This is a genomic window from Flavimaribacter sediminis, from assembly GCF_019492055.1.
GTDB lineage: Bacteria > Pseudomonadota > Alphaproteobacteria > Rhizobiales > Rhizobiaceae > Flavimaribacter > Flavimaribacter sediminis.
The window spans coordinates 57,672-115,342 of the sequence record NZ_JAICBX010000007.1 but is presented as its reverse complement, the minus strand read 5'-3'; the positions used below and the strand labels follow the sequence as shown (position 1 = coordinate 115,342).

The following is a 57,671-nucleotide window of genomic DNA, read 5'->3' as shown; positions in this document are numbered from 1 at the left end:
ACTGGGTCAGCATATGGCCGTCGATCTCAAGGGCCGGCACCAGTCCCTGCGGATTGCGGGCGATATGGTCCTCGCCGCGGTGCTGACCCGTCAGCAAATTGACGGGCACGGCGTCATAGGCAAGACCCATGAGATTGAGCGCTATCCGTACGCGATAACTGGCGGATGACCGCCAGTAATCATAAAGAACCGGTCTCGACATTGTTTCTCCGTCGTCTGTGTTTTCGCCGGCGCCCGTCATTTGATCAGGTGTCGGCGAGTTCCTTGGCGTGCATCCAGTCGGCGTGGCGCGGCGCCTTTTTCGTTCGCGACCATTCCTCCAGCATATCCCATTTGACGTCGTCCAGACGCTTCAGCATGCCTTTTTCTTCCGGATCCGGACACGCGAGCTCGACGCGGTGTCCGCTCGGATCGAAAAAATAGATCGAGTGGAAGATCGAATGATCCGTGACGCCGAGCACGTCGACGCCGTTCTTTTCCAGATGATCCTTGTACTCCAGCAGGGCGTCACGGTCCTTCACCTTGAAGGCGATGTGCTGCACCCAGGCCGGCGTATTCTCGTCACGGCCCATCTCCGGCTTGGTCGGCAGTTCGAAGAACGCGAGCACATTGCCGTTTCCGGCGTCCAGAAAGATGTGCATGTAGGGATCGGGTTCGTGCGTGGACGGGACATGGTCCTCGGCGATCGCCAGAACGAAATCCATGTTGAGCATTTTCGTATACCAGTCGACGGTTTCCTTCGCATCCTTGCAACGATAGGCGACATGGTGAATCCGTTCGATTTTCATTCGGAATATCCTCCGCTTGTGTCCGGCCTCGCCGGAACGCGTTTCAGGTCACTCCGCCCGGCGGCGACCGGAATCAGCAGCGGCCTTGAGCGCCTCACGGAGCACGTCAAGGTCGCCGACATGATTGGCCAGAAGCAGGATCAGGCGGGCGTTGAAAGCATCGCTTTCTGACTTGGACAATCCCTCATGCGCGGCCAGGAGTTCCTCCAGGAAGTCGTCCTGCCTTGTTATATTTTTATTGGTATTCAACATGGTTTCTCCTCTCAGCCCTTTCCGACGGCGGTCCTGAGCGCCTGCCGGACAGCCGCTTCGTCAAAGGCGAGCCATCGGGCTGCGACGTGCTGGTCCGGCCGGAACAGATAAACCGCCTGGCTCTCGTCGCCGAGGTATCGATCCCGGATGAAACAGTCCCCGGACGACGCGTCGACAGTCAGACCTTCAACCGGAATCCCGTCAATCTCCATCGATCCCGGAACCTCGACATTGAATCCGACGAGCTGGAAGCGGTTTCCGAGCAGATCGATCAGCCAGCCGCCGCCGACGGGCGCGTCGCTTGCCGGCGCTCCGGGCCTGGCGCGGTCCGGAAGCGTCGGTTCGTCATGGCCGTTGAGCGGTGACCCATCATAGACGCTCGGCACCGACAGGCGCCCCGAATTGACGAGACTGCGGGCGAATTCGTGCTTCTCCGCCAGGTCCAGCACGGCGTTGCGGAAGATGCGGCTGATCTCCGATTTCGGTGTGATGAATTCCGTCGCGCGCGTCGAATTGAGGATGTTCTCGTCGGCGGCGAGCATGCGCTCGTAATCGTAGCTGCGCAACAGGCTTTCCGGAGCCTTGCCGTCAATGACAAGCTTCAGCTTCCAGATGAGATTGTCGGTGTCCTGAATGCCGGAATTGGCGCCCCTGGCGCCGAAGGGCGAGACCTGGTGCGCGGCGTCGCCGGCAAAGATCACCCGGTCATGGTGGAAGGCTTCCATGCGCCGGCACTGGAACGTATAGATCGACACCCATTCCAGTTCGAATTTCGCGTCGTCCCCGAGCATGGCCTTGAGCCGCGGAATTACCTTTTCCGGCTTCTTTTCCTCCTCACGATCGATATTCCAGCCAAGCTGAAGATCGATACGCCAGACATTGTCGGGCTGCTTGTGCAGAAGCGCAGACTGGCCGCGATTGAAAGGCGGATCGAACCAGAAACGACGTTCGACAGGGAAGTCGGCGTCCATGATGACGTCTGCAATGAGGAAATTGTCCTCGAAAACGCGGCCGACAAAGTCAAGACCGAGCGCTCTTCTCGCCGGCGAAGTGGCGCCGTCGCAAACAATCAGCCAGTCGGCTTCGAGACGGTAGGAGCCCTCGGACGTCTCGACATCGAGGCGCGCGCCCGTCTCGTCCTGTTCGATGTGGGTCACGCGGTTTCCGCCGCGCAGATCCAGCGGTTTGCCCTGCGCCTGCAACTGGCGCACGCGGTGGATCAGGTATTCCTCGAAATGATATTGCTGCAGATTGACGAAGGCGGGCCGCTTGTGACCCTTCTCCGGCAGCAGGTCGAATTCATAGACCTTGTGATCGTCGAAATAGACCTTGCCGAGATTCCACTGCACGCCCTTGTCGACGAATTCGTCTCCGCAGCCGAGCCGGTCAAGAATTTCCAGTGGCCGTTTGGCGTAGCAGATCGCCCGTGACCCCCAGCTCACCCGGTCGTTCTCGTCCAGCACCACCACCGGCACATCGGATTGCGCCAGATCGATGGCGGCGGCCAGGCCGATGGGGCCTGCCCCGATAACGACGACCGGATGCCTGACCGGCGTCCCCGCGTCCTGGTCCGCGCTGCGCTCATAGGCATAGAGCGGCGTCTCGAAAATCTTGCTCATGGAACTCCTCCCGACTTCCCGTCCCGGACCGTGTCAGCCCTGGAGAGACTCCCACATCTGCTTGTCACGCTCCGCCGTCCATATGCGAGGCGTATCCATGCCCTGCGCTTCGTCATAGGCGCGCGCGACATTGAACGGGAGGCAATGTTCGTAGATTGCATAGTCGGCGAACTTCGGGTCGCATTCGGCCCTGACCGCATCCCAGGCGTCCTTCAGCGAACCCCCGCGGGCAGCGACGGCTGCAGCCGGTCGATAGGTGCTTTCGACGAAATCCTGGGTGTTCTCGATCGCAGCATTCACCATCTCGTCGCCGACGAGCGCGTCGCCGCGACCGGGCGCGATCGCCGCCGGCCGGTAAGCCTTGATCGCATCGAGCGTCGCGCCCCAATCGCTGAAATGCCCGTCGCCACAGTAACAGGCGGAATGGTATTCGACGATGTCGCCGGTGAACATGACCCCTTCGTCGGGCACCCAGGCGACGATGTCGCCGGCTGTGTGCGCGCGTCCAAGATGCATCAGGTCAACGCGCCTGTTGCCGAGATAGACAGTCATTTTGGTCGCAAAAGTCATGGTCGGCCAGGTCAGCCCCGGAATGCTCTCATGCCCCTGGAAGAGCCGCGGAAAGCGCTCGAATTCGGAATCCCAGTCTTCCTGTCCGCGCTCCGCGACCATCGCGCGGCAGGTGTCGGACGCAATAATCTCGTCGGCGCCGTAGGCTGAAGCGCCAAGCACGCGCACGGCGTGGTAATGCGACAGGACGACATAGCGGATCGGCTTGTCCGTCACGCCGCGGATCTTTTCGACCACCTTGTTGGCGAGACGCGGAGTTGCCTGCGCGTCGACGATCATGACGCAGTCGTCACCGATGATCACGCCGGTGTTGGGATCGCCTTCGGCGGTGAAGGCCCAAAGATCGCGACCGATTTCCGAAAAGGTGACGGCCTTTTCGGTCATGTCGCCGCGCGACGCAAATTCCTTGGCCATGGTTCAGGATTTCCTCTCGTATTTTTCTACAGTTTGCTCGATAGCGCCGAAGATGGAGTGGCCCGAGCCGTCCTTCATCTCGATCCGCACCTTGTCTCCAAACGACATGAAGGGGGTGGCGGGCTTACCCGACATGATCGTCTCGATCATCCTGATCTCGGCGATGCAGGAAAAACCTGCGCCGCCCTCTGCGATCGAGCGGCCCGGCCCTCCGTCGAGCTTGTTGGACACCGTTCCCGAGCCGATGATTGCGCCCGCCGACAGCGGCCTCGATTTCGCTGCATGGGCGATCAATGTCGGGAAATCGAAGGTCATGTCGACGCCCGCGTCGGCCTGGCCGAACGGTTTGTCGTTATACTCGACAAGCAATGGTCGATGCAGCTTTCCGCCGTCCCACGCATCGCCAAGTTCATCCGGCGTGACGGCGACCGGCGAAAACGCGGAAGACGGCTTGCTCTGGAAGAAGCCGAACCCCTTGCCAAGCTCTGCCGGAATGAGATTTCTCAAGGACACGTCATTGACCAGCATGACCAGCCGGATCCTGTCCCGCGCCTCATCAACGCTTGCGCCCATGGGCGTATCGTCGACGATGACGGCGACCTCGCCCTCCATATCGATGCCCCAGGCGTCGTCTTCCATGAGGATGGCGTCGCGCGGCGCAAGGAACGCGTCGGAGCCACCCTGATACATCAACGGATCCGTCCAGAAGCTGGCCGGCATCTCGGCGTTGCGCGCCTTTCGCACCAGCTCGACGTGGTTCACATAGGCCGATCCGTCAGCCCACTGATAGGCGCGCGGCAGCGGCGAAAGCGCCTCGCTTTCGTGAAAGCGCTGCGTCGGCTGCGAACCGGATTCCAGCGCTTCCGCGGCTCTGGCCAGTCGCGGCGCAAGCGCCGACCAGTCGTCAAGCGCGTCCTGAAGCGTTGCTGCGATGTGATTGACGACAGTGCATTGCGTCAGATCCCGCGAGACGACAACCAGTTGTCCGTCACGCGAGCCGTCGCGCAAGGTGGCGAGTTTCATGCTATTTCCCCCAATTGCCTTCGATCGTTCCGTCGAAGTGTTTTTCCAGATCTTTCCAGCAATCTATATAGTCGTCCTGTAACGTATCCAGATCCATGCCGTATTGTGTCACATGCTGAGGAAAACGCGTCTCGAACATGAACGCCATTGTGTCCTCGAGCCTAGCTGGACCCAGATTCGAATTCGACGCCTTGTCGAAACCCATCGCGTCGGGTCCATGCGGCAGCATCATGTTGTGCAGGCTCATGCCGCCCGGCACGAAGCCCTCTTCCTTGGCGTCGTACTGACCCTGGATGAGACCCATGAATTCCGACATGATGTTGCGGTGATACCAGGGCGGACGGAAGGTGTGTTCAGCCACCATCCAGCGCGGCGGGAAGATGACGAAATCGATATTGGCGGTTCCTTCTTCCCCGCTCGGCGCAGTCAGCACCGTGAAGATGGACGGGTCCGGATGGTCAAAGAGAATGGCTCCCACGGGTGAATAGGTTCTCAGGTCATATTTATAGGGCGCGTAGTTTCCGTGCCAGGCGATGACGTCGAGCGGCGAATGACCGATCTCCGTGACGTAGAAGCGACCGCACCATTTCACTTGAACCCGGCAATCGGTTTCCTTGTCCTCCCAGGCGGCGACCGGGGTCTTGAAGTCACGCGGATTGGCAAGGCAATTTGCGCCGATCGGACCACGATCCGGAAGAGTGAACTTGGCGCCGTAATTTTCGCAGATGTAGCCGCGCGCCTGTTCTCCAACGGGACTTGCCTGAAAGATCATGCCGCGCGGTATGATGCAGATTTCGAGCGGCTCGAGGTCGATCTTGCCCATTTCGGTGAAGACCCGGAGGCGGCCGATCTGCGGAACGATCAGGAGTTCGGCGTCTGCGTTGAAGAAATAATCATCGACCATCGGCGTGTTGCAGACATAGATATGGGTCGCCATGCCTACCTGCGTATGCACGTCGCCCGCCGTCGTCATGGTGCGCACGCCTTCTATGAAGGTCGTCTTTTCATTCGGCATGGGAACCGGGTCCCACCGAAGCTGTCCGATGGTCAGATGGCCGTGCGTCATGTGTGGCGCGGTTTTCCAGTGGGGAAGTTCGACCGATGAAAACCGGCTCGTATGCCGCACGCTCGGCCTGATTCGGTAGAGCCATGATCGCTCGTTCGTGCCGCGCGGCGCGGTAAAGGGCGAACCGGAAAGCTGTTCGGCGTAGAGCCCGTAATTGCATTTCTGCGGGCTGTTCTGGCCTTGCGGCAGGGCGTTGGGCAGGGATTCGGTCTCAAAATCATTGCCGAATCCGGGCATGTAGGCGGCGTGCATGATTTCCCTCACTACGGTTATTGGTATATTTGTTGCAAACGTAACAATCCATTTTGTAACTATCAACGGAGTTTGCCGTGGCAGGCGCGTCCGATCCGCTTCTCTCCCTCGAACACTTCATGCCCTACCGGCTGAATCGCGCCGCTGAAACAGTGAGCCGGCGCTTTGCCGCCATATATCGGCGGCACAGCGGATTGACGCGTCCGGAGTGGCGGGCGCTTGCAACGCTCGGACAATATGGCTGCCTGACTGCAACCGATATCGGGCGGCATTCGGCCATGCACAAAACGAAAGTCAGCCGCGCCGTGCAGGCTCTTGAAGACAGACGTTGGCTGAAACGGCAAACCGACAGCGAAGACAGAAGGGTCGAACACCTTACGCTGACCGCGCTCGGGCAGAAAAACTACCGCGCCCTGGCGCAGCTCGCCCTCGATTTCGAGAGGCGGCTGAGAGAAACGCTCGGACCGGAGCTGTTCGATCAACTCAACGCCGGACTTGAGGCTTTCGAGGAGGCCTAGGACGCGAATTGCGCGATACAAACAAAACCGGCGACCTTTCGGTCGCCGGCTTCAGGATTCAATAGCGGTAAGGCGTCTTACCCGGTCGATCAGTAGCCCCGCGGGCACGCGTCGACATAGCGACGGCCATATCTGTCGCGATAGTAGCACCGGTTGGAGCCCTCGGACACGCGCCCGATCACTGCGCCCGCCACGCCGCCTATGGCTGCGCCAGCAAGCGTTCCACCGACGGTGCCCGTCGCGATTGCGCCAACGGCCGCGCCTGTACCTGCTCCGATAGCCGCGCCCTGTTCGGTCGGCGTACACCCGGCGACGAATGCAGCCACCAGCGCCAGAGCCAACAATTTCTTCATGTCAAAGCCTCCGTTTAACTTCCCATCGAGGAAGAGCCGACCGTACAATACATAATTTTCGAGTGTTTGCACTACCTTGGGGACAATTTTTGCCGGCTCTGATCGTCGATCCGGACCGTCCCGCGCAATTCCTGTCCAAGACCTCGCCATGCATAATTCGCTGAACCTGAACAGGCGATGAACGGCTCCCCTTCACGGGCGTAAGCTGGAACCGTCCGGTCAGGAAATCGGGCCCATTTCTCCAATGTACCCGCGGGCTGCTTCCCGCGCCGCCTGGTCGGCCTCGTAGACGTCCTCGATATCGCGCAAGGGATCGGAAGACGATAGCCGCTCCATGACGCTGTCCACGATTTCCGCCATATCGAGAAATCCGATCTTGCCGGTGATGAACCCTTCCAGGGCGACTTCCTTTGCTCCGTTGAGGATCGCGCCGGACGCGCCGCCATCCTCCATCGCCCTGCGCGCCAGACCCAGCGCTGGAAAGCGGATTTCGTCCGGCGGCTCGAAATCGAGCCGCGAAAGCCTGCTGAAATCCAGTCGCTCGACCGGCAGATCGGAACGCGTCGGATAGGTGAGCGCATAACCGATTGCTGTGCGCATGTCGGGCATGCCGAGTTGCGCAAGCACCGACCCGTCCCGGTATCCGACCATCGAATGGATGATCGACTGGGGGTGGATAACGACCTCGATCTGCTCCGGCTTGAGCGAAAACAGATGCATCGCCTCGATCATCTCCAGCGCTTTGTTGAACATGGAAGCGCTGTCGATGGATATCTTCATGCCCATCGACCAGTTGGGGTGTGAGCTGGCCTGCTCGGGCGTCACGCCGGCCATGTCGTGCAGGCTCCTGTTGCGGAACGGTCCGCCGGACGCGGTCAGTATGACCCGTTCAATGGTTTCCGGGTTGGCGTGATCGAATACCTGGAAGATCGCGTTATGCTCGCTGTCGACAGGAAGCAGCCGTCCGCCGCCTTGCCGGATATGCGCCTTGAACAGGTCGCCCGCCGCGACCAGACATTCCTTGTTTGCGAGCGCTATGTCCGCGCCCCGCGCCGCCGCGGCCAGCGTCGGCGCAAGCCCCGCCATGCCCACTATGCCCGCCATGACGCAATCGACCTCGCGTTCCGCCGCCTCGAGCAGTCCCGATGCGCCCGCAGCCACTTCCACTCCGGACCCTGAGAGAGCGTTTTTCAGGTCCTGATAGCGGTTTTCATCGGCCGTGACCGCCAGTTCTGCGCCATAGGCGCGCGCCTGTTTCGCAATCAGGGGGATGTTATCCATGCCGGTAAGCGCAACAACCGGGAGGTCTTCGCGTCCACCCAGATGCGAAATGACATCGAGCGTGCTGCATCCGATCGAGCCTGTCGATCCGAAGATGGAAACCCGGCGTTGGGCGGCGGTGTTTATTCGCGTCATTGTTTCAGATACGGCGTTCAATCGCAGAACACTTCTGAAATCAGATGTGCGGCGCGAGGTCAACGAAAAGGGTGGTTTCGATTGCACAAGGCTGCAAATTTATTTTATACTTGAAATATTCAAACGGCGACCGGAGGCGAGCTCTAATGCAGATCAATCGCGACAATGCTGAGGAGCGTGACAGCTGTGATCCGCTTGGCGAATTTCGTGATGAGTTCGTTCTGAGGCCGGGTCTGATTTATCTCGACGGCAACTCGCTCGGCCCCATGCACGTTTCGGTGCGCGAGCGGATGCAGGCCTGCATCGAAGATGAGTGGGCCAATGACCTCATCGCCTCCTGGAACACCGCCGGCTGGTACGACATGCCTTTGCGTCTCGGCGCCAGGATCGCGCCGTTGATCGGCGCCGACGCCAATGACGTTGTGGTGACGGATTCCACCTCGATCAACCTGTTCAAGGTGCTGGCGGCGGCGATCCGCCTGAATCCCGGTCGCAAGGTCATCGTCTCCGAGCGCAGCAATTTTCCGACCGATCTCTACATGGTCGAGGGGCTCAGCGCATTCGCCGGCAAGGGACACGAACTGCGGCTCATCGACAGGCCGGAAGACGTTGCGCAAGCCATCGACGACAGCGTGGCCGTCGTCATGCTCACCCACGTCAATTACCGCACCGGGCGCGTGCACGACATGGCGGACATCACAAGAATGGCGCATGAGGCAGGCGCGCTCGTCGTCTGGGATCTGGCCCATTCGACCGGCGCTCTCCCTGTCGATCTTGCCGGAGCAGATGCAGACTTCGCCGTTGGCTGCACCTACAAATATCTCAATGGCGGCCCCGGAGCCCCGGCATTCGTGTATGTCGCGCCACGGCTGCAAACCGTCGCCGAACAACCCTTGTCCGGATGGTTCGGCCATAGCCGACCTTTCGCCTTCGACCCGTCCTTTGAGCCGGCCAAAACCATTCATCGCTTTCTCACCGGAACGCCGCCGGTGCTTTCCATGACGGCGCTCGAACCCGCGCTCGCAATCTGGGATCGCGTCGATATCGCCGCCATACGGGCAAAATCGGTTGAACTTTGTGAATATTTCATCGCGCTGGTCGAGCAGGAATGCGCCGGATTCGGACTTGAACTGGCGAGCCCCCGCGATTCGGCCCGACGCGGCAGCCAGGTTTCTTTCCGGCACGAAAACGCCTACGCCGTCATGCAGGCGCTGATTTCACGCGACGTCGTCGGCGATTTCCGCGCGCCGGACATTATGCGCTTCGGCTTTGCCCCGCTCTATATCGGGTTTGTGGATGTTTTCGACGCCGTGGCGACGCTCTCCGACATACTTCAAAGCAATGCCTGGCGGGACGACCGCTTCCAGGTCCGGTCGGCGGTAACGTAACGCCCGCGAGCGATAGCGGATCTGCCATGAGTGGACGGAAGATTTATCAATTTACCTTCCTGTTTTGATCTGCTTTCATGCAGGAGAGGCATGACGCGGTCCGGGACCCTGGGCGGTCGCCGCGCATTTTGGGAAGGGGATCCATGCAATTTGCCCGAATAAATGGCGTCACGATACACTTCCAGCTGATAGGAGCGCCGGAAGGCCGTCCCGTCATTGTGTTTTCCAACAGTCTCGGAACGGATTTTCGCATCTGGCGCGACGTGATCATGCGCATGGCGGGCGAATTTGCGATTGTCGCCTATGACAAGCGTGGGCACGGACTGTCCGATGTCGTCCAGTCGCCTTATTCCATCGACGATCATGTCGGCGACCTTAAGGGACTGCTTGATCTGCTCGGCGTCACCAACGCCTTCATTTGCGGCCTCTCCGTCGGCGGCGTGATCGCGCAGGGTTTGTACGCCAGGCGTCCCGATCTCGTGCGGGCTCTCATCCTTTGCGACACGGCGCCGAAAATCGGCAATGCCGACCTGTGGAACGGCCGCATTGAAGCGATCGAAAAAGCCGGCATAGCGTCGATCTCCGACGCCATTCTCGAACGCTGGTTCACCCGGAAGTTTCGCGAGGAACAGACCGATGAGTTCGCCGGCTATCGAAATATGCTCGTCCGGACGCCGCAAGAGGGTTACGTCGGAACCTGCGCAGCCCTGCGCGACGCTGACCTGACGGCCGAAGCGGAAAAAATCAGTGTGCCGACGATATGCATCGTGGGGGAAGAGGACGGCTCCACGCCGCCGGATCTCGTAGGCGCGATGGCGAAGCTTATTCCCGACGCCATGTACCAGCCGATCCCCAATGCCGGCCATCTGCCTTGCATAGAGCAGCCCATCGTGCTCGCGGAAGCCATCAAGGCTTTCGTGGACGAGGTCAAGCGCAGGGAAGAGAGCGCCGGATGATTTCCAGGCTCCGCCATGTCCGCCACAGTCTTTGACAATCCTATCCTCGGCAAGCTGTTCGATCCGGGCCAGGTCGCCCGCTGTTTCGAGCTGCAGGCTGAAATCAACGCCATGCTGCGTTTCGAGACGGCGCTTGCAAGGGTGCAGCAGAACGCCGGCGTCATACCGCAAGGCGCCGCGCGGGCGATAGAAGCGGCCGCCGACGCATTCTCGCCCGATCTGGACGCGCTCAGCGAAGCCACACGGCGCGACGGCGTATGCGTCCCCGAACTGGTGCGGCAGTTGCGCAAGGCCGTCGGCGAGCCTAATGCGCAACACGTCCATTTCGGCGCGACAAGCCAGGATGTCATCGATACGTCCCTCATCCTGCGCCTGAAGCCGGCGCTCGAACAGATCGAGCATGAAATCGCGCAAGTGACGGCTGGCCTGACCCGCCTTGCAGGCGCCTCGGGTTCGCAGAAGTTAAACGGCCACACACGCATGCAGACCGCTCTTCCGATCACGGTCGGCGACAAGATTCGCAACTGGACGCGGCCATTGCAGGACGCAGCCGTGGCGCTCGAAGCATTGCGCCCGCGACTGCTGCGCCTCCAGTTTGGAGGCGCTGTCGGCACACTCGACAAGCTGGGCGAAAACGGAAAGGACATCAGCGAAGCGCTCGCCGTCGAGCTCGACCTGGCGCCATCCGTCAATTGGCACACGCAGCGCGGAGCGCTGGCGGCGCTTGCCGGCTGGCTCAGCGAAGTGACCGGCGCGCTGGGCAAAATCGGTCAGGACATTTCGCTCATGGCGCAGAACGAGGTTTCAGAGATAGCAATCAGCGGCGGAGGCGGATCATCCGCCATGCCGCACAAACAGAACCCGGTCTCCGCCGAACTGCTTGTGACGCTCGCCCGCTACAATGCTGCGCAGACCGGCGGAATGCACCAGGCTTTGATTCATGAGAATGAACGATCCGGGGCGGCATGGTCTCTTGAGTGGATGATCCTTCCGCAAATGGTGCTGTCCTGCGGCGCTTCGCTGAGAACTGCGGGCAACCTGATCGGACGCATCGAAAGAATCGGCGCCGAATAGCGGCGGAATGTTTCGTTACGCTTCCTCTTCGGAAGGACCGAACCATTTGTCTTCGACCCATCCGAGGACCAACATCAGCCAGATGGTGATGAGGAATGGCGCGGCCAGTGACTGCAGGCCGAGATCCCCGACCGCCGGGATCAGCATGGTTGCAAGAATGGCGCCCAGCACGGCGAGCCTCAACTTCTCCCCGCAAGTCACATAGGCTGCAACGGCGGCAAGCACCCCGTTGAAGCCGTAAAGACCCAGATTGACGCTCCCGGGATCCACGTCCCCGTAGTAATAGGACACCATGGTGCCAACGATGGCGCCTGATGCGGCGACCACGGCGTGCCGCCAGTTGCTCACCAGCATGCCGACTATGAACAGAACCCCCGACAGGATCGTTGGAGAATACACAGCCTGCCCAAGGCCCATCAGCACAGCGAGCATCGGATTGAAATCGGCGACCTGCAGAACTGGAAAGGCCAGCGGCTGCAGCACGTCTACGTGCGGAGCAAGAGCGGCCAGAACCCAGAAAATGATAAGAAAGGGCAGGATGAAAAAAGGAAACGGCAGGAAATAGAGGAACAGTTTGACCAGGGCGACAGCAGCCACGATGCACGCCAGCAAAACGCCCCACATGCCGAAATTCGTCCATCCCGTCTCGTAGAACGAAGGCAGCGAAACCGCGATCAGCGAGGGATTGAGCCCGGGCAGACCGGTGTCTTCGGCATGGTCCCGGTCGCCGATTACCCAGCGACCCGCCGGCGCGATGATTGCCGCCACAAGCAGATAGACCGCGGAAATGGGAGATGAGACCAGAACTGCGGCAAGGAAGAACAGCCCGGTCAGTTCATTTGTCTGGAAGCATAGCTGCGAACAGCTCCGCAACGGTAACCGCCAGTACGGAACCGTCCCCGCCGCAATCGGCGGGAAAATCATGTCAACCGGCCGTTTCAAGGTCCGCCGCCCGGCAGGAATCATCGAGAACCGGAATGTTCATGTGTCATGCTTCGGCTTCGCCAAGCGCGATCGCCGCGCTGATGAAAGCCTCCATAGGCGGATGCAGATACCCGACTCCGGCGGCCGGTCGGTTCATCTGCCTGTTCGCCAGACCGGAATTCACCGCGGGACGAATCTTTTTCTCGATGACCTTCAGGACGTCGAAGCCCATCGGCGAACCACGGTTTTCCAGCGCGGGTATGCGGAAAAAGTCGCTTTCCGATTCCGTTACGCCGTAGAGCTGCGTCGTCGTGCCGGTCGCGTCCTTGAATCCGCCGGCGATCGATCTCGCCGTTCCGCCCAGACCCATGGTTTCGGTTATGGCGCTGTCGCCCATATCCCTTCCGACATCGGCCGGCGACAATCCCGGCATGAGGAAACCCCGTCCGATCTCGGCGAGTCCGGTAAACCACCGATCTCCCAACCCCGACACCTTGATTCCGAATTCGGTTCCGTTGCGGGCCATGACGGTGACAATGCTGCTGTGGGCGACATTGCTGCCAGCAATGCTGATCGCCTTGCAGGTAGCCATGATCGGATTCAGTGTGAACAGTTCGTCGCAGTAGATCAATTCGGTAATCTTGAGCAGCGTGTCCTGATCCTTGCAGGTTCTGATCAGGCCCGGCATCAGAACCCGCAGAAACATCGGCGTTGTTGCAGTCATGGCGACGTGACAGTCGTCACCGAGCAACAGTCCCTTGCCGATGATCGGCAGCAGATCGATCGGACCCACATGTTGGATGACATCGTTGAGGATCGGACCGAACGTATCCGCCACCCAATGGAGATGATCGATAGCCGGCTTTTCATACACGCCGAAACGCACCGAAGCGCCCATGAAGTCGCCGAGATCATCGCTGATATTGGAATAGGTTCTCTGACCGGAGACCTGGTCTTCGATGATATAGACCGGCATGGACCAGGTGGTGACGCCGGCCATCGGCCCGACCGCGTCGTGGTCGTGACACGGCTCCAGATTCACTTCGCCTTTTTCCATCAGGGCGACAGCTTCGTCTTTGCTCTTGGCGAGGCCTTCGAACAGCATGCCGCCGATGATGGCGCCCTTCATGGCGCCGGAGGCCTTGTCCCAACTATTGGGCGGTCCAGCATGGAGTATGAGGTTCTCCCGCATTCCGGGAATGTGATCCTTGGCTTTTCCGACGCCGACCACCACCGGGCTGGAGCGCTTCATCCGCGAAATCGTCTCGGCGTTGGCCTGCTGGTTGACGACCCTCAGCGCCGGATCCTTGAACTTCTGCACAAGCTCACTCACGGTCGGCTTGATATCTATGTCGATCGTCATTAATTCCCCTCACAGATCATTTATATGTCAATTGCGGGAACAGGAGCACAGACCGGATCTGATAAATACAATATCCGCTCCCCCGATTTCCTGCATAAAAACGTCACTTTTCCAACCAAGACTTGGCACAGTTTATCGGCATTGCAGTATAATGGAACCGCTGTTTTTGGCGGTTGCTTAACAATTTTCCATCAACCGCAAATCATTTGACGAGTATAGCCCGGAAATCGTTTACGTTGGTGCCGGTTGGGCCCGGAACGAAGAGCGTGCCGGCCATGTCGAACGCCGCCCAGCAGTCATTATGCCGAAGCAGCCAGGCCGGGTCGCCGCCAGCCTTGCGAATGGTTGCAACCGTATCGCCGTCGGCATAGGCGCCTGCATTGTCTTCGCTCCCGTCGATTCCGTCGGTGTCGGCCGCCAGCGCATAGATCGACGCCTCGCCATCGATATCGAGCGCAAAAGACAATAAAAACTCTCCATTGCGTCCTCCGCGGCCCTTGTTTTTCAGGGACACGCTGGTCTCGCCTCCCGACAGGATGACGACGGGCTTGGAGAAGGGCTGGTTTCGAATGAGCACCTGCTTGGCGATCGCCGAATGTACGTGGGCGACCTCGCGCGATTCGCCCTCCATTGCGTCAGACAGGATGAAGGCGTCGAAGCCCCTTTCGCGCGCCGCCCTGGCGGCCGCTTCCAGCGAGATTTGCGCCGAGGCTATGATATGGGTCTCGTTTCCCTCGAAACGCGGATCGTCCGCATCCGGCGCGCGCGCGGCGTCGCCTGACAGATGGCGTTGAACAGCCTTCGGCAGATCGATTTCGTAGGCCTCGATATATGCCCGCGCCTCTTCGAGCGTTCCTTCGCCCGGAATTGTCGGACCCGACGCCACGTAGGACGCAACGTCGCCTGGGATGTCGGAAACGATAAGAGACACGACCCTGGCGGGCGACGCGGCAAGCGCCAGCCGGCCGCCCTTGATGCCGGAAACATGCTTGCGGATGCAGTTCATCACGGAAATCGGCGCGCCGGACTTCAGAAGCTCCTGGTTCAGCGCAATCTCGTCGGCGAGCGCCAGGTCGCCGGGCGGGGACGGAAGCAACGCCGAACCGCCGCCGCAAATCAGCGCGACCACCAGATCGTCTTCCGTCAAACCCTCGACGCATTCGAAAAGCCGCGCCGCGCCCTTCAGACCCGCTTCGTCGGGAACCGGATGCGCCGCCTCGATCACGTCGATCGATTTGCACGGCGCGGCATAGCCATAACGCGTGACGACAGCGCCCGAAATCGGTCCGTCCCATCGTTCCTCAAAGGCTGCAGCCAACTGAGCCGCCCCTTTGCCCGCCCCGATCACGATCGTCCGCCCCTTCGGCTTTTCCGGCAGGAAAGCGTCTATGCAGCGATCAGGAAGCGCCGCCTCGACAGCAACGTGGAACAGCGACTCGAGGAAACTTCTTTCGGACATCATGCGACGAACCTTGCCGGAAGAGATTGTGAAACATCTGATATCTTGCAGAAATTTCCGCCTTCGACAATGTCGTCGCCATCAAATGCCGAGATAGCGCAGCGTAGCGCGGCCCGGCATGAAAAAATATCCGCCCCCTTTCATGGTGACATAGGTCTGCATGTCGTTGAGCTGGACCGGGCCGTTCGATGTGGGAATGGTAAAACTGCCCTTTCCGGCCGGATCCATCAGGGGATCGGGTTCCCGGCGCAGACCATGAAACGTCGGCGCATTGACCCAGCTCTGCTGCACAAACTCGAACTGGCGCTCGATATTTGCGTTGAAGCAGCAAAACAGCAGACCTTTTTCCTCGTCCTCGCCGCCCTCGTCACGACTATAAGGCCGGCCGCGACGCAGGATCCGGTGCCGGTTGGCAATGTCGAGCGCGGCCTGTGAGTCGGGATTGAAGGATTCGCGGGGATTGGAGCGACGGATGTGGGCTCCATGCGGACAGCGCAGTCCTTGTGCGTCATCCCGGCCGTAAAGGAAATCATTCTCGTCCGATACGGCGTCCGTGCTCTTCGGCTCCCGAACCAGCGGCGCGCCGCTTTTCCAGCGGCCGATGATCTTGGCGGCGACCCAGTCAGCATTGGCTTCGCCCGCCAGATCAGGTCTTTCCTCCGCGACCTTTTCAGCCTTGACCCTGGCGTTCTCCCAAAAACCCTCCACATCCTGCTGCAGTTGGCGTATGACGAGGAAGCTCCCGTTGCGCCCGAGATCGCGTTTGTCGCTGCGTCGATCGGAGAAATCGGCGAAGCGTTCCGGCAGCTTGTCGGCGGGCAAAGGCAGCTCCTGGGCCGGATCGTTGTATTCAAGCAAATACGGCGACGGCGCGAACAGCTCCTTGTTGTCCTGGTATCCAAGAATGAACTCGCCCGGATTGACGGTGTTCGCATCGCTGGCGCCCAGGGTATGACGTTGCGTGCCACGCATCACCGGCTGCGAAATACCGTCGCGAAAACCGAAATGCTCGATTGACTTGTCTGGCTTGCCGGTCTTGGAATTCTTGGCGAAAGCGCAATCGACCCGATGTACGACGTCGATCGCCTCGCCCAACAACCTCTCCACTTCACGCAAGAGCGCCTCGTGCTGTTTGCGCGTGCGCCCCATGACGAAGAGCACAGCATCGGTTGTGAGCCGGTCGCCGGCGCCTTCATCCCAACTGTCGGCCCAGAGCCAGTTGCCGTTCCCGTTGCGGCCGCTGTCTCCGAGAATCCGGCCGCGACGACCCATCCCTGACAGATAGGCCTGCGGGAAACTCGCAAGACCCTGCTGGCCTTCAAAGCCCGGCATGCCGAGTTTTGCGAGACCGCTTCGCGACAACGCGAAGGAACAGGCGCGATCCGGATGTTTGACGTCGCCAAAGGCGATCAGGGGCTCCCGGTAGTCGTCGACGCCGTCCTGCGGTCGCCCGATCAGTTTCGACACAAAAGCCTTGAGGGCCGTGCGATGGTCGGGATCGTCGCTGAAATGGAGCGCGAGACAGCTCGACCAGTCGAGCTCCTTGAAACCGTGAAACAGGAAGGACTGAACCTCGTCCGTCTCGATCGCCGTCACCGGGTGCGGCATGGAACCGAAATAGCTCAGCCAGGCGCGCGCGCCGGAATTTGTTCGCGATCTGGCCAGACCGTCGCGAACCAGCGCGTTGATGCGGATATTGTCGTTTGTGAGTTCCCCGAAACGGCAATACCAGAACTGCGTTTCGACCTGTTTGCCGCGCACCCAGATCTTGAACCGGTCGCCGTCATAGGCGCCTTTCTGCATAAGCCCGCGCGTGCGCGGATACCCGGCGCAATTGCTCCACACGGCGTTCTGCCCCTGATAGGCCTTGTTGGAGAAGTCTTCCAGATAGCTTTCCCAGCTTCCGTCATAATTCGCCTGAAAGACCAGGTTTTCGGTGCCTGCAAGACGGAACCATTTGGCGTGGCGGATAGTGCCGATGTCGACCACATAGCCGGGCCTGAACCAGTGGCGCACTTCCAGCGCAATGGCGTAAAATCCACCGGCGAGCGCCAGCTTGCGCAGCCATCCCTTTTTCAGTTCGTTGACGGCCGTTATGTGGTTCTGCCGGTATCGTGGATCGTTTTCGCGGCTTTCGATTGCGCGCAAGGCGTCGTGGTCGGGATTGGATTCATCAACGGCGTCGCGAGCTTCCTTGCGCAGGAAGAACTGGACCGCGCCGAGGATGACAGCCGAAACGCCGACAAGCAGCACCAGAAGCCATCCAAAACCGATCATTCGCCACAGCAGCACCAGAACAATCGCCATTACAAAGTAGGATATCAGGGCGCGCCGCGACAGCAGCCAGGCTTTCAGCGCGTCCAGCGCCGTGCGATCGTGCTTTCCGGCCAGCAGCACTTTGCGTCCTGCGGGACGAAACAGCAGATGGCCAAGGTCCTCTCCGCGTTCGAGCCACTCGCGCATGCGCGCCGCCGCATCTGCGTCGCCGTCTTTTTCCAATCGGTCGGCCTCGTCTACAAGCCGGTGATCCTGACGCAGATAGGCCCGCACGAGACCAAGCGTCTGCTGAGCATAGTTCCCGTTTTCCCGGGGATCCGGTTCGGTATGTTCGATAATGTCCTGCGCAAGGGCGTAAAGCTTGCCTTCTTCCTCGATCTGCCGGACCGAGAATTCCCCGACGCCATTGAAGTTTAGCCCCATCATGCCCCAGGGCCGGGTCTTGAGATCGACAACATGAGGAGCGAGCCAGGTCGAGAGGCTGGCCCCGGCCGGCATGCCCGCCAGCCGGAGAACCGGCGCAAGAGCGTCTCCCGCCCATTTCTCCACGGACTTCAGGATCGTCTCCTGATTTCCGTCGGCGTTCAGTTCGATCAACAGGGTCGATTTGCGTTCTTCACCGGACAAAAGCTCTACGACAGTCATGCTGGCTGTATGGACGACGCCGGTCTTGTCGAGCGCCAGGCGAATCTCTCCCTTCGCCGGATTGCCAAGATCCTCGCGCAGTCTGGCCGCCACTTCCGGCGCCTGTTCAGCCTCGAGAGGCACGGCGATCGTCATCATCGATTGCCCGTCAGGAGCCGACTTCGGATCGAAGAGCATTGGATAGCTGTAGGGAAACGGACCCATCGCCCGCATCATCCGCCAACGCGATTTCGGCCTTATGTTGTCCTGCCGGAAAAGCTGCAGAAAGGCTTCCGTCATGATCTCGGTCGCGAGGTGACGGCCAAGGCAGGCGTGGTGTCCGTGTCCGAACATGAAGGCGGGATCGACGATCCGGCCCGGTCTGAATGCGTACGGGTGGTCGGTGAACGCCGGATCCGACAGGGCCGACATGGTGCACACCATCACGGTGTCGCCCTTCTTGAAACTGTGTCCGGTCGTCCCTTCGCCAGTCAGCGTGAAATCGCGATTGACGTAGCGAAAATGCCCGGGAAATCCTGCGGGCTTGAGCCGCGCTGCTTCCAGCACGATGTCCCGGACGCGGTCGCGATTATCCGCCGAGGCGGCCTCATGCAGCATTTTCAGTCCGCCGCGCTGGCCGAGCAGCGCTTCGAAGGCGTGTCCGGCGGCCAGCGTCGTCGTCGGAACCGTTCCGCTGACCATGCCGACGAGGATCGCGCGGATACGGGCGTCGGTAATGAACTCCGACAGAACGGTTCCGTCGCTCAGGGTTTCGTTCGAATGGCGCATGCGGATCATGCGCCCGAGCAAAGTCGCGGGATCAGGCGAACGCTCCATTTTCGCAATCGACCAGTCAATCACCGAGTTCAATCGCTTGGCGCCCGCAAAGGCGAGTTTGCGGTCTTCCAATCGGGTTCCGCCTGGATCGGCGAACAGCGTGTCACTGATCGCAACGCCCCATTCTGCGAAAGCCTCCGGATCGTCGCAGTCGAGGCCGAAATAGGTCAGGCAGGCTTCGGTCAGAAGCGGCGTAATGTAGCCCTTCATGAGGTCGATCCGGCCGTTGCTGTCCGAAATCAGACCTTTCGTGCTGCGCCGCACATTCTCCAGCACATTGTCGATATCGCCGGGTTCGGCGATTTTCTGCATCAATTCGCGCTGGCGGTGATGTTCCTCGTCGTCAAGCCCAAGCCCGAAAGTCACCCCTCCGGCGAGCGCCTTCATTTCAGGACCGAAAGGAACTTCGAATACCTCGTGATTTTCGAGGATCGCCTTTACGTCGGCGGCGCGGGTCACGAAAATCGCGCCGGACAGATTGAAAACCGGCCTGTAATTGCGCGCGGCGCGCAGGATAAGCGGCATTGCCTTTCCAAGGCCGCTGCGTTTCAGAGCCGAGACATAACCCGAAACGCGGCCGGACATATCGAAATGCTCGGCTTCGGCCCGAAGCCTGTTCAAATCATCGCTATCAACGCCTTCATAGTATTTAGTCTGCCTTCCCATTGTTCGCCCCACCCTGGCTCTGGCTTTGAATCACATAGGCTCTGTCAATTGCCGATTCGGCTGCATTGCGCAGTTTCCGGATCCATTTCCTGTCCCGGAACGGAACCCATTCAAAATGGCGTTCGGTCAGGCGCGTCTCGGTCGTCGCAAAGGCGCTGACGGCGCGACTGATCAAGTCCGGGTCGCCGAGTTCTTCGCTCGCGCAGATCCTGACCAGATGCGCGTACCAGTAGTTCGGGCGATGCAACAGCGCGTGATTGGCGTAGTCGATCGCCTTGTTCATATCCCCGCGCAACATTTGCGCCATCGCCATCTCGCCAAGTTGTATGAAGAGGTGCTGGTCATTCGGACTGAGCCTGATTGCGGTGTCGAGCGGCTCGATGGCCGATCGCGCATCGCCTGCCAGATAGAGCGTCGTGCCCAACTGCTGGTGCGCCTTCATCAGGCTGGGGTTGAGTTCGATGGCGCGTCGCAGAGACTGAATGGCTTCGTCATGCTGACCCATCCAGGTTTCCGCGATGCCGACCAGCGTAAAACCGCGGCCGTCTGTGCTGTCGGACATTTTGGCGCGTTCGGCGATGAGCCTGACATGGTCGATCTCGTCATAGCTTCCACGCGTGTTCCAGATCCGCCAAAGATGCCAGAGCGCCATCTGGATCAGAGCTTCCGACGCGTCCGGTATGATTTCCATGGCCGCATCGAAATGCTGCTTGGCGACCTGGGCGCCTTGCTGGGTAAGCTTGTGCATATACCAGCGCCCGCGCCAGATGTGATCGTCGAAATCGCCGTTGATCCAGCGCGGATCCGTTGAACGCCGCTGTTCCGCGACATCGATGCGCGAATCGATCGTGCCGACGATCTCCGACAGCATCGCGTCGACCGCCTCGCCCGCATGGGATCGTCCGATCTCGAAACGCTGCGACCACATTGCAAGACCCGATTCGGCGTTGGTCAGTCGAATGCGTAGTGAAAAAATGTTGTCGTGAAGAAACAGATCGCCATCGACCACATATCGGGCGTCGACCTGATCCCCGATGGCGATCAGGTCGCGATCCTCCGCCCGAAATCCGAAGGTCGAACTGCGCGCAATGACGGGAAGCCAGCACAGGCGCGCCATTCGTTCAAGCAGATCCTCGCTGACGCCGTCCGCGGCGTATTCAAGCTTTGGATCGCCTGTCTTGTTGAGCAATGGCGCAATCGCGACCGCCTGCCGACGCACACGCCCCCCTGACTGATTGCGACTACCGAGCAGTTCGCCCATCAATGGAGAAAAATGGGTTGTCGAATAAGTGTCAGTCCCCGGCCCTGGAAAATGCTCTGTCGAAAGCTCCAGGCGCGCGCGCTCCGGTCTGCGGATTGCGGTGGCTTCTGATCTGTCAACATGGTCCCTCGCCTGCGGACGCAAACGCTCGAAATAGTCCTTCCAATAGGCTCTCTGCTCCCGCAACCAGTTCGAGAACTCCTCGTCGCGGATGTCCATGCCTTCAAGGAAATCCCTGATTTCACCCGGTTGCGCCGCCAGATCGCGGGCGCTTGACGATAGCTGGTCGATATCGAGACTGACACGGGAAAGGTCGAGAGACACGACAGTGGCGTCCGCCGAAATCACGTCGCTAAACTCTCCGAGACTCTTGCGGATTTCACGCAGACTCTGGCGCAGACTGGCGGATCCCTGGCTTTCCTGGCGGTCGCTCCACAGGTGGCCCTGCAGCCATTTGCGGCCGCGCCGCCCATCAGGCGCAACCGCAAGCATCGCGATAAGAGCCTTCGACTTGCGGCCCCTCGGTGTAAAGTCGCCGCCGTCCAAGCCCGATATCGACAATGGTCCCAGGAGGTTTATTCTCAGAAGTACCTGGTCGTTCCCCATTCCATGCCTAGCGCCCCGCAAGGGCATATCTCGTCATCATTACAATACAGCCAATAGCAACTGATGGTTGCTTTCAGGTCTGTGACATCCATCACAACCATAGATGTGAAGAAATATTTTGTAAATTATCTGAAATAGCGAGAACAATACCAGAACATTATGCGCAAAACGAGCGCAAGATTGCTTGTCATTGGATTTTTTTGAAACAAGACGGAAGGTTTACGATCAACGCAGACCACTATTTCCAGTGTGCAACCACCGAAAAACAAGGCTTTTGCCCTGGCAACCTCTCCGGGAAGCCGGAGAGCAGATTGCCCGTCGGAGCGAGCCGGGGCACGGCAGTTTCGAGCTGCATCGCTGATGCCTTGGGTCATCCATGTCCAAGGATTGGCTTGCCCTGCAGACCAAGAACGGTCAACATGGAAGGTGAGTTTTCTTCGGCGAAATCAGCTATCCAGGCGCCCGAAGTTTGAGGAAACGCGTAATGACAAGACGATGGGCCATGGTCGCCGTTTTTACGGCCTTCATGGCGGTGCGTGTGGATGCGGCAAGCGCGACCGAGGCGGCGTGGGCGCTGATTTCCGGCGGCGGCTATACGATCCTGTTGACCAACGCCGACGCTCCGGGAATTGGCGATCCGCCCTATTTCGAGCTCGACGACTGTTCAACGCAACGCAATCTTTCCGACCGCGGACGGCAGCAGTCGCGCCGCTGGGGCGTGAAGTTCGCCACCCGTTCCATATCCATTTCCCGGCTCTATTCGAGCCGCTGGTGCAGAGCGCTGGATACTGCCGCCAACGCGTTTCGAAGTCCTCCTGTAGAGCCGTTGCCGGCGCTTGATCTCATTCAGGAAGGCGACAGCGACGTCGACATGAAGATCGACGGCGTATTGGACGTCATTCGCGACTTTCGCGGGCCAGGCAACCAGGTGATGGTCACACACGACGTTAATGTCGAGGCCCTCACAGGCGTGACGCCGAGGACCGGGGAGGCGCTGATCGTTATCCCGAAGAAAGAGGTTGGCGAAGGAGAACCGCCCCTGCGCGTCATCAACGAAATTCTGCTGAACTGAATTGCGCCAAAGCTGGGTATAAATCTCTGTCGGCGTCAGGAATTTTCTGCAAGGAACGCCTCCACTTCGGCGGTGCTCGGCGCGCCTGCCCGTCCTCCGAAGCGCGTGCATTTGAGCGCGGCGACCGCATTGGCGAAACGGATCGCCTCCCTTTCACCGGCTCCTTCGCCGATCTTCAGTGCGAAAGCGCCGTGCCAGACGTCTCCGGCGCCCAGCGTGTCGACAGCCTGCACGGCAAAGGACGGCATATGCGCGACGCCGTTACCTTCCAGCCAGGTCACCCCCTTGTCTCCGAGCGTCACGCAGACCCAGGCCCCCGTCTCGGCCGCGGCTGCCCGCAGCGCCGTTTCAAAATCGCTCTCTCCGGTGAAGTCCATCAGGCCTCTCTGCCCGAATGCGATATGCGAGGCGACGCCCAACGCCGCCTGCGCCTCGCGCACCGGAGGCTCGGCGTCCAGGATACCAGGCGCGCCGCGCTCTCTGGCCTTTTCCATGGCGACTCGCGCGCCCTCCGGCCAGCGCGTATCCGCGAGCGCAACGGCGAAGTCCGGGAAATCCGACGAGGCCAGCCAGTCAGCGCTGAAATCAAGCGCCTCGTCCCTGTAATTGACGATCATCCGTTCGCCGGAACGGTCGACGACCACTGAGGAATAGGACGATCGGCCATTTTCGAACCGCCGTACAAGCGAACAATCGACGCCTTCATCGCGCAAACCCGTAACGATCAGGTCGCCGACCATATCCTGGCCGACCCGCGCCGCCAGATGGGCGCTCCCGCCGAGCCGGCTGATCGCCGCCGCAGCATTGGCGGCGCAGCCGCCGCCGACGACCGCAGCATTCTGCGCCCGCGTTTTTGCGCCGGCCTTCGGCATCTCATCGACGCGGAAAACGAAATCGATTACCGCGACGCCAACAGTCAGGATTGAGGTCATGTGTAAAGAAAACTCACGTTTGGAATACTATCCGTGTCGCAGGATCGCCGTCAGGTCAACCACTTCAGACGATCCGGTCCTTGCCTCGACCACGCTGGCTCGTTTTCGCTGGTCGGAGAACAGCAATGATGATTTTTACCCGAGGTTGTGCTATAAAGCACTTAGCCGAACAAACGCGCTTGCGCGCCATTTTGAGTCCGCGAACGCGAGAATCGCAAATTCCCGAAACAAAGCCAGAATCTGTCTCGGGCAGGGTTTTCACGCTGAACGGTCGTGTTCAAAAGCCGAACAGCAGTCGGCAAGAATTAGTAATTATCAAACAATTTCAATGTCTTAAAAATACTACATATCGTTATCCGTGCATTCCACACACCGATTGCGTACGGTTTCAGGCGCGTGAAAAGACGTAATCCGTTTCCTGGACAAGTGTTTCACCCGGTGCAAGGATCGCGTTCGGGAACTGGTCATGATTGGGCGAGTCCGGCCAGATCTGCGTTTCCAGGCAAAGCCCGCAAAATGCGCCGTAAGGCGCTCCGTGGAGACCCGGAACAGGCGTGTTCACCTTGTAGCCGCAATAGAACTGCAGGCCCGGCTCTCCGGTCCTCACCTCGAGCGAAACGCCTGAGTGCGGACTCCTGACCAACGCCACGCTGCGCTTGTCCGTCCGTTCGTCCGAAAGACAGAAATTGTGGTCGTAGAGCGTTTGATCCCCGCCTTTGTCACTTCGAATCGACCGCATCTGACGCAGGTCGAACGGTGATCCGATGACGCCGAGAATATCGCCGATCGGTATCTGGTCGCGATCCACTGGAATGTAATGGTCGGCGTCTATCCTGATCTCGTGGTCCAGAATGTCCGGCCGCCCATCCAGGTTGAAATAGCTGTGATGCGCCATGTTGCAAACCGTGGGCCGGTCGGATTGCGCCTCATGGATCACCGACAGAACGCCGCCCGGCAGCAGCCTGTAGGTGCAGGCCATGCGACATTTTCCGGGATAGCCCATATGTCCATCCATCTCCTCGATCTCGAGCCGGATGAAATCCGGACCTGAATCGGCGACCGACCAGACGCGTTGGCCCGTTCCTTCCGATCCGCCGTGCAGATGATGATTGTGCGCCTCGTTGCGATCGAGCTTGTAGAGAGTTCCGTCGATGCGAATCTGGCCCTTCGCAATACGATTGGCGTAGCGGCCGACCGTTGCCCCGAAATAGGGAGAATGCGCAAGATAGTCGTCGAAACGCTCGAAACCGAGCACCAGCGCGGGCGCATGCCCGCTTAGCCGCAAATCCTGAACCGCCGCGCCCCATGTGATGATCCTCGCCGTCAGTCCTCCGCCGCCAAGCGTGTAGCGGTGAACCGTCTCGCCATTTGGCGCGTGGCCGAAGATTTCCTGCATGGGTTGCGCCTCCAGCCTGCCGACCGGCGTTCCGGTTTACTTATGAATCAGCGTGAAAGCTCGCGCGTCGCCCGTTCCAGACCTGCCAGGGTCAGCGGATACATGCGGTCAGCAAATAACTCGCGCATGAGACCAATGGAATGGGTATGACGCCAGTATTTTTCGATGACCGGATTGATCCACACGGATTTCGGGAAATGATTGAGCATGCGCGTGAGCCAGACCTGACCCGATTCCTCGTTCCAGTGCTCAACGGAACCGCCCGGATAGACGATCTCGTAAGGGCTCATCGAGGCGTCGCCGACAAATATCACCCGATAGTCCGAACCGAAGGTTCTGATCACATCGTATGTCGGCAAGACTTCCTGATGTCTGCGGCGATTGTCTTTCCACACGCCCTCGTAGAGGCAATTGTGAAAGTAGTAATATTCCATGTGCTTGAACTCGCCGCGCACGGCCGAGAACAATTCTTCCACGACCTTGATATGGCCGTCCATCGAGCCGCCGACGTCAAAGAACATCAGCAGCTTGATGGCGTTGCGTCGCTCCGGCCGCGTCTTGACATCAAGGTAGCCATGCTCGGCGGTGGAGCGGATCGTGCCGCCAAGATCAAACTCCTCGTCGGCGCCTTGCCGCACCCAGCGCCGCAGCCGCTTGAGCGCCACCTTTATGTTGCGTGTGCCGAGTTCGACCGAATCGTCGAAATTCTTGAATTCGCGCTTGTCCCAGACTTTCACGGCCCGCCGGTTGCGGCTTTCCTTCTGGCCGATCCGAACGCCTTCCGGATTGTAGCCATAGGCGCCGAAGGGAGACGTTCCGGCGGTCCCGATCCATTTGTTGCCCCCCTGGTGGCGACCCTGCTGTTCTTCCAAGCGCTTCCGAAGGGTTTCCATGAGCTTGTCGAAACCGCCGAGACTTTCGACAAGCGCCTTTTCCTCCTCGGTCAGATGTTTCTCGGCAAGCTTGCGCAGCCATTCCTCGGGGATTTCGGCAGCTTGCGCCCCGGGCTCGCCGGAAACCGCTTCGAGCCCCTTGAAGGCGTGCGCGAATACACGATCGAAGCGGTCGATATAGCGTTCGTCCTTGATCAACGCGGCGCGCGCGAGGAAATAGAAACCCTCGACGTCGAAATTGACCACCTGTTCTTTCATGGCTTCCAGCAGCGTCAGATACTCGCGCAGGGAAACCGGCACCTTTGCAGCTTTGAGTTCCAGGAAGAACGGTATGAACATGCTGCCGACTACCTGTTTTCGCCGATCTGCCCGATATCGAAGGTGGTGGTCTGGTAGATCGTGTTGATCCAGTTTCCGAACAGCAGATGGGCGTGGCTGCGCCAACGGTTAAGTGGTTCCCGCGACGGGTCGTCAGCGGGAAAATAATTGTGCGGAATGTGGATCGACTTGCCCTGACTCACGTCCCGCTCGTATTCCTCCTTGAGCGAGAAGGAATCATATTCGATGTGATTGAAAATATAAAGCCGGTTGCGCTTCTGCTCGTGTATCATGCAGACGCCTGTCTCGTCGGACTTCATCAGAATTTCCAGTCCGCGCGCCGGATCGATGTCGTCCTCCCGGATCTCGGTCCAGCGTGAAACCGGTATCTGAAAATCGTCGGAAAAGCCGTTGAGATAGGGCGACGCGCGGTTGAGGTTCTGGTGTCGATAGACACCGAATGCCTTTTCCGACAGCGTGTATTTCGGCACGCGATGGAAGTGATGGATCGCCGCCATTCCGCCCCAGCAGACATTCAGCGTCGAATGCACATTGGTGACTGTCCAATCGAAGATCTGCTCCATCTCCGGCCAGTACGACACCTCCTCGAAATCCAGCAGTTCGATCGGCGCACCTGTGATGATAAACCCGTCGAACTTGCGATCGCGCACTTCCTCCCATGTGTTGTAGAAAGCAAGCAGATGCTCTTCAGGCGTATTCTTCGGCATATGTTGGCCAATGCGCACCAGGCTGAGCTCGACCTGCAGCGGCGTCGCGCCGAGGAGACGCGCCATCTGCAACTCGGTGCGGATCTTGTTGGGCATCAGATTGAGCAAGCCGATCTGCAGCGGCCGGATATCCTGGCGGATAGCGGCGGTTTCGGTCATCACCCTCACACCCTCGGCTTCGAGGGTCTGGCGCGCAGGCAACAGGTCGGGAATCTTGATAGGCATCGGTCGTCTCGATCAGCAGGAACGGATTTGCGGCAAATCGGCTATGCTAGCCGCCGTTTCTCCGCGCCATGAAAGCCAGTCGCTCGAACAGATGAACGTCCTGTTCGTTCTTGAGGAGCGCTCCGTGCAGTTTCGGCAAGGCATTCGTAGCGTTTCCCCGAAGATCGGCGGGCGAAACGTCGTCGGAAACCAGCAGGCGAATCCAGTCCAGCGCTTCGGATGTCGATGGCTTCTTCTTCAGGCCGGTGACCTCGCGAATCTCGTAGAACTGTGTGAGCGCCGCGCGCACGAGATCCTGCTTGATGCCGGGATAGTGGACATCGACGATCCGCATCAGCGTCTCGGCTTCCGGGAATTTGATATAATGGAAGAAACAACGCCGCAGAAAGGCGTCCGGCAATTCCTTCTCATTGTTCGACGTAATAATGACGATCGGCCTCTGTTTCGCGCGCACCGTTTCGCCCGTCTCGTAGACATAGAACTCCATCTTGTCGAGTTCCTGAAGCAGATCGTTCGGGAACTCGATATCCGCCTTGTCGATCTCGTCGATCAAAAGCACCACGCGGTTTTCGGCTGTGAACGCCTCCCACAGCTTGCCGCGGCGAATGTAATTGCGCACGTCATTGAAGCGCTCGTCGCCGAGCTGGCTGTCGCGCAGGCGGGAAACGGCGTCATATTCGTAGAGACCCTGCTGCGCCTTGGTGGTGGATTTGACGTGCCATTCCAGCAGGTCCAGATCCAGCGCCGCCGCAACCTGCTTCGCGAGTTCGGTCTTGCCGGTTCCGGGTTCGCCCTTGACAAGCAGCGGCCGCTCCAGCGTGATCGCCGCATTGACGGCTACGGTCAGATCCTTCTCGGCGACATAGGCGTCAGTACCCTCGAAACGCATATTCCCTACAATCTCCTATCAAACGGGCGGGACATTAGAGTGTGCCGATCTCAATTGGAAGCATTTGATGGCACAAATCGGCCTCATTCGCTTCACGATCACTCCGTTACGCGACTTTTCACGCCGTCTTTTTCAGTTCCGCGGCGCGGGCGCCTGCGTCATAAGCGAGCGACGGCGACAGCCAGGTCTCGGCTTCTGTAACCGTGACGCCCCTGCGTCTCGCATAGTCTTCGACCTGATCTTCGCCAATCCGGCCAACGCCGAAATAGGACGATCCGGGATGTGCAAAGTAGAGACCGGAGACGGAGGCCGCCGGCCACATGGCGCAAGACTCCGTAAGCTCGATGCCCACATGCTTCGGCGCCTGCAGCAGGTCGAACAACACCCGCTTGCCGGTATGATCCGGGCACGCCGGATAGCCAGGCGCCGGCCGAATACCGCGATAGGATTCGGATATCAGCTCGTTGTTGGACATGGTCTCCTCGGGCGCGTAACCCCACAGTTCCTTGCGCACTCGGGCGTGCATGGCTTCGGCCAGCGCCTCCGCGAGGCGATCGCCGAGCGCCTGAACCATGATCGAATCGTAGTCGTTTCCTTCTTCCTTGAAGCGATTGGCGATCTCGTGGACTTCCGGTCCGGCGGTCACGGCAAAGCCGCCCAGCCAGTCGGGCGCGCCTATGGGCGCGATGAAATCCGACAGGCAGAGATTCGGACGGTCGCGCGATTTGCGACCCTGCTGCCGCAGCATGCTGAAACGGGCCTGCGGCCTGTCGCGCGCTTCGCTCGCCCACACGGTGATGTCGTCCCCCTCGGAATTGGCCGGCCAGAGACCGATGACAGCCTTCGGATGAAACCAGTTGCCGACGCGCTTCAGCATCGCCTGCGCGTTGTCATAAAGATCGCGCGCGGCCGGGCCCTTGTCCGGATCATCGAGAATGGCCGGGAAGCCGCCGGACATCTCCCAGGTCTGGAAGAAAGGCGTCCAGTCGATAAAGGGCGCAATGTCGTCGACGGGAATATTGTCGAAGACCTGCAGACCGGCGACATTGGGTTTCGGTGGCGAATAGCTGTCGAAACCGCCATCGAATTTGTTGGCGCGCGCCTGGGCGATGGAAATAACCGGACGGGCCTTTTCCTTCGAGCCGCTGCCACGCATCTTTTCCTGATCGGCCGCAACTTCTGCAAGCAGATCGGGTCGCGCCGTCCTGGACAGGAGCCGGGACACAACGCCAACCGCCTTGGAAGCGTCGTCGACGTGAAGGACTCCGTGATCATATTCCGGCGCAATCTTCAGAGCGGTGTGTTTCTTCGATGTCGTTGCCCCGCCGATCAGCAACGGCAGGTCGAAGCCAGCCCGTTTCATTTCGGAGGCGACGTCGACCATGCGGTCGAGCGAGGGCGTGATGAGACCTGACAGGCCGATAATGTCGACCTTTTCTTCGCGCGCCTTTTCCAGAATGTCTTCCGTCGGCACCATGACGCCGAGATCAACCACGTCGTAGTTGTTGCACTGGAGGACAACGCCGACGATGTTCTTGCCGATATCGTGGACGTCGCCCTTGACGGTCGCCATCAGGATCCGGCCTTTCGCGCTCGTGTCGCCGCTGCGTTTTTTCTCTTCCTCCATGAAGGGGATAAGATGGGCGACGGCGGCCTTCATCACGCGCGCGGATTTTACCACTTGTGGCAAAAACATCTTGCCCGCGCCAAACAGGTCGCCAACGACGTTCATGCCCTCCATCAGCGGCCCCTCGATCACGTCGAGGGGTTTTTCGGCGCGCTGGCGGCATTCCTCCGTGTCGTCAACGACGAATTCGGTAATGCCGTGGACGAGCGCGTGACGCAGCCGCTCTTCAACCGGCGCCTCGCGCCATTTCGGATCAGCCTTCTTTTGCGCTTCGCCGGACCCGCGATAATTGTCGGCGATCGCCAACAGGCGCTCGGTCGCATCGTCACGGCGATTGAGCAGCACGTCTTCGACATGCTCGCGCAGCTCTTCCGGAATATCGTCATAGACGGTGATCTGGCCGGCGTTGACAATCGCCATGTCGAGACCGGCCCGGATCGCATGATAAAGGAACACCGAATGCATCGCCTCGCGCACCGGATTGTTGCCGCGGAACGAAAAGGAAATATTCGACAATCCTCCCGACACATGGGCGTAGGGCAGCCGTTCCTTGATCATCTTCGTCGCCTCGATGAAAGCGACCGCGTAATTATTGTGTTCTTCGATCCCGGTTGCGACGGCAAAGATATTGGGGTCGAAGATGATATCGGCCGGACTGAATCCGGCCTTTTCCGTCAGAAGCCGATAGGATCTTTCGCAAATTCTGAACTTGTGCCCGGCGGTTTCGGCCTGACCGTCCTCGTCGAAGGCCATGACGACCACTGCCGCGCCGTAGCGCCGGATGATCCGCGCCTGTTCGAGAAACGGCTCTTCGCCTTCCTTCAGGCTGATCGAATTGACGACGGATTTGCCCTGGGTGCATTTCAGCCCAGCCTCGATGACAGACCATTTGGAACTGTCGATCATCACCGGAACCCGCGAGATGTCCGGTTCGGAGGCGATGAGATTGAGGAAGGTCGTCATCGCCTGTTCGCTCTCGAGCAGACCCTCGTCCATGTTGACGTCGATGATCTGGGCACCGTTCTCGACCTGACTCCTTGCGACCTCAAGGCCGGCCGCGTAGTCGCCTTCCATGATCAGCTTCTTGAATTTCGCCGATCCTGTAACGTTGGTGCGTTCACCGATATTGATGAAAGTGGCGACGTTCATGCCGCGGCCTCTTCGCGATCGGCCTCAAACATTTCGAGGCCCGAGAGCCGCAACCGCGGGTGAAAACGCGGAACGTTGCGCGGCGCCTTGCCACGCACCGCCTCGGCGATGGCGCGGATATGATCCGGGGTGGTTCCGCAGCAACCGCCTACGATGTTGACAAGGCCCGCGTCCGCCCATGCGCCAAGATAGGCCGCGGTCTCCTCCGGACGTTCGTCATAGCCGCCCATCTCGTTCGGCAGCCCGGCATTGGGGTATGCGCAGATCCGGGTGTCGGCGATATCCGAAAGCGCCCGAATATGCGGCCGCATTTCGGCGGCGCCGAGCGCACAGTTGAGCCCGACGGAGAACGGTTTTGCATGGCTTAGCGAAATCCAGAACGCTTCCGGCGTCTGGCCAGTCAATGTACGACCGGAGCGGTCAGTGATCGTGCCGGAAATCATCAGCGGAGGAACAGCGACGCCTTCGTCACGCAACGTTTCCAACGCATAGACGGCCGCCTTCGCGTTGAGCGTGTCGAAAATGGTTTCGATCAGGATAAGGTCCACTCCGCCTTCGATTAGCGCCTTCGCCGCCTCGCCATAGGCCAGCGCAAGATCGTCGAATGTGACCTTCCGCATGCCCGGGTCGTTGACGTCAGGCGAAATGCTCGCCGTCTGGTTGGTCGGCCCGATGGCGCCGGCGATCCACACCGGCCGGTCTACGCTTTCGACCGCCTTGCGCGCGCATTCGGTGGAGGCGAGGTTCAGTTCGACGCAAATTTCCTGCAGATCGTAGTCCGCCTGGCTGATCCGGCTCGCCGAGAAAGTGTTGGTGCAGATGATATCGGCTCCGGCTTCGATGAAGGCCCGATGGATATCGGTGATCATTTCGGGCTGCGTCAGACTCAATAGTTCGTTGTTGCCCGCCAAATCAGTCGGGTGATCGCGAAACCGATCGCCGCGATAGGTCGCCTCGTCCGGTTTTCTCTCCTGGATCATGGTGCCCATCGCGCCGTCGAGGATCAGTATTCTCTCGCCGGCCATAGCCTCGATATTCGCATGCATCGTTGTGCAATTCCTGTTCGGGTTGTCTGTTTAACCGGGCGATACAGGCGGTCAAGCGGCAAGCGCTCTCACTTGTGGCGCGAATACATTGTGAGAAATGTCAGTCCGGCGATGTCGATTTGCTCGCACTATACTGGTCGATCCCTTCGTTTCAAGGGATCATCCCGCTTCAATTTCCTCGCGCAGCATCTCAAGCTCCAGCCACTCCTCCTCCATAGCCTCCAGTTTGCCCCTGAGAGAAGCAAGGTCTTCCGCAGCGCGATTGAACGATTCCGGGTCGCGGGCGAAAAGATCCGGATCGGCCATCAGGTCTTCCAGCTCACCGGCTTTCTGTTCCGCCTCTGCGATCTTGCCGGGCAACGTCTCCAGAGCGAATTTCTGCTTGTAGGAAAGTTTGCGCTCGCGGGAGGACGCCTTCGTGGCCACGGCGGCAGACGAGGATTCCGCAGGCGACGGTTTTGACCGGACCTCCTGTTCCCGCCTTTGGGCGAGCATATCGGTATAGCCGCCCGCATAGCTTATCCATCGACCGTCCGGCGCTTCCATCTGCGCCGGCGCGATGACCGAAGTCACCGTGCGGTCGAGAAAATCCCTGTCATGGCTCACCAGGATAACAGTGCCCGCGAACCCGGCGACCAGTTCCTGCAGCAGGTCGAGCGTCTCCATGTCGAGGTCGTTGGTCGGCTCGTCCAGCACGATCAGATTGGCGGGGCGCGCAAGCATCTTGGCAAGCAGCAATCGCGCCTTCTCGCCGCCCGACAATTCACGTATCGGCGTGCGCGCCTGCTCCGGCTGGAACAGGAAGTCCTTCATGTAGCCTGTCACATGTTTCTGTTCGCCATTGACGACGAGATTGTTTCCGCGGCCGTCCGTCAGGAACATTTCGAGCGACATCTGCGGATCGAGATCCTCCCGCTTCTGGTCGAGAATTGCGATTTCGAGATTGGTTCCGAGCCGCAGCGCGCCGGCGTCCGGCTGCAACTGGCCTGTGAGCAATTTCAGCAGGGTTGTCTTGCCCGCGCCGTTCGGACCGATGAGGCCGATACGATCTCCGCGATGAACGCGCAGGGAGAAATCGTCAATGACCGGACGGCCGTTATAACGCTTTTCAAGTCCTTCGGCCTCAATCACCAGCTTTCCGGAATCCTTCGCATCCGAGGCCTGCAATTTTGCCTGCCCGGTCGGTCCGCGATGGCTCTGGTGACGCTCCCGCATGGCATGCAGTTCGCCGAGCCGTCGCATGTTGCGTTTGCGCCGCGCTGTCACGCCGTAACGCAGCCAATGTTCCTCGCGCACGATCGCGCGGCCCAACTTGTGCTGGGCGCGCTCTTCTTCCTCCAGAACCTCGTTCTGCCAGTCTTCGAAAGCCTCGAAACCCTTTTCGAGACGGCGCGTCCTGCCGCGATCGATCCAGACGGTCGCCCGCGACACGGATTTCAGAAACTGCCGGTCATGCGAAATAACGACCAGCGCGCCGCGAAACGCACGCAGTTCCTTTTCCAGCCATTCAATGGTTGGCAGATCAAGATGGTTGGTCGGCTCGTCCAGAAGCAGCACATCAGGCCGGGGGGCGAGCACCCGCGCCAGCGCCGCGCGGCGCGCTTCACCGCCGGATGCTTTTGCAGGATCCTCATCTCCGCTCAGGTCCAGATGTTCGAGAAGATAATCGACGCGATGCTCGTCATCGCCGGGCGCAAGGCCGGCCATGGCATAGGCGCGCACCGTGTCGAAGCCGGTGAAATCCGGCGCCTGTTCAAGATAGCGCACTGTTGCTTTGGGATGGCGGAATATCTCTCCCGACTGGGCTTCGACTAGTCCAGCGGCGATTTTCATCAGCGTCGACTTGCCGGAGCCATTTCGGCCGACAAGACAAATCCGGTCTTCCGGTTCGACCTGCAAGTCGGCGCCGTCGAGCAGGGGCGTTCCGCCGAAAGTCAGGTGAATATCATCAAGTTTTATGATTGGCGGCGCCATCTGGAGTCACCGTCCCGAAAGGTCATAGGGCCGCGCGACCAGGATCGCCGAACCCGAGCCCATGGTGATCGTCACGCAACCCTCGGCGACATTCGACAAGGTGCGTGAGGACCCGAAAGCGAGTTCGTGATTGGTGAGCGGATAGCGCGCGCCTTCAATATGGAGGCCCTGAACAGGCGTGAAATTGACGATCGAGAACAACGACGAGGCAGGCAACTCGAAGCTGCGGGAGCCTGCCAAGAGCGGCCATGCTTCTTCCTCGCCGGAAGTCAAATGAACTTCCAGGCCGCTTTGCGCCAGCGAACAGGCATAGGTCATATGAAGCAAGGCATGATCGCTGCGCTCGCCGGCCAGCGATCCGGCGAGAACAAGATTTCGGGCGCCGCGCGTCAGCGCTTCCTCGACCGCGATTTCGCCATCGGTGAGGTTTTTTTCCGCCGGAAACGGGATCCGCTCCACGTGACGCCAATCTTGCTTGAGATCGGCAGTCGCCGAATCGAAATCACCCACCCAGATATCGGGCTCAACACCGAGCATGCGGGCGTGTCGCATGCCGCTATCGGCCGCGATTACCCGTCTGCCGGTAATCTGCTGCTGCAGCCGATCCGTCGTGGAAAGCTCTCCACCGAGAAGAATGAGATATGCGGAATTGTCGTCCATTGGTCTCTTATGAAGCTCGTGCGTGAAGCGTCTAGCAGTTTTTTCGGCTCTTGCCAGCGTCTTTGGCGATCAGTACAAGTGGAGCCGCTCTAACGGGGTGCCTGTCGCGACCGCGGCCGGCTGAGAGGACCAACCAACCCGTAGAACCTGATCCGGTTAACACCGGCGTAGGGATTAGACGCAACATTCGCGCCTTTTTCCCGTTGTTTATAACAGTCAAGGAGGCGCAGATGCGCAAACGCTACATATCATCAATTTTCACCTGCCTGGCCACAATCGCAACACTGTCCGCCGCTCCGGCGAGCGCAAGCGACAAGACGCTTACCGTCTATACCTATGAGAGCTTTGTCGCGGACTGGGGTCCAGGCCCCGTAGTCAAGGAGGCATTCGAGGCTGAATGCGATTGCACGCTCGAATGGGTCGGCGTCGCCGACGGCGTCGCTTTGCTCAACCGTTTGCGTCTCGAAGGCGATTCAACGAAAGCAGACGTCGTGCTTGGCCTCGACACCAACCTCGTCGCCGAAGCGAAGGCTACCGGATTGTTCGCGCCAAGTGGCGTCGATACTTCCGATGTGTCGGTTCCAGGCGGCTGGTCTGATGATGTTTTCGTACCGTTCGACTATGGCTATTTCGCCGTCGTCTACGATACCGAGGCGGTCAGTTCGCCGCCGACGAGCCTGAAGGAGCTGGTCGAGGGCGGCCCGGATGCGCCGAAGATTGCAATCCAGGATCCGCGTACATCGACACCAGGACTCGGCTTGCTGCTTTGGATCAAGTCGGTCTATGGCGAGGACGCGGCAGACGCCTGGGCGAAACTGCAGGATCGCGTGCTGGCCATTACGCCCGGATGGTCGGAATCCTATGGGCTTTTCACCAAAGGCGAAGCGCCGATGGTGCTTTCCTACACCACATCGCCAGCCTATCACATGATCGCTGAAGACACGGATCAGTATCAGGCGGCCGCATTCGATGAAGGTCACTACCTGCAGATCGAAGTTGCAGGAATGCTGAAAACAGCGACGGACAAGGACCTTGCGCGACAGTTCCTCAGCTTCATGACCGGACCCGGTTTTCAGAATGCGATTCCCACCACCAACTGGATGCTGCCGGCAGGCAAGATATCGGAGCCGCTCCCTGCGGCCTTTAGTGAACTCGTGACCCCGTCAAAAACTCTGATCTTCAGCGCGGAAGACGTGTCTGAAAACCGGAAAGCCTGGGTCGACGAGTGGCTCGCCGTCATGAGTCGTTAACCGACCATGCGCTTGCTTAACAGAAGGCAGACGACGCTCGGCATCGCAGCCGGTGCGGCTGTCCTTCTGTTCATAACGGCTATCGTCGGGGCAGCGGCGCTGGCGCTGGTGCTGACGGCGACCGGGACGTCGCAGAGCCAGTCTCCGTTGTTCGACGGCTATATCTGGCGGGTCGCGCGGTTTACGCTCTTTCAGGCGGTCGCCTCGACCCTGCTGTCCGTTGTTCCGGCGATCGCGCTCGCGCGCGCGATCGCCAGGCGTCCCGAGTTCCCCGGAAGGCGGCTGCTAATCCAGCTTTTGGCGGTTCCCCTGGGATTGCCGCCGATTGTCGCCGCCCTCGGAATCATAGAAATCTGGGGACGGCAGGGACTTCTCAACGACCTGTTGCTATCGCTGGGTCTGCCGAAACCGGTCTCGATATACGGACTTTCAGGAATTCTGCTGGCCCATGTCTTCTTCAACCTGCCGCTGGCAGCCCGACTGCTGCTGGCGCGTCTTGAGGAGATCCCGTCGGAATATTGGAGAAACGCTGGACAGTTGGGGCTATCCCAGCGCCAAACCTTCCTGCTTATCGAGTGGCCGCAGATCCGCGGCCAGATACCCGGCGTCGCAGGCCTCGTGCTGATGTTGTGCGTGACCAGCTTCACGCTGGTTCTGCTGCTGGGCGGGGGACCACGCGCAACCACCATCGAGGTCGCGATCTACCAGTCGCTGCGCTTCGATTTCGACCCGCCGCGCGCCGTTGTGCTGGCTCTTGTACAACTCTCAATGACCGGGGCGTTACTTGCGGTTCTCGCCCTTGTTGGCAGACCCCAGGAAGAGGAGCCTGTTTACGGTCGCGCTTCGCGGCGATACGGTCGCGACAGCGTTGGCGCACTGCTCGGCGACTACGGTTTGATTGTTATCGGCGGCGTGTTTCTGTTGTCGCCCCTGCTTTCGGTGGCGGCTGCCGGCCTGGCGTCCGATCTCGTGAGGTTGGCGGGAGAAGACATCGTCTTGCGGGCGGCTGTGACAAGTCTCGCCATTGGCGCGACCGCCGCGTTGATTTCCGTAGCGATGGCTGCGGTGCTGATAAATGCAAGAAGCGCCTGCTTGCCGCTCATGCGCCATTCGAATGTGGCGACGGCCTTCCGAAGCGGCGTCGGCGCGATCTCCAGTCTGATTCTTCTTGCCCCGCCAATCGTGCTCGGCGCCGGCTGGTTCGTGCTGTTGCGCGGTCACACGGACATCTTTGGCCTGGCGCCGGTCATTATTATCGTCGTCAATGCCTTGATGGCGCTTCCTTTTGTCATGCGGGTTATGGAACCCGCCCACGCCAGCCACATGGCGCGCACCGGCCGTCTCTCCGCTTCGCTCGGCCTTACCGGAGCGCGAAAATTTCTCCTGGTGGACTGGCCCGGTTTGCGGACGGCCTTCTTTCTGGCCGCTGCTTTCGCCATGGCCCTGTCACTTGGCGATCTCGGCGCGATTGCGCTGTTCGGTAGCCAGGACGTCATCACTCTGCCCTATCTGCTCCTGCAGCGCATGAGCAGCTACCGGACCGACGACGCAGCCGGAATCGCGCTCATTCTAGGCTTCGTCTGCCTGATACTGATGATAATCGCAAACAGCGGTCGCAAACCGGCAACAGGAGGGCTATGATGACGGCCGGACCAGATATTGCGCTCGAAAAGGTGCAGTTCGATTATGGTTCGGCGCCGATGCTATTCGACGTGACGTTCTCCGGCGGCGTAACAACGGCGATCATCGGACCATCCGGTTCGGGCAAATCCACCATTCTCAATCTCATCGCAGGTTTCGAAATACCTGACAGCGGTCGCATCCTGATCGATCGAGAGGACGTAACTTCCCTGTCGCCTGCGGAAAGACCGGTGACAATGGTCTTCCAGGACAACAATCTCTTTGCCCACCTGTCCGTGCGCCGCAATGTCTCGATTGGCCTTGACCGCAAAACACATCGCGGCGCCGGTGAGAACATTGTTGACGACGCCCTGGAACGAGTGGGGCTAGCCGGCTATGCGGATCGCAAGCCAGGCATGTTGTCGGGAGGAGAACGCCAGCGTGTCGCGCTTGCCCGTGTGCTCGTACGCCAGCGTCCGGCGCTGCTGCTTGATGAACCCTTCGCGGCGCTGGGGCCCGGACTTCGAAGCGACATGCTGGCGCTTATTCGCGCCTTGCAGCAGGAAACAGGTATGACGGTCGCTGTCGTCACCCATCAGCCGGACGAAGCGGAACAGTTCGCCGACGAGTTCGTTTTCGTCGATCAGCGCAGAATCGCGGGACAGGGTTCTGCGACAGGTTTCTCGGGTCGGCAAGACATTCCTGGCCTTCAGGCCTATATGGGTGAAAAAGATAGATGACCCGGGACTACCGGAGCCACATTTAATGTACTAGAAATCAGTGCGGGCAAATACGAGGCGTAGCAGATTCCAAGCGCACCCAAAGACAATTCCTTCGTATCGGTCTCGAACATCCGATCATGCGGGAATGCAGCATCACCAGGCATGCCGGGCTTGCTCGCGCGTGTCTTCTGTCTTGTCGCGCTTTTTATGCTTGCTGGATGTCAAACGCTCCTCAACGAAACCTATCCGCCTGGCGCCGGGTCAACACCGGGAACCCTGCAGAACGATGACGATCCGCGAGCCAGGCTTGGCGCAAGCGAACACCCGCGGATCCTCGCCAATTATGGCGGCGAGTACAACGATCCGAAGGTGGAGCGACAACTGGCGCGTATCGTCGGCGCTTTGACTCTCGTATCGGAAAATCCGAAGCAGTCTTATCGAATCACGATTCTTGACTCGCCAGCGGTCAACGCCTTCGCCTTGCCGGGCGGATATCTTTATGTGACGAGAGGCTTGCTGGCGCTTGCTGACGATTCATCGGAGGTGGCGGCCGTTATCGCGCACGAGATGGCGCATGTCACTGCCAATCACGGTCTTCTTCGCAAGCGCGCCGAGGAAGCCGAACAGATTGCAAATCGTGTCGCAACGGAAGTACTTTCAGGTGAAATGACTGGCGAACAGGTCGAAGCCCGTGGAAAGCTCAGGCTTGCAGCCTTTTCCAGACAACAGGAGCTGGAGGCTGATGTTATCGGCGTTCGTATGCTCGGTGAGGCCGGATTCGACCCCTACGCGGCCGCGCGCTTTCTTGAAACCATGGACGCCTACAGCCGCTACCAGAACAATGTCGAAGATCTCGACCCGAGTCTCGATTTTCTGTCGAGCCATCCTGATGCCCCGAAGCGTCGCGAACTCGCCTACCGACATGCGCGCGCGTTCGGACAGCCAGGCGTCGGCACGCGTGATCAGGACAAATATCTGAGGGCTATTGACGGCCTGCTTTATGGCGATAGTCCAAAACAGGGCTATGTGCGGGGGAATACATTCCTGCATCCGGTCCTTGGCATCCGCTTCAGCGTTCCACAGGGTTTTCAGATCGACAATACGGCCGAGGCTGTTCTCGCGACCGGACCCGGCGACATCGCAATCCGTTTCGACGGCGTTTCGGACAAAAACCGCACGCCTCTGACGCGTTACATAACCAGCGGCTGGGTCAGTGGCCTTGATCCGTCGAGCGTCAGACCTCTCCGGATAAATGGGCTAGAGGCTGCCTCAGCGAAAGCTGTCGCGGATACCTGGGAATTCGACGTCACGGTAATCCGGGTAGGCAACCGGATCTACAGACTGCTGACCGCTGCGCCCGTTGGCAGCAGCAATCTGGACGCGGCGGCCCGCATCGTCACGTCGTCATTCAGCAAAATGTCCTCTTCCGAAATAGCGTCTCTGCATCCGCTGCGCATCCGCATCGCAACCGTGAGGCCGGGGGATACGATAGCTTCGCTCGCAGAACGTAACCAGGGAACACGTCGAAAACTGGAGCTTTTCCAGCTCTTGAACTCGCTATCCAGCGGAGAAACAGTGTCCGTGGGCGAAAAGGTGAAACTGGTCACTGACCAACGCTGAGACGCACTCCCCCGATTACATGGTCGCTATGGCGGGAGCGTCCTTTTCAAGGGCGGTTTTCAACTTCTGAAGCGCTCTGTTTTCGATCTGCCTTACGCGCTCCTTCGAAATACCCAAACTCGTTCCAAGGGATTCCAGCGTGGCGCCGTCCTCGCTCAGCCGTCTTTCCCTTATGATCCGAATTTCGCGGGGATTGAGCGTTTCAAGCGCTGCTTCGATCCACTGCGACCTTCTCTCGTCATCAATTATTGAACTGACCTGCTCATCCGGCAGAGGTTCGTCGCTTTCCAGATAGTCTATTCTGTCGGCGCCCTGGTTCTCGGAATCGGATATAGGCGCATTAAGTGACATATCCGAACCCGAAAGACGCGCGTCCATCGTCGCGACGTCCCTGACATTCACACCGACCGCAAGTGCGATCTCACTGTGAATCGAACTGTCCATTCCGGATTCGTTTGTTTGCCACAATTTAGCGCGCAAACGTCTCAAATTGAAGAATAACGCCTTTTGAGCGGAGCTGGTGCCGCCACGCACGATAGACCAGTTGCGCAGGATATAGTCCTGTATCGAGGCGCGAATCCACCATGTCGCATAGGTCGAGAAGCGAACTTCGCGATCGGGATCAAAACGGGCGGCGGCTTCAAGCAGGCCAACATGCCCTTCCTGGATCAGGTCGTTCATCGGCAGCCCGAAATTGCGGAAGCGGGCCGCCATCGAAATAACCAATCTCATATGGGCCATGGTAATTCGATTAAGGGCGTCCTGGTTGCGATCTTCCTTCCAGAGAACCGCAAGCTCATGCTCTTCTTCCCTTTCGAGATAGGGAGCCGCCATCGCGGCCTTGATCATAGTCTGACGAACACGACTATCGTCCATCATGTTCTCCCAAATGCGGCCAACGCCCACTGTTCGGCCTGGGGAAATCGACATTGATGCGTTACTTCTCGTGGGCCCTAGCACACTCAATGTCTAACGCGCGTATCTTGGGATCGGTTCACTCGCCATGCAAGAAAACGCAGCGTTCACTATTTGGAACCAATCGATCCCGAATATGCAAGACGTGTGCTGCAACGCAAAAAAGCCGGCAAAAGCCGGCTTCTTCAGCGATTTCCTAGGGTTGAGCCGATATTCCAGATACTATCACATTCAAGTGATAGCAGCCTGATCAGGCGGCTGCTTCCTGTTCATCCTCTTCGGCGGCTTCATCTTCGGCCGCCTTGCCGCGCTTCGGTCCCTTGTTGAGATTGGTCTCGATAAGCCGGACCGCCTCGGTTTCCGAAAGCTTGTTCACCGCTGCGATTTCACGCGCCATTCGATCGAGGGCCGCTTCATAAAGCTGGCGCTCCGAATAGGACTGTTCCGGTTGATTTTCAGCGCGATACAGGTCGCGAACGACCTCGGCGATGGAAATCAGGTCGCCGGAGTTGATTTTCGCGTCATACTCCTGCGCACGCCGCGACCACATGGTGCGTTTGATGCGGGCGCGGCCCTGCACCACCTTCAATGCGCGATCGACAAAATCGGTCTCGGCGAGCTTGCGCATGCCGATTGAGGACGCCTTGGCGACGGGCACCTTCAGGCGCATCTTGTCCTTGTCAAAATCGATGACGAAGAGCTCAAGCTTGTGCCCGGCGACTTCCTGTTCCTCGATTGCGACGATCTGGCCAACACCATGGGCAGGGTAAACGATGTATTCGTTGGTCTTGAAACCCTGGCGCTGTCCAGGCTTCTTCTGTTGCGTTGTCATCCGCTCTATATACTCCCTGTTACTGCCCCGGAAACATTCGGGGTTGGGTACTGGCCGTCACATGCGAAGGGGCGCCCCGCTGGGCCGCGGCTTCAACAATCCTGGCTGGGATCGTCCACAACAATCCAACCTCCAGCAATCCATGCACACTGCTGTTGCAATCATGAGGATATGTGGGGTTGCACTTCCGTAGTTATGGCAATCAAGGCGAATTCGTACGTCCGCCTTCGGTCAGTTTCACATATGTAGCATAAAGAAGCGCAAATTTCAACAATTTGCCGCAGGCGCACAATGTCGCAGCCTGCATCAGTCGATTCTTGGTAAATACCGCCCGCCGCCCGGTACTTCACCAGTTAATTTTTTCAAACGCATACGACAGGCTGGCCTCAATCGCCTTGACCAGGCTCCGGAGAAAAATATTGTTCGTACTTGCCGTCCTTTCCATCGAATTCCTCGGCATCCGCCGGAGAATCCTTCTTGATGGTAATGTTGGGCCATTTTTCGGCAAATTCGGTATTGATCTGCAGCCACTTCTCGAGACCCGGCTCAGTGTCCGGTTTTATGGCTTCCGCAGGGCATTCCGGTTCGCATACGCCACAGTCGATGCACTCGTCAGGATGGATGACGAGCATGTTTTCGCCTTCATAAAAACAGTCCACCGGACACACCTCTACGCAATCGGTATATTTGCATTTGATGCAGTTGTCGGTGACGATGTAGGTCATGAAAAGCTCCGGTGACGCCCGCGTAGAACCGCGAACAAATTTTTCCCGGTTCAGGTAGCGAGTCTGTTTTGCATTGGCAAGTGTGCGATTTCCGCACGCAGCGCAGTCTCACCCTTTTGCCGCCGGGCTCCAGAAAAATTCTTCTGTTTCTGCGCCATTTAAGGGAACGTTTCGCACAAGCAAAGACCGGTCAGTAAAACCGGCGCCAAGAATACCCGGCCCGAGCCTATTCGTCCGTCAGCGCCTTCCATCGATCGATCTGGCGTCGATCGCGTTTCGTCGGCCGACCGCTTCCGGCTTCCCGTAACGGAACCATGGCGCCAGGCGCCTTGTATTCTTTGGGAGACGGCTCGGGTGAAATATCACGATAGAGCTGACGAGCTTCCTCGTAGGGACCACGGCGCGTTCCCGGATCCACCACCTCCAGGACTTTGATGACGCGGTCCAGTGTTATAGTCAGCACATCGCCCGCAACGATCATGCGGCTCGCTCTGTCGATCTTGTCGCCATTGACGCGCACCCGGCCCTTCTGGACGAGTTTCGCCGCCAGCGAGCGTGATTTGAGGACACGCGCATAAAACAACCACTTGTCGATCCTCTGCGAGGCGCGCACTACTTGTTCATATGCTCCTTCAGCGCGGCAAGCTTGGCGAAAGGCGAATCCGGATCGATTGGCTTTTCCTTGCGCGGCGCGCGCGGTTTTCCATGTTCTCCATGCTTCTTGCCATGACGCGCCGGCTTGCCTTTGCTGTTACGGTTGGGCTGGTTCCGGTCGTCACCCTTGCCTCGTCCGGCGCCCTGTCTTTGACGATTGCCCTGCCGATGCTGCCGATGACCTTTGTTCTCATTGCGGCCGGCCGGACGCCAAAGCAAAACCGGCTTCGGCTCTTCCTCGACGGCATCCTCCGATGGAGCCTGAGTCCCGTCAGCAGTCGTCTCCGGCGTGGCTGTTTGCGTCTCGGCAGGCGCTTGCGCCGTCGCGCCGGCTTCCGCCGGCTGTCCGTCGTGTTCAGTCGCCTCGCCAACCTTAGCCTCGACTCCCGTCCCCGATGCGGAAGGCTTAGTCGAACTGTCTTCCGTCTTCTCGGCAGTTCCAGCTTCCTGTCCAGCCTCAGTAGAAGCCTCGCTCGCCTTTTCGCCCTCGGCCACCGTGGGCGCCGCCTTCGTCCGGAGCGCGTCCAGGTGCGCTGCGGCCACCGCCGGTTCGACGGCCTCTGACCGATAACCGAGACCTTTCAGTATTTCTTCCATGTCATCCGGCGTGGCGCCCAGGATCGACAGCATAGCCGGCGTCGTCGTAAAGCGCCGCCCATCATAGGCGCCTTCCGGCGGAGCGCCGTTTCCGGGGCTCCATTGCAGGAGCGGCCGAATGAGATCGGACAGCCTCTCGAGAATGTCGATGCGCACTGCGCGCTTGCCGAGATAGCGGAAACCCGCCAGCCGGTAGAAATCACGTTGATATTCAGCATCGGTAACGATCGAGGTGCGGCCCGCAGCCAAAGCAGCCGCGATTTCTCCATATCCCGGCTTGTCGAACCCTTCATTGCGCAGCGCCCAGAGCATGGTGATGATCTCGGCCGGAGCCGGCTTGAGCAATGCAGGCATGAAAACATGATAGGCCCCGAACCGCACGCCATAGCGCCGTAGCGAACCGCGCGCCTCCTGATCAAGCGCCTTGACGTCGTCGGCGACGTCACGCCGGAAAAGAACGCCCAGCCCCTCGACGATACGGAAGGCGAGGCCCTTGGCGAGGCCTTCAAGATCCTCGGCCTTTGCGAGGTCGTCGAGCGGTTTCAGGATCGTGGAGATGTGATGGTGCACAAAGCGTTCGATCCGCGCCGTCACCACGTCGCGCCCCTGGCCCGAAAGCTGGTCATCGGCAAGCAGGATAATGCGCGGCGCGAGAATGCTGTCGCTGGAAGCGAGCCTTGCAACGGGATCGCCGAGCCATCGCACCGTGCCGTCGGAGCCAAGTGCGAAATCATGATTGCCGGATGCATGCAGGCGCGCGGCTCTTGCCTCGAACTCGATGGCGAGCGACTTCTGCGCCGCAGCCAAGACGGCTTTCTGGTCCGGGCCCTCAGCCGATGAATCCGGCGTGAACCGGAATCCCGACAATTGTCCCACATGATGGCCTTCGACGAATACATCGCCATCGACACCAATTTCAGCTTCAAGCATCGCGTTCTCTCTCAACCGCTTCATGAGCACAGATGTCCTGCGATCAACGAAGCGTTTCGTCAACCTTTCATGCAGTGCATCTGACAACCGATCTTCGATTTCCCGGGTCTTTTCCTGCCAGTGTGACGGATTCGCCAACCAGTGCGACCGATGTGAAACATAAGTCCAGGTCCGGATCTGGGATATGCGCGCCGACAACGTATCGATATCGCCGCCGGTCTGGTCCGCCCGTCGCACCTGCTCCGCCAGATAATCTTCCTTCACGGTCCCATGACGAACAATGTCACGGTATATCGCCGCAATCAGGTCGGTATGCTGCAAGGGCGTAATGCGCCGGTAATCGGGCAACGAACAAACATCCCACAACAATTCCACCCGATCGGAGCCGCGAGCGATGTCGCGAATCTCGGGATCCAGCGACAACCGTTCCAGCGCGTGCTGATCAACCGCGGGCAACGCCCGGGTGAGACCCGGCACGGGCGGCGTCGCCTCCAGCGACTGGCGCAATGCGTCCAGCGAAGCGAAATCAAGGCGCTTGCTGCGCCACTGAAGCAGCTTGACTGGTGGAAACTCGTGGCTCTCGATCCTCTCGACCGTTTCATCGACCAGGGGCGCGACGCGTCCCGTGACGCCAAAAGTGCCGTCGCGCATATGACGGCCGGCGCGACCGGCGATCTGACCCATCTCCGCCGGAGTAAGATTACGATACTGAAACCCGTCGAATTTGCTGTCCTGCGCAAATGCGACGTGGTCCACGTCGAGGTTGAGGCCCATGCCGATCGCGTCGGTGGCGACCAGATACTCGACATCGCCTTCCTGGTAGAGCGCCACCTGGGCATTGCGGGTGCGCGGGCTCAGCGCGCCGAGAACAACCGCCGCGCCGCCGCGCTGGCGCCGGATCAGTTCGGCGATCGCGTATACCTCATCGGCGGAGAACGCCACGACAGCGCTGCGGCGTGGCAGTCGGGTGATCTTTTTCGAACCGGCATAGGCGAGATGCGACAGTCTCGGCCGCGACACGACCGTCAGACCGGGAAGCAGCCTTTCCAGGATTGGCCGTATGGTCGCCGCCCCAAGCAGCAGCGTCTCCTCCCGACCTCTCAGATGCAAAATGCGGTCGGTGAATATGTGCCCCCGCTCGAGATCGCCGGCGAGTTGCGCCTCGTCGATCGCCACAAAGGCCGCATCCGTCTGCCTGGGCATCGCCTCGACGGTGCAGACAGAATAGACGGCGCCATTTGGGGAAATCTTTTCTTCACCCGTGATCAGCGCGACCTTGTCTGCTCCGACGCGTTGAACAATGCGGGTGTAGACCTCCCTCGCCAGAAGCCGCAAGGGCAAACCGATCACGCCGGATTTGTGCGCTACCATTCTTTCAATAGCGTAGTGCGTCTTGCCGGTATTGGTCGGCCCTAGCACGGCGGTGACACCGCGCCCGGAAAGAATCATGGGCTGACTGCTGGCTGTATCGGAGTGCTGCATCAATTGAGACATCTTGAAGACAGAACGTGGCGTCAATCAGGTAATACGCTGAAAACCGGCGCCGTTTCGCCACGGCGCGATATTAACTTTCGGAACATGGTGAGAACGAATCGGCGACGAATCACTGACTCAGACCGATTCCGGTTTTGTTCACGGCCATATATGCTCCTGTATTGGTCGAGCGACACAAGATGGTGATTCCCCTCAAGACACGCCTAAGGCAATTTGGACAGGAATCTCACTGCCCGTTAACCTTTGATGAAAACACGGCGGTTCGCCTTCGCGGTTCATGGTTAAACATTTGTAAATTCCGGGAAATTCCTGACAGAAAGTTAACGCTACTCGTCTCCATATAGCGATTTCCGTTAAGATTTCGATCAAAAGCGGAACGAATCGGCGACGAATCGCTTACCTGACGATGTTCCTGAATTGTTCACACAAGATATGGATATTCTTTCAGAGTCAACCACAACAGGGACGCAGGTTTAGAGACTTTATTCGGTCAGGATTGACTGCCGGCGTTAACCAATTGCGCCCAAAGATTGAACGGCGCGCGTCGCCTTCGCCTGCATAATCGGGGCCGGACCGGTTTCCCGGCTGGCCCCGAAGGTCAAAATCAGGTCATGTATTGACCGCCATTGGCGGACAGCGTTGAACCTGTCACGAAGCCGGCGTCGTCGGACGCGAGGAAGACCACACAGCGCCCGATTTCCTCCGGCTCTCCCAACCGGCCAACCGGAATTAGCGGCAGGATGCGTTCATTGAGCACCTTCTCGGGAACAGCGCGCACCATCTCCGTGCCGATATAGCCGGGACAAATTGCGTTTACGGTAATGCCCTTCGCCGCGCCCTCCTGGGCAAGCGTCTTGGTGAAACCAATGTCGCCGGCCTTCGCAGCCGCATAGTTGGCCTGCCCCATTTGGCCTTTCTGACCATTGATGGAAGAAATATTGATGATGCGCCCGAATCCGCGGTCGCGCATGCCGGGCCAGACCGGATGGGTCATATTGAATAGACCGGTCAGGTTGGTGTTGATGACATCGTTCCAGTTTTCCGGAGTCATTTTGTGGAACATGGCGTCGCGGGTAATGCCGGCATTATTGACCAGCACGTCCACGGGTCCGAGATCAGCTTCGATCTTGGCAAGCCCTTCGACACAGGCTTCATACTTCGACACGTCCCATTTGTAGACCGGTATCCCGGTTTCCTCGTTGAACGCCTTGGCCTTCTCGTCATTGCCGGCGTAATTGGCGGCGACCTTGTAGCCTGCATCTTTCAGGCAGACCGATATGGCGGCGCCGATTCCGCGTGATCCACCCGTAACAACTGCAACCCTGCTCATGGCTTTTTCTCCCTGCAATTTTATTGATGAGGCGGAACGGCGGCCAGGCCGCTCCGCCGCACTGACTATCAGAACCGTTCAACGCACATTGCGACGCCCATGCCGCCGCCGATGCACAAGGTGGCAAGTCCCTTCTTGACATCGCGCCTCTGCATTTCAAACAACAGCGTGTTGAGAATTCGAGCGCCGGACGCTCCGATCGGATGACCGATTGCGATCGCGCCGCCATTCACATTGACGATCTCCGGATCCCATCCAAGGTCCTTGTTGACGGCGCAGGCCTGCGCAGCAAACGCTTCGTTGGCTTCAACAAGCTCGACATCGCCGATCGACCAGCCAGCCTTCTCCAGCGCCTTGCGCGATGCGGGAATTGGACCGGTGCCCATGATTTGCGGATCGACGCCTGCGGTCGCCCAGGAAACGATGCGCGCCATCGGCGTGATCCCGCGCTTTTGCGCCTCCGCCTCGCTCATCAGGACGGCTGCGCCCGCCCCGTCGTTGATTCCGGAAGCGTTGGCGGCGGTCACCGTGCCGTCCTTGGCGAAGGCCGGGCGCAGCTTCGCCATCTGGTCGATCGACGCGCCGTAGCGGATGTATTCGTCCTTGTCGACAACGATGTCGCCCTTGCGAGTGCTGACGGTATAGGGAACGATCTCATCGTCGAAACGGCCGGCCGTCTGCGCGGCTTCCGCCTTGTTCTGGGACGCAACGGCGAATGCGTCCTGCTCGTCCCGGGTCAATTGCCAGCGAGAGGCGATGTTCTCTGCCGTATTGCCCATGTGGTAGCCGTAGAAGGCGTCGGTCAGGCCATCCTTGATCATCGTATCGATCATTTGCAGGTCGCCCATCTTTTTGCCGGCGCGTAAATGTGCGGCGTGCGGAGCCATGGACATCGATTCCTGTCCACCCGCAACGATGATGTCCGCGTCTCCGCTGACGATCTGCTGCATGCCAACGGCGACCGCGCGAAGGCCCGATCCGCAGAGCTGGTTCAGTCCCCAAGCCGTCGCTTCGGCCGGAATGCCGGCCGCCATTGCGGCCTGACGGGCAGGATTCTGGCCCTCGCCGGCAGACAGGATCTGTCCCATGATCACTTCATTGACCTCTGCGGCTTCGACGCCCGCGCGCTCCAGCGCGCCGGAGATTGCCGTCGCGCCCAATTTGTGGGCGGGTTCGTTGGCGAACGCGCCATTGAAAGAACCAACCGCGGTGCGCGCCGCGCTGGCGATAACGACTGATGGTGTTGACATGATTCTTCCCTGTAAAGATGGTTATACTGTGTGGTTCGAGACTGACCGAGGACAGTCAGGAAGTCAAACCGGCTTCCCGCCGCAGACGGTCATCCGCCCGCGGTTTTCATAACAATTATGCCTAAAACTTTTGCGGCGTTGCACAAAAATGTGCAAAACGTGCTATACTTTTTTTTCGGCTCGTGTTCATCTGTCTTTTGTACGGATATCGTATCACGCCCGAAATCCGGGAAGCGCCGACAGGGAGGTCGTGTGAATGACCAAAGTAGATGGTCAGACCGTTATCAAGAAATACGCCAACCGGCGCCTCTATAACACCGGCACGAGCACCTATGTGACGCTCGATGATCTGGCGGTCATGGTGAAGGATGGCGACGATTTCGTGGTCATCGACGCCAAGTCCGGCGAAGACATCACGCATTCTGTGCTCACCCAGATCATCTTCGAGCAGGAATCGAAGACCGGCAACACGCTCTTGCCTGTCTCCTTCCTGCGACAGCTCATCACCTATTATGGCGACCAGATGCAAATGCTGGTACCGAGTTATCTGGAGCATTCAATGAGCGCCTTCGGCGCCCAGCAAGAGCAGATGCGCGAACAGATCACCAAGGCTTTCGGCGAAACGCCGATCACGCGCAACATGCAGGCGCCGATGCAGATGGTCGAGGAACAGGTGCGCCGCAACACAGAGATGTTCCAGCAGGCCATGCAGATGTTTTCGCCATTTGCAAAGACCGCCGGAAACACACCCGCCAGCGGCACCAAATCCAAATCGGGCAATCAGGATATCCAGGACCTGAAAGACCAGTTGCGCTCTCTCCAGGAAAAGCTGGATTCACTGGGCGACTAATACCAAGCGATTAGTGGTCGGAATTCTCCGACAGCAGGAGCGCCTACGGGCTGCCGCGCTTGAACGCGACCAACATCTAACGGCAGACGGGCCGCGTCTTGACATTGGCTGAAAAGCTGACAAACGTCGCGGCCGTCAACCTGCGCAAGAGGAGATGCCTGCGGCATGGCTTTTGAAGACCTGATTACACGATTGAACATGATGTTCGTCGATATGGAGAACCAGCCGGAGGACACCCACGAATTGCTGCTTCAGATCCATATGGAATTGAGTCAGCTCCGCGCGACGGGCCAGCCTCTGCCCCAGGATCTCGTAGATCTCGAAAAACGTCTCGAGGCCGAGTTCGAAGCAAAAGGCGTTGAACGTCCGTCAACCTGACGGCTATTCATTTGTCCGCAGCGGCGACATCTGCACGACAATTATCGTGAGCAGCGGCGCCACGACCGAGATCGTCGCCACCAGAATGAGCAGAACGCCGAGTTGGCTGTAGTCCGCCGCCGTGACGATCGCGCCTGTCTCGCGATCCGTGACCTCGCGTGTCACTACGAAGATTTCGTTTAGATGGCGAGTAAAGAGGCTGCTTGCCGACAGCGCCAAATTTGTAAACGAAGCCATCACCGCGAAAAAAGTCGCCTTGAGTTCCGCCGGCGCATTGCGCGCGATCCAGGCGAGCATCGGAATCATCGCTACCTGGCCTAGCGGTGATTCCAGCGCCGTGTCCATTATGGCGATGAAGCGTGCGTCGACGACGCCTCCGGTCAGGCGCGCGGTCCATTCCTGCACGCCGTAGTACAATCCGATATTCGGCAATGAAAGAACGCCCGAAGCCAGCGTCAGAAGCGCGACGATGTAGATGATCGAACGCGACGCCATCAGCGGGCGCAGCACGATCATTCCGGCAAGCGTCAGAAGCGAAACGATCAAGGAGAGGATCGAAAGGAACTGCTGATCGAAGCCGAGAACGTCGATCTGAAACCAGGTTGCCCCGGGGCCGGGCAACGGCACGGCGCGAAAAACGAAGATAATAATCGCGGTGCCGACAAGAATTCGCGCGCGTTCGGGCTCGAGCGCTGCAATCAACTGGCGCATCAGTATCAGGACGATGATCATTGAACCGGCGAATACAATCTCCTGTGACCAGGCAAGATCGGACAGGCCGACGGTCAAGGTAAGCGCCACAAAGGCGACGCCGCCGCCGAAAAACCAGTAATTCGGCTCGACATTCTCGTCAGGGCGGTCAAGGAGATCGCTGACGCTGTCTTCATCCATGCCCTGGGCGAGCAGGGCGCGACGACGGCGGTGGCGAATGAATTCGGCAAGTATCACGCCGGATATCGAGATGGCGGGGATGACCAGCGCATAGAGATAGATACGGGCGTAGATGTCTGTCTTCTGGCTTTCATCCATGTTCTCGATCCCGGAGAACATGAAGATGTTGAGTGCCGCGACCGCGACAAGGCCGCTGATCAGCGCAATGCGTCCGAGGGTCTGCATCGTCGTGTGCATCGCCTTCTGGGCCGCTTCAGTGAACGGGCGCCCTTCCTCATCGACCTTTGGCACGGCCTCGACCGACATCGCGTCAGCGACTGAATCCTGGATCACATAGCCGCAGGGAGCGAGCAACAGGCTGACCACATACCAGGCTTCAAGCGGCATGATCGCCGCCATGTCCGAGGGCCATGACACGATGGCGTACATGATCATCAGGCTGGTCGCGATAAGCCCTGCCCCGAAAAAGACAAGAAGGGACTTCCATCGCCAGATCAGGTCGACGAGGTGGCCGAGCGGCATCTTCAGCGCCCAGGGCAGCCCCGCCCAGAAGGCGAGCCCGGCGATGAAGGCTGCAGAAAGGCCCAGATACTCCTTGACGTAGAATGCGCCGACGATCCCGGTAAGGCCTGAGACGCCTGCTGCGAGATAGACCATAAGCGGCGGCAGGAACGACCAGCGGAGTTGGCGCACCAGATCAACGACAATGGCCTGGCGCCAGCCGGCGAACACTTCCAGAGCCTTGCGCCAGTATTCGATCAACGACTGTCTCCCGGCAGTTTGCACGATCGTCCCGATACACTACATCTATGACATTCCGCTCTAGCAGGAAAAGCGATGGAAGCCGAGGCGTCGAAAGGAACGATCGATCTGGAAGACACGCAGGCGGTGGCGGCTCTTGAGCACCTGACCGGCCCCTCGCGCGGTTCGGTGTCGTGGCTTTGGCAACCGGAAATCGAACTCGGACTACGCGCCGACGGCCGCATCTGCATGGCCTCGGACAAGGACCGCAGAACGCCCGAGCCTGTTGCGCGCCTCAAGAGATCGGACAGCAATCATTATTCAATACAGGCCATTGACGGCCGTCCTTTGTGGATCAACGGACAGCCGGCCAGCGCCCAGTTGCTAGAACACCACGACATGATCGAGTTCGGCGAGAACGGACCGATGTCGCGCTATTACCTCTATGCGAACAGCCGCAAGATGCATGACAGCGTCGCCAGCATCTTCAGCGACACGGCCGCCTACTTCCGCAACAGTCGGCGACCTGTGGCGGTAAGGCTCATGCGATCCTGCAGCCAGACTGTGCGCCGGCTGACGCGCGATACGACGGTGCTGTTCCGGGCGGCAATGCTCATAAGCATCGCTGCGCTCGGCTTTCTCGTCTTCCAGCAATACCGCATGAACGAATTGCAGCGGCGACAGATTGAAAGCGGTGTGGCGGAACTCGAACATTTCTCCCGTGTGCTCGCCCGCTCTCGTCAGGAGGCCATAACTCCGGAAGACCTGGAAACACTGCAGAGTGACTTCGAAAGCCGCATCGGCGTCACTTCCGAGCGGGTCTCCGAAATCGAACGCCGTTCGACAGCGAGCACCGAAATCATAGCCGCGGCCCGCTCCGCAGTGGTGTTCATCCAGGGCGCCTACGGATTTCGCAATACGTCCGATGGACGCATGCTGCGGCAGGTGATCGGCCCCGATGGCGCGCCGCTTACTCTCCCGAATGGATTGCCATTGCTGTCATTGGAAGGCGACGGCCCGGTCGCCGAACGTCAATTTACCGGCTCCGGCTTTTTTATCGGGAGCGACAACCTCGTCGTCACCAATCGACATGTTGGCGTTCCATGGCAAAACGACGCGAATATCGAGACACTCGGTGCAAGCGGCCTGGAGCCGGTGATGATCCGGTTTCTGGCCTATGCGCCCGGCGTTTCCGATGCAATAGATCTCGCGGTCGTCCGTGTCAGCGAAACCGCGGACATCGCTCTGCTGGAAACCCCCGGACTGTCGCGGGAAACGAATGGCCTCGTCCTGTCCGAACGGGAAGCGATACCGGGCGACGCCATAATCCTGATGGGATATCCGACTGGTCTCAAGGCCCTGCTCGTCCAGGCGGGCCGCCGGTTCGTTGAAGACCTGAAGAAACTCGGAGAAACCGGCTTCTGGGACGTGGCGGCGCATCTTGCGGAAAGCGGCCATATCGAACCGCTCGCCAGCCGCGGCATCGTCGCCAGAGTTTCCGAGGGGATCATCGCCTACGACGCGGAAACGACGCGGGGCGGCAGTGGTGGACCTGTTCTCGATATCAATGGCGAAGTGGTCGCCGTCAATTCGGCGATCCTGCCGGAATACGGCGGATCCAATCTCGGCGTCCCGGCAAGCGAGGTCCGCAAGCTTGTGGACGCGCCTTCAAACTGAGTGGGCGTTGCCTTCCGGTTTTGGTGTGACCCGCTGAACCCGCGACACGCCCTGCGGCGCAAGCACCGGAACGAAAACGCGCCGCGAGCTGCGTTCTGCGACAGGCAGACCCTGATACAACCGCTTCTGCGCCTCGATGATCACCACGCCGCTCAGAAAGGGCCAATAGCGCCGGCCGGCCCGCTCAAGGGTACGTGTGACGCTCAGTATCGAGCGCCAGCGCGACGGCGGGAACATCAGCGCTTCGGAATAGGCTTCCGGCGTGAAATTCGCGTCGCGCAGAAGCCGCGTCAGCTGATTGCGCGAATATGGCGTTCCGGATCCAAAAGGCGTGTGTTCCATGCGCGCCCATACGCCTCTTCGGTTCGGCGCCACGATCACCAATCGCCCGCCCGGCGACAGCACCCGCCAGGCCTCCATCAAAGTTTCGCGCGGGCTTTCAGCGAATTCCAGCGCGTGGACCATCAGGATTCGATCGAGGACGGAATCCGGCAATGGCAATTCCTCGTCGAAGACCAGCGCCGTGGCGCACGCCTTTTGGGATGGCCAGCGAACCGCTCCCTGGCCAGCGGGCATGAAGGCCAGCCTGCGTTCGGCGTCCGAACCGAACCGGTCGAGATAGGGCGTCGTGTAACCAAGCCCCATGAGGCGCTCGTCAGGGAGCGGTGGCCAAAGCGTGGAAAGAGCCATGGTAATTGCATTGCGCGCCAAACGACCAAGATGGGACTGGTAAAACTGTCTCAGTTCAACAATATCAGTGTGCATAGATGACGCCCGCCATGGCGGTAAAACAGCAGTTTGAAGTTATCTTCTGCATGTTGCATACATGCATGAAGTTCACATGATACAACACTGGAGGACGCCTTGCCGCAATTGCAAATCGAACAGTTCATCTGCCGGAGCGACAATTTCTGCGTTCTGATACACGATTCCGAAACCGGAGACACCGCCTCGATCGATGCGCCCCAGAAAGGGCCGATCCTTGAGGCGCTTGAGCGCACCGGATGGAGGCTAACCCACATCCTGACAACGCATCATCATCAGGATCATGTGGACGCGAACAAGGCGTTGAAAAAAGAATTCGGTGTCACGATCATCGGTCCGGCCGGTGAAGCAGATAAGATTCCGGGCATCGACAAACCGGTGAGCGAGGGCGATACGTTCAGTTTCGGCAGTTTCGAGGTTCAGGTGCTGGAAACGCCTGGTCACACGCTCGGCCATGTCAGCTATTATTTTCCCACCGCGAAGACAGTTTTCGCCGCCGACACGCTGTTTGCGCTGGGCTGCGGCCGAATATTCGAGGGCACTGCGCCCCAGATGCACAATTCGTTGCAGAAACTTGCGGCCCTTCCTGACGACACGCAGGTCTATTGCGGCCACGAATATACGCTCGCCAATGCCCGCTTCGCGATGTCGGTTGATCCCGACAACGAGGAATTGTCAGCCCGGGCGCGGGAAATCGAGGCGCTCAGGGCTGAAGACAAACCGACGCTTCCGACGACAATCGGACTTGAAAAACGAACCAATCCGTTCCTGCGAGCTTCCGACCCGGGCATCCGCAAGGTGCTCGGCATGGCCAATGCGGACGATGTCGCTGTTTTTGCCGAGATACGCAAACGCAAGGACAACTTCTGACGAGCGTCAGCGATTGCGCCGCAACAGATCCTTGGCGGCAAGCGCCGCGCCGCCGGTGATCAACACGCAGGCGACAGCAATGCGCCAGCTTGGCTCGCCGATGCCGGCGGCAATCAGGATCAGCGTCGAAAACAGCGGCGCTGCATAGCTGAATGCGCCAAGAATCTGGATATTGCCGTGCTTGACGCCATAGTCCCAGACATAGAAGGCGCCGCCGACCGGCATCAGACCGAGACCAAAAACGGCAAGCCACTGCGTTGCCCCGGTTGGCCAGACAGTCTGTTCCCAAATCAGGTGGCAGACGAGAGCGAGCGCCGCCGTTGCTGCGCAAAAGCCGGTGACAGCGTCTGTCGGCACAGCCCCGAAACGCCTGGACACCAGCGAATAGGTTGACCAGATGAACGCGCAAGCGAGCGCCGTCGCATAACCGAAAACGTATTGCGTTTCGAAGGAAAGCCCCTTGCCCGCGATGATCAGCACGGTTCCGGCGAGCCCGGCCAGCGTTCCGGCCACATGGTGCCAGCCAAGCTTTTCGCCGGGCAGAAGCGCAGAGCCGACCACGATCAGCAGGGGCCAGATATAGGCGATCAAACCTGCTTCCACGGCCGGCGCGTTGCGCAGCGCCGTAAAATAGAAAAAGTGGTATCCGAATAGTCCGCCTACTCCGAGCAGCCATACGGGCCAGGGCTGACGCAATGCGCGGTAGCTTCCCGGCCGTGACGACAGGGCCGCCAAACCGATCAGCGTCGCGATGAGAAAACAGATGGCCGCGAGCTGAAAAGGCGGAACCGCTCCGGACAGCGCCGTCAAAAGCGCGAGCAACGACCACATCAAAATGGCGCTGAAGCCGATCAGGGTTGCTCGCATCTGTAACCTGTCCCATATACGGGTAAACCGGCGTCGGATCCGTCGCCAAGCGTGAGTGAACGCAAGTACCGCAAAGCCGCAGGGAATTCCAGACCACAGGCTTGACGGCCAGCGCGGCTGCGACTATAGAACCGCGACTTCCAATGACAGGCCAGAATGGCGCGGCCGGACATACGCACCGGACACGCATAGCCATTGGCAAATGAAACCGAAGGTGAAACCCATGTCCCGCAGTTGCGAATTGACCGGCAAGGCCGTCCAGTCGGGCAACAATGTAAGCCATGCCAATAACAAGACGAGACGCAAATTCCTCCCGAATCTGTGCCACGTCACGCTGAATTCCGAAGCGCTCGACCGCAATTTCCGCCTGCGCATCTCTGCAGCGGCTCTGCGTTCCGTTGAGCATCGCGGCGGCCTCGACGCTTTCCTGATGAAGGCTGACGAGAAGCAGCTCGCCCAGCGCGCGCGCCTGATCAAACGCGAAATTGCAAAAAAGCTGGCCGAAGCAGCAGCCTGATTAGGCGACAAACTTTAAGTATAGCAGCGGATCGGGCTTTCCGGTCCGCTTTTTTTCAACGTCCATTGCTCAGGCAACGGCAAACTGGTGGCATCACCCAGGATAAAAAAATGCAGAGCAACAAATCTGTATCTGCGTCAGAAACGACGTTCGGACGCCTCGTCCCCTTCATCATTGCAATGGCGCTGGTTGTCATTGCCTCCAACTACCTGGTTCAGTTTCCCGTCTTCCTGACAATCGGTGAACTGAAGCTGGACGACCTTCTGACCTGGGGCGCCTTTACCTACCCGGTCGCTTTCTTGGTCACGGACCTTTCCAACCGAAAATTCGGGCCGCGCCGGGCGCGCGTCGTCGTCTTCACAGGCTTCGTTTTCGCCGTTTTCCTGTCCTGGTATCTTTCGACACCTCGGATCGCCATTGCCTCGGGCTCCGCGTTTCTGGTGGCGCAACTCCTGGACGTCACGATTTTCAACCGGTTGCGCAATTCGTTCTGGTGGCACGCGCCGCTGGTTTCGTCTTTTTTCGGCTCGATCATCGATACGCTGATATTCTTCTCGCTGGCATTTGCCGCCAGTTTCAGCTTCATCGGTCCAAACGACGCTTTCGCGATCGATCTCGCGCCGCTTGCCGGCGTCGTCGATATCCATGCGCCGCGCTGGGTCTCCTGGGCGATCGGCGACCTGACGGTGAAGCTGCTGGTGGCGCTCGCTTTGCTGGCGCCTTACCGCGTCGTTATCGCCTGGACTCATCCGGCCGGGACGACAGCCTGAGCAAGCTGTTCAATTCACGGTCTTCGGTTCTTCCACGAGCCGGAACTCCAGCATCAGCGTTCGCTGCAAAATCGAGCGATTGTCGTCTGACACCAGCATGATATGCGTGCCGCCGTCAGGGGCTTCAAACACATCAAGCCCCTCCATATTGTCGATTTGGTTGGCGAGATTCGCCTCCATGATCACCTCGCCGTCAACCGTCGCGCCAGGCCGGATATCCCCGACGGCGATACGTCGGATCCGCATACCGATGCCGTCGGCAAGATTGAAGCGCCGCTCCAGAATCAGAAGATCGCCGTCGGGCAAAAAATCTGCGTCTGTGACGTCATAGCGGCCCCATCGCCTGACAAAAAACACACCCTTTTGCGGTCCGGAAAGAACTGCGGCGAATATGTCGCCTTTCTTGTCCAGGCTTTTTTCAGTCAGGACGACAATGGATCCATCCAGCGCTCCATCGGCTGGCGCTTTCGCTATTGCCTCCATTCCGGCGTTTGATCGGAATTCGTGCAATGGAATGGGATGCGGCACGGTCTTGCCAGCACTGCGCGGAATGAGGTTGAGATCGAATGCTCCGATTCGATGGTCGCGCTCAAAACTCACCAAGGCGCGATTGCCGTCAATCACCATGCCCTCTGCGTCGGAATCGTATTTATGGTCGCCATTTCCGAGGATTTTACCAACGGCAAAATCCGTGACGGCGGATGGCCGACCAACTTCGTCGCGTTCCAGCGTCCCGAAATACCAGTAACCGGTATCCATGACGCCCAGGAAGTTGAGATCGTCCAGCATCC

Annotated in this window: 47 protein-coding genes, 1 pseudogene and 1 riboswitch (2 of these 49 cut by a window edge); of the genes and pseudogenes, 15 read left to right on the top strand and 33 right to left on the bottom strand. The window is 59.3% G+C overall.

What is annotated here, in order from left to right; all coding sequences use genetic code 11:
• The 7 genes in view from maiA to hmgA are tightly spaced (at most 48 nt apart) and all read right to left on the bottom strand, a layout consistent with a single transcriptional unit that may run on beyond the window.
• Window positions 1-202, bottom strand: partial view of a maleylacetoacetate isomerase gene (gene maiA / locus K1W69_RS25825; protein WP_220231368.1) — the beginning only. The gene continues 443 nt to the left of window position 1, outside the view; 202 of the gene's 645 nt are visible here — the first part of the coding sequence; its start codon is at window positions 200-202; the stop codon falls past the left edge of the window.
• A gap of 43 nt (window positions 203-245) precedes the next feature.
• Window positions 246-788, bottom strand: a complete 543-nt coding sequence (locus tag K1W69_RS25820) for a VOC family protein (protein ID WP_220231367.1) — start codon at window positions 786-788, stop codon at window positions 246-248.
• Between the two features lie 48 nt (window positions 789-836).
• On the bottom strand, window positions 837-1,040 hold the full coding sequence (locus tag K1W69_RS25815; protein ID WP_220231366.1) for a DUF2783 domain-containing protein: 204 nt from the start codon (window positions 1,038-1,040) through the stop codon (window positions 837-839).
• Between the two features lie 11 nt (window positions 1,041-1,051).
• Complete coding sequence (locus tag K1W69_RS25810) at window positions 1,052-2,659, bottom strand: FAD-dependent oxidoreductase (protein WP_220231365.1); 1,608 nt, start codon at window positions 2,657-2,659, stop codon at window positions 1,052-1,054.
• 33 nt (window positions 2,660-2,692) lie between these two features.
• Window positions 2,693-3,643, bottom strand: a complete 951-nt coding sequence (locus K1W69_RS25805) for an MBL fold metallo-hydrolase (RefSeq protein WP_220231364.1) — start codon at window positions 3,641-3,643, stop codon at window positions 2,693-2,695.
• Between the two features lie 3 nt (window positions 3,644-3,646).
• Window positions 3,647-4,666: a fumarylacetoacetate hydrolase family protein gene (locus tag K1W69_RS25800; protein ID WP_220231363.1), complete on the bottom strand. Its 1,020-nt coding sequence runs from the start codon at window positions 4,664-4,666 to the stop codon at window positions 3,647-3,649.
• Between the two features lies 1 nt (window position 4,667).
• The gene (gene hmgA / locus K1W69_RS25795) at window positions 4,668-5,984 is read right to left on the bottom strand and encodes a homogentisate 1,2-dioxygenase (RefSeq protein WP_220231362.1); all 1,317 of its coding nucleotides are present in this window, start codon (window positions 5,982-5,984) and stop codon (window positions 4,668-4,670) included.
• A 119-nt stretch (window positions 5,985-6,103) separates the two neighbouring features.
• On the opposite strand from hmgA, the gene K1W69_RS25790 reads away from it, so the two are divergent.
• The gene (locus K1W69_RS25790; protein ID WP_220231410.1) at window positions 6,104-6,502 is read left to right on the top strand and encodes a MarR family winged helix-turn-helix transcriptional regulator; all 399 of its coding nucleotides are present in this window, start codon (window positions 6,104-6,106) and stop codon (window positions 6,500-6,502) included.
• An 89-nt stretch (window positions 6,503-6,591) separates the two neighbouring features.
• Here the strand turns inward: K1W69_RS25790 and K1W69_RS25785 are convergent, their stop codons facing one another.
• Both K1W69_RS25785 and dxr read right to left on the bottom strand, forming a co-directional pair.
• Window positions 6,592-6,855 carry a YMGG-like glycine zipper-containing protein gene (locus K1W69_RS25785; protein WP_220231361.1) on the bottom strand — a complete coding sequence of 88 codons (264 nt, stop codon included), beginning with the start codon at window positions 6,853-6,855 and terminating at the stop codon, window positions 6,592-6,594.
• A gap of 219 nt (window positions 6,856-7,074) precedes the next feature.
• Window positions 7,075-8,271, bottom strand: a complete 1,197-nt coding sequence (dxr, locus tag K1W69_RS25780) for a 1-deoxy-D-xylulose-5-phosphate reductoisomerase (RefSeq protein WP_220231360.1) — start codon at window positions 8,269-8,271, stop codon at window positions 7,075-7,077.
• 146 nt (window positions 8,272-8,417) lie between these two features.
• Here dxr and kynU point away from each other — a divergent pair, with 146 nt between their 5' ends.
• The 3 genes from kynU (at window position 8,418) to K1W69_RS25765 (ending at window position 11,689) form a co-directional block, all read left to right on the top strand.
• Entirely contained in the window at window positions 8,418-9,659 is a 1,242-nt protein-coding gene (kynU, locus tag K1W69_RS25775; RefSeq protein ID WP_220231359.1) for a kynureninase, read from the top strand.
• 143 nt (window positions 9,660-9,802) lie between these two features.
• Complete coding sequence (gene pcaD, locus K1W69_RS25770) at window positions 9,803-10,615, top strand: 3-oxoadipate enol-lactonase (protein WP_220231358.1); 813 nt, start codon at window positions 9,803-9,805, stop codon at window positions 10,613-10,615.
• A 15-nt stretch (window positions 10,616-10,630) separates the two neighbouring features.
• On the top strand, window positions 10,631-11,689 hold the full coding sequence (locus K1W69_RS25765) for a 3-carboxy-cis,cis-muconate cycloisomerase (RefSeq protein ID WP_220231357.1): 1,059 nt from the start codon (window positions 10,631-10,633) through the stop codon (window positions 11,687-11,689).
• Window positions 11,690-11,704: 15 nt separating this feature from the next.
• Here the strand turns inward: K1W69_RS25765 and K1W69_RS25760 are convergent, their stop codons facing one another.
• From K1W69_RS25760 to K1W69_RS25740, 5 genes are all read right to left on the bottom strand, one after another.
• Window positions 11,705-12,631: an urea transporter gene (locus K1W69_RS25760; protein WP_220231356.1), complete on the bottom strand. Its 927-nt coding sequence runs from the start codon at window positions 12,629-12,631 to the stop codon at window positions 11,705-11,707.
• A 46-nt stretch (window positions 12,632-12,677) separates the two neighbouring features.
• Window positions 12,678-13,976 carry a YlbE family protein gene (locus K1W69_RS25755; protein WP_220231355.1) on the bottom strand — a complete coding sequence of 433 codons (1,299 nt, stop codon included), beginning with the start codon at window positions 13,974-13,976 and terminating at the stop codon, window positions 12,678-12,680.
• A 202-nt stretch (window positions 13,977-14,178) separates the two neighbouring features.
• On the bottom strand, window positions 14,179-15,438 hold the full coding sequence (locus K1W69_RS25750) for a glycerate kinase type-2 family protein (protein ID WP_370688318.1): 1,260 nt from the start codon (window positions 15,436-15,438) through the stop codon (window positions 14,179-14,181).
• Window positions 15,439-15,516: 78 nt separating this feature from the next.
• On the bottom strand, window positions 15,517-19,839 hold the full coding sequence (locus K1W69_RS25745) for a cytochrome P450 (RefSeq protein WP_220231354.1): 4,323 nt from the start codon (window positions 19,837-19,839) through the stop codon (window positions 15,517-15,519).
• Window positions 19,823-21,706, bottom strand: coding sequence for an AfsR/SARP family transcriptional regulator (locus tag K1W69_RS25740; protein ID WP_220231353.1), 1,884 nt, complete (start codon window positions 21,704-21,706; stop codon window positions 19,823-19,825). Before K1W69_RS25740 ends, K1W69_RS25745 begins: the two co-directional genes overlap by 17 nt.
• A gap of 484 nt (window positions 21,707-22,190) precedes the next feature.
• Here K1W69_RS25740 and K1W69_RS25735 point away from each other — a divergent pair, with 484 nt between their 5' ends.
• The gene (locus tag K1W69_RS25735) at window positions 22,191-22,778 is read left to right on the top strand and encodes a histidine phosphatase family protein (RefSeq protein ID WP_258571378.1); all 588 of its coding nucleotides are present in this window, start codon (window positions 22,191-22,193) and stop codon (window positions 22,776-22,778) included.
• A gap of 35 nt (window positions 22,779-22,813) precedes the next feature.
• Here the strand turns inward: K1W69_RS25735 and K1W69_RS25730 are convergent, their stop codons facing one another.
• From K1W69_RS25730 to K1W69_RS25695, 8 genes and pseudogenes are all read right to left on the bottom strand, one after another.
• On the bottom strand, window positions 22,814-23,710 hold the full coding sequence (locus tag K1W69_RS25730; RefSeq protein ID WP_220231352.1) for a PfkB family carbohydrate kinase: 897 nt from the start codon (window positions 23,708-23,710) through the stop codon (window positions 22,814-22,816).
• A gap of 388 nt (window positions 23,711-24,098) precedes the next feature.
• Window positions 24,099-25,106 carry an aldose epimerase family protein gene (locus K1W69_RS25725; protein ID WP_220231351.1) on the bottom strand — a complete coding sequence of 336 codons (1,008 nt, stop codon included), beginning with the start codon at window positions 25,104-25,106 and terminating at the stop codon, window positions 24,099-24,101.
• 47 nt (window positions 25,107-25,153) lie between these two features.
• Complete coding sequence (locus tag K1W69_RS25720) at window positions 25,154-26,338, bottom strand: vWA domain-containing protein (protein ID WP_220231350.1); 1,185 nt, start codon at window positions 26,336-26,338, stop codon at window positions 25,154-25,156.
• 8 nt (window positions 26,339-26,346) lie between these two features.
• Window positions 26,347-27,270 (bottom strand): homoserine O-acetyltransferase MetA, encoded by a 924-nt coding sequence (metA, locus tag K1W69_RS25715; RefSeq protein ID WP_220231349.1) that lies wholly within the window; start codon window positions 27,268-27,270, stop codon window positions 26,347-26,349.
• Between the two features lie 46 nt (window positions 27,271-27,316).
• Window positions 27,317-28,159 carry an AAA family ATPase gene (locus K1W69_RS25710; protein WP_220231348.1) on the bottom strand — a complete coding sequence of 281 codons (843 nt, stop codon included), beginning with the start codon at window positions 28,157-28,159 and terminating at the stop codon, window positions 27,317-27,319.
• Window positions 28,160-28,277: 118 nt separating this feature from the next.
• Window positions 28,278-31,981 (bottom strand): annotated as a pseudogene (gene metH / locus K1W69_RS25705) (methionine synthase).
• A 159-nt stretch (window positions 31,982-32,140) separates the two neighbouring features.
• Window positions 32,141-33,955 carry an ABC-F family ATP-binding cassette domain-containing protein gene (locus K1W69_RS25700; protein ID WP_220231347.1) on the bottom strand — a complete coding sequence of 605 codons (1,815 nt, stop codon included), beginning with the start codon at window positions 33,953-33,955 and terminating at the stop codon, window positions 32,141-32,143.
• A gap of 6 nt (window positions 33,956-33,961) precedes the next feature.
• On the bottom strand, window positions 33,962-34,615 hold the full coding sequence (locus K1W69_RS25695; protein ID WP_220231346.1) for a thiamine diphosphokinase: 654 nt from the start codon (window positions 34,613-34,615) through the stop codon (window positions 33,962-33,964).
• A gap of 83 nt (window positions 34,616-34,698) precedes the next feature.
• A riboswitch (TPP riboswitch) is annotated at window positions 34,699-34,806 on the top strand.
• A gap of 39 nt (window positions 34,807-34,845) precedes the next feature.
• Between K1W69_RS25695 and thiB the strand changes: the two genes are divergently transcribed.
• From thiB to K1W69_RS25675, 4 genes are all read left to right on the top strand, one after another.
• Entirely contained in the window at window positions 34,846-35,865 is a 1,020-nt protein-coding gene (thiB, locus tag K1W69_RS25690; RefSeq protein WP_220231345.1) for a thiamine ABC transporter substrate binding subunit, read from the top strand.
• Between the two features lie 12 nt (window positions 35,866-35,877).
• Window positions 35,878-37,506 (top strand): thiamine/thiamine pyrophosphate ABC transporter permease, encoded by a 1,629-nt coding sequence (thiP, locus tag K1W69_RS25685; protein ID WP_258571377.1) that lies wholly within the window; start codon window positions 35,878-35,880, stop codon window positions 37,504-37,506.
• Complete coding sequence (locus K1W69_RS25680) at window positions 37,506-38,225, top strand: thiamine ABC transporter ATP-binding protein (protein ID WP_220231343.1); 720 nt, start codon at window positions 37,506-37,508, stop codon at window positions 38,223-38,225. Before thiP ends, K1W69_RS25680 begins: the two co-directional genes overlap by 1 nt.
• Before the next feature lie 144 nt (window positions 38,226-38,369).
• Entirely contained in the window at window positions 38,370-39,827 is a 1,458-nt protein-coding gene (locus K1W69_RS25675) for a M48 family metalloprotease (RefSeq protein WP_220231342.1), read from the top strand.
• Between the two features lie 15 nt (window positions 39,828-39,842).
• Here K1W69_RS25675 and K1W69_RS25670 read toward each other — a convergent pair whose 3' ends face one another.
• The 7 genes from K1W69_RS25670 to K1W69_RS25640 all read right to left on the bottom strand — a co-directional run bounded on the left by K1W69_RS25670 (window position 39,843) and on the right by K1W69_RS25640 (window position 48,554).
• The gene (locus tag K1W69_RS25670) at window positions 39,843-40,703 is read right to left on the bottom strand and encodes an RNA polymerase factor sigma-32 (RefSeq protein ID WP_220231341.1); all 861 of its coding nucleotides are present in this window, start codon (window positions 40,701-40,703) and stop codon (window positions 39,843-39,845) included.
• A 289-nt stretch (window positions 40,704-40,992) separates the two neighbouring features.
• Window positions 40,993-41,574 (bottom strand): CarD family transcriptional regulator, encoded by a 582-nt coding sequence (locus tag K1W69_RS25665; protein WP_220231340.1) that lies wholly within the window; start codon window positions 41,572-41,574, stop codon window positions 40,993-40,995.
• A 386-nt stretch (window positions 41,575-41,960) separates the two neighbouring features.
• A complete protein-coding gene (gene fdxA / locus K1W69_RS25660) occupies window positions 41,961-42,299 on the bottom strand; it encodes a ferredoxin FdxA (protein ID WP_220231339.1) in 339 nt (112 codons plus the stop codon).
• Window positions 42,300-42,525: 226 nt separating this feature from the next.
• Window positions 42,526-42,912 (bottom strand): RNA-binding S4 domain-containing protein, encoded by a 387-nt coding sequence (locus K1W69_RS25655; RefSeq protein WP_220231338.1) that lies wholly within the window; start codon window positions 42,910-42,912, stop codon window positions 42,526-42,528.
• Entirely contained in the window at window positions 42,912-45,929 is a 3,018-nt protein-coding gene (locus tag K1W69_RS25650; RefSeq protein WP_220231337.1) for a helicase-related protein, read from the bottom strand. Before K1W69_RS25650 ends, K1W69_RS25655 begins: the two co-directional genes overlap by 1 nt.
• A gap of 649 nt (window positions 45,930-46,578) precedes the next feature.
• Window positions 46,579-47,304, bottom strand: a complete 726-nt coding sequence (locus tag K1W69_RS25645) for a beta-ketoacyl-ACP reductase (protein ID WP_220231336.1) — start codon at window positions 47,302-47,304, stop codon at window positions 46,579-46,581.
• Between the two features lie 68 nt (window positions 47,305-47,372).
• The gene (locus K1W69_RS25640; protein WP_220231335.1) at window positions 47,373-48,554 is read right to left on the bottom strand and encodes an acetyl-CoA C-acetyltransferase; all 1,182 of its coding nucleotides are present in this window, start codon (window positions 48,552-48,554) and stop codon (window positions 47,373-47,375) included.
• Between the two features lie 256 nt (window positions 48,555-48,810).
• Between K1W69_RS25640 and phaR the strand changes: the two genes are divergently transcribed.
• Together phaR and K1W69_RS25630 are read left to right on the top strand one after the other, a co-directional pair.
• A complete protein-coding gene (phaR, locus tag K1W69_RS25635) occupies window positions 48,811-49,404 on the top strand; it encodes a polyhydroxyalkanoate synthesis repressor PhaR (protein WP_220231334.1) in 594 nt (197 codons plus the stop codon).
• Between the two features lie 165 nt (window positions 49,405-49,569).
• Window positions 49,570-49,782: a hypothetical protein gene (locus K1W69_RS25630; RefSeq protein ID WP_220231333.1), complete on the top strand. Its 213-nt coding sequence runs from the start codon at window positions 49,570-49,572 to the stop codon at window positions 49,780-49,782.
• Window positions 49,783-49,785: 3 nt separating this feature from the next.
• On the opposite strand, the gene K1W69_RS25625 is transcribed toward K1W69_RS25630, so the two are convergent.
• Window positions 49,786-51,435, bottom strand: a complete 1,650-nt coding sequence (locus tag K1W69_RS25625) for an MFS transporter (protein ID WP_220231332.1) — start codon at window positions 51,433-51,435, stop codon at window positions 49,786-49,788.
• Window positions 51,436-51,510: 75 nt separating this feature from the next.
• Here K1W69_RS25625 and K1W69_RS25620 point away from each other — a divergent pair, with 75 nt between their 5' ends.
• Window positions 51,511-53,091 (top strand): S1 family peptidase, encoded by a 1,581-nt coding sequence (locus K1W69_RS25620; RefSeq protein WP_220231331.1) that lies wholly within the window; start codon window positions 51,511-51,513, stop codon window positions 53,089-53,091.
• Here K1W69_RS25620 and K1W69_RS25615 read toward each other — a convergent pair.
• Window positions 53,083-53,856, bottom strand: a complete 774-nt coding sequence (locus K1W69_RS25615) for a class I SAM-dependent methyltransferase (protein ID WP_220231330.1) — start codon at window positions 53,854-53,856, stop codon at window positions 53,083-53,085. The genes K1W69_RS25620 and K1W69_RS25615 overlap by 9 nt on opposite strands.
• A 99-nt stretch (window positions 53,857-53,955) precedes the next feature.
• Here K1W69_RS25615 and gloB point away from each other — a divergent pair, with 99 nt between their 5' ends.
• The gene (gene gloB, locus K1W69_RS25610) at window positions 53,956-54,726 is read left to right on the top strand and encodes a hydroxyacylglutathione hydrolase (protein ID WP_220231329.1); all 771 of its coding nucleotides are present in this window, start codon (window positions 53,956-53,958) and stop codon (window positions 54,724-54,726) included.
• A gap of 6 nt (window positions 54,727-54,732) precedes the next feature.
• Here gloB and yddG read toward each other — a convergent pair whose 3' ends face one another.
• Window positions 54,733-55,593 (bottom strand): aromatic amino acid exporter YddG, encoded by an 861-nt coding sequence (yddG, locus tag K1W69_RS25605; RefSeq protein ID WP_220231328.1) that lies wholly within the window; start codon window positions 55,591-55,593, stop codon window positions 54,733-54,735.
• 223 nt (window positions 55,594-55,816) lie between these two features.
• Between yddG and rpmB the strand changes: the two genes are divergently transcribed.
• Together rpmB and K1W69_RS25595 are read left to right on the top strand one after the other, a co-directional pair.
• The gene (rpmB, locus tag K1W69_RS25600; protein WP_220231327.1) at window positions 55,817-56,110 is read left to right on the top strand and encodes a 50S ribosomal protein L28; all 294 of its coding nucleotides are present in this window, start codon (window positions 55,817-55,819) and stop codon (window positions 56,108-56,110) included.
• 110 nt (window positions 56,111-56,220) lie between these two features.
• Entirely contained in the window at window positions 56,221-56,880 is a 660-nt protein-coding gene (locus K1W69_RS25595) for a queuosine precursor transporter (protein WP_220231326.1), read from the top strand.
• A 9-nt stretch (window positions 56,881-56,889) separates the two neighbouring features.
• Here K1W69_RS25595 and K1W69_RS25590 read toward each other — a convergent pair whose 3' ends face one another.
• Window positions 56,890-57,671 carry the 3' portion of an esterase-like activity of phytase family protein gene (locus K1W69_RS25590; protein ID WP_258571376.1) on the bottom strand. It continues 244 nt past the right edge of the window, so only the last 782 of its 1,026 coding nucleotides appear in the window; its start codon lies beyond the right edge, outside the window — the gene reads right to left on this strand; the stop codon is at window positions 56,890-56,892.

Coding starts and splice junctions, on each gene's coding strand:
- K1W69_RS25620 (WP_220231331.1), top strand. CDS start 51,511: ATGGAAGCCGAGGCGTCGAAAGGAACGATCGATCTGGAAGACACGCAG.
- K1W69_RS25820 (WP_220231367.1), bottom strand. CDS start 788: ATGAAAATCGAACGGATTCACCATGTCGCCTATCGTTGCAAGGATGCG.
- fdxA (WP_220231339.1), bottom strand. CDS start 42,299: ATGACCTACATCGTCACCGACAACTGCATCAAATGCAAATATACCGAT.
- K1W69_RS25790 (WP_220231410.1), top strand. CDS start 6,104: ATGCCCTACCGGCTGAATCGCGCCGCTGAAACAGTGAGCCGGCGCTTT.
- metA (WP_220231349.1), bottom strand. CDS start 27,270: ATGCCTATCAAGATTCCCGACCTGTTGCCTGCGCGCCAGACCCTCGAA.
- K1W69_RS25800 (WP_220231363.1), bottom strand. CDS start 4,666: ATGAAACTCGCCACCTTGCGCGACGGCTCGCGTGACGGACAACTGGTT.
- K1W69_RS25785 (WP_220231361.1), bottom strand. CDS start 6,855: ATGAAGAAATTGTTGGCTCTGGCGCTGGTGGCTGCATTCGTCGCCGGG.
- K1W69_RS25640 (WP_220231335.1), bottom strand. CDS start 48,554: ATGTCAACACCATCAGTCGTTATCGCCAGCGCGGCGCGCACCGCGGTT.
- K1W69_RS25815 (WP_220231366.1), bottom strand. CDS start 1,040: ATGTTGAATACCAATAAAAATATAACAAGGCAGGACGACTTCCTGGAG.
- dxr (WP_220231360.1), bottom strand. CDS start 8,271: ATGACGCGAATAAACACCGCCGCCCAACGCCGGGTTTCCATCTTCGGA.
- hmgA (WP_220231362.1), bottom strand. CDS start 5,984: ATGCACGCCGCCTACATGCCCGGATTCGGCAATGATTTTGAGACCGAA.
- K1W69_RS25765 (WP_220231357.1), top strand. CDS start 10,631: ATGTCCGCCACAGTCTTTGACAATCCTATCCTCGGCAAGCTGTTCGAT.
- K1W69_RS25650 (WP_220231337.1), bottom strand. CDS start 45,929: ATGATTCTTTCCGGGCGCGGTGTCACCGCCGTGCTAGGGCCGACCAAT.
- rpmB (WP_220231327.1), top strand. CDS start 55,817: ATGTCCCGCAGTTGCGAATTGACCGGCAAGGCCGTCCAGTCGGGCAAC.
- K1W69_RS25680 (WP_220231343.1), top strand. CDS start 37,506: ATGACGGCCGGACCAGATATTGCGCTCGAAAAGGTGCAGTTCGATTAT.
- yddG (WP_220231328.1), bottom strand. CDS start 55,593: ATGCGAGCAACCCTGATCGGCTTCAGCGCCATTTTGATGTGGTCGTTG.
- K1W69_RS25695 (WP_220231346.1), bottom strand. CDS start 34,615: ATGGACGACAATTCCGCATATCTCATTCTTCTCGGTGGAGAGCTTTCC.
- K1W69_RS25750 (WP_370688318.1), bottom strand. CDS start 15,438: ATGATGTCCGAAAGAAGTTTCCTCGAGTCGCTGTTCCACGTTGCTGTC.
- phaR (WP_220231334.1), top strand. CDS start 48,811: ATGACCAAAGTAGATGGTCAGACCGTTATCAAGAAATACGCCAACCGG.
- K1W69_RS25595 (WP_220231326.1), top strand. CDS start 56,221: ATGCAGAGCAACAAATCTGTATCTGCGTCAGAAACGACGTTCGGACGC.
- K1W69_RS25810 (WP_220231365.1), bottom strand. CDS start 2,659: ATGAGCAAGATTTTCGAGACGCCGCTCTATGCCTATGAGCGCAGCGCG.
- K1W69_RS25710 (WP_220231348.1), bottom strand. CDS start 28,159: ATGCGTTTCGAGGGTACTGACGCCTATGTCGCCGAGAAGGATCTGACC.
- K1W69_RS25740 (WP_220231353.1), bottom strand. CDS start 21,706: ATGGGGAACGACCAGGTACTTCTGAGAATAAACCTCCTGGGACCATTG.
- K1W69_RS25665 (WP_220231340.1), bottom strand. CDS start 41,574: ATGACAACGCAACAGAAGAAGCCTGGACAGCGCCAGGGTTTCAAGACC.
- kynU (WP_220231359.1), top strand. CDS start 8,418: ATGCAGATCAATCGCGACAATGCTGAGGAGCGTGACAGCTGTGATCCG.
- K1W69_RS25645 (WP_220231336.1), bottom strand. CDS start 47,304: ATGAGCAGGGTTGCAGTTGTTACGGGTGGATCACGCGGAATCGGCGCC.
- K1W69_RS25630 (WP_220231333.1), top strand. CDS start 49,570: ATGGCTTTTGAAGACCTGATTACACGATTGAACATGATGTTCGTCGAT.
- K1W69_RS25730 (WP_220231352.1), bottom strand. CDS start 23,710: ATGACCTCAATCCTGACTGTTGGCGTCGCGGTAATCGATTTCGTTTTC.
- K1W69_RS25615 (WP_220231330.1), bottom strand. CDS start 53,856: ATGCACACTGATATTGTTGAACTGAGACAGTTTTACCAGTCCCATCTT.
- K1W69_RS25720 (WP_220231350.1), bottom strand. CDS start 26,338: ATGTTCATACCGTTCTTCCTGGAACTCAAAGCTGCAAAGGTGCCGGTT.
- thiB (WP_220231345.1), top strand. CDS start 34,846: ATGCGCAAACGCTACATATCATCAATTTTCACCTGCCTGGCCACAATC.
- K1W69_RS25675 (WP_220231342.1), top strand. CDS start 38,370: ATGCCGGGCTTGCTCGCGCGTGTCTTCTGTCTTGTCGCGCTTTTTATG.
- K1W69_RS25745 (WP_220231354.1), bottom strand. CDS start 19,839: ATGGGAAGGCAGACTAAATACTATGAAGGCGTTGATAGCGATGATTTG.
- K1W69_RS25700 (WP_220231347.1), bottom strand. CDS start 33,955: ATGGCGCCGCCAATCATAAAACTTGATGATATTCACCTGACTTTCGGC.
- K1W69_RS25725 (WP_220231351.1), bottom strand. CDS start 25,106: ATGCAGGAAATCTTCGGCCACGCGCCAAATGGCGAGACGGTTCACCGC.
- K1W69_RS25805 (WP_220231364.1), bottom strand. CDS start 3,643: ATGGCCAAGGAATTTGCGTCGCGCGGCGACATGACCGAAAAGGCCGTC.
- K1W69_RS25755 (WP_220231355.1), bottom strand. CDS start 13,976: ATGACGATCGACATAGATATCAAGCCGACCGTGAGTGAGCTTGTGCAG.
- K1W69_RS25670 (WP_220231341.1), bottom strand. CDS start 40,703: ATGGACGATAGTCGTGTTCGTCAGACTATGATCAAGGCCGCGATGGCG.
- K1W69_RS25735 (WP_258571378.1), top strand. CDS start 22,191: ATGACAAGACGATGGGCCATGGTCGCCGTTTTTACGGCCTTCATGGCG.
- pcaD (WP_220231358.1), top strand. CDS start 9,803: ATGCAATTTGCCCGAATAAATGGCGTCACGATACACTTCCAGCTGATA.